47 protein-coding genes and 2 pseudogenes (1 of these 49 running past the window's edge) are annotated in these 57671 nt (G+C 49.7%); 31 read left to right on the forward strand and 18 right to left on the reverse strand.

What is annotated here, in order from left to right; all coding sequences use genetic code 11:
• The 4 genes and pseudogenes from AAIE03_RS20685 to AAIE03_RS20700 form a co-directional block, all read left to right on the forward strand.
• On the forward strand, positions 1-930 hold the full coding sequence (locus AAIE03_RS20685; protein ID WP_013028019.1) for a RepB family plasmid replication initiator protein: 930 nt from the start codon (positions 1-3) through the stop codon (positions 928-930).
• A 1842-nt stretch (positions 931-2772) separates the two neighbouring features.
• Positions 2773-3972, forward strand: coding sequence for an AAA family ATPase (locus tag AAIE03_RS20690; RefSeq protein WP_498563172.1), 1200 nt, complete (start codon positions 2773-2775; stop codon positions 3970-3972).
• Positions 3973-3979: 7 nt separating this feature from the next.
• Entirely contained in the window at positions 3980-4951 is a 972-nt protein-coding gene (locus tag AAIE03_RS20695) for a ParB family protein (RefSeq protein ID WP_019105877.1), read from the forward strand.
• Between the two features lie 431 nt (positions 4952-5382).
• Positions 5383-6479 (forward strand): annotated as a pseudogene (locus AAIE03_RS20700) (integrase core domain-containing protein); the annotation flags it as partial.
• A gap of 2646 nt (positions 6480-9125) precedes the next feature.
• Here the strand turns inward: AAIE03_RS20700 and AAIE03_RS20705 are convergent.
• Together AAIE03_RS20705 and AAIE03_RS20710 are read right to left on the reverse strand one after the other, a co-directional pair.
• Positions 9126-9500, reverse strand: coding sequence for a RidA family protein (locus tag AAIE03_RS20705; RefSeq protein WP_019105875.1), 375 nt, complete (start codon positions 9498-9500; stop codon positions 9126-9128).
• A 20-nt stretch (positions 9501-9520) separates the two neighbouring features.
• Positions 9521-9853: a hypothetical protein gene (locus AAIE03_RS20710; RefSeq protein ID WP_013028026.1), complete on the reverse strand. Its 333-nt coding sequence runs from the start codon at positions 9851-9853 to the stop codon at positions 9521-9523.
• Between the two features lie 335 nt (positions 9854-10188).
• Here AAIE03_RS20710 and AAIE03_RS20715 point away from each other — a divergent pair, with 335 nt between their 5' ends.
• Positions 10189-10917 carry a YoaK family protein gene (locus tag AAIE03_RS20715; protein WP_014598206.1) on the forward strand — a complete coding sequence of 243 codons (729 nt, stop codon included), beginning with the start codon at positions 10189-10191 and terminating at the stop codon, positions 10915-10917.
• A gap of 369 nt (positions 10918-11286) precedes the next feature.
• Complete coding sequence (locus AAIE03_RS20720; RefSeq protein WP_013028028.1) at positions 11287-11481, forward strand: hypothetical protein; 195 nt, start codon at positions 11287-11289, stop codon at positions 11479-11481.
• 88 nt (positions 11482-11569) lie between these two features.
• Here AAIE03_RS20720 and AAIE03_RS20725 read toward each other — a convergent pair whose 3' ends face one another.
• The 4 genes from AAIE03_RS20725 to AAIE03_RS20740 form a co-directional block, all read right to left on the reverse strand.
• Positions 11570-11824 (reverse strand): biofilm/acid-resistance regulator YmgB/AriR, encoded by a 255-nt coding sequence (locus AAIE03_RS20725; protein ID WP_014604571.1) that lies wholly within the window; start codon positions 11822-11824, stop codon positions 11570-11572.
• Between the two features lie 142 nt (positions 11825-11966).
• Entirely contained in the window at positions 11967-12254 is a 288-nt protein-coding gene (locus AAIE03_RS20730; protein ID WP_013028030.1) for a hypothetical protein, read from the reverse strand.
• Positions 12255-12423: 169 nt separating this feature from the next.
• A complete protein-coding gene (gene ycgZ, locus AAIE03_RS20735; protein WP_019105874.1) occupies positions 12424-12669 on the reverse strand; it encodes a regulatory protein YcgZ in 246 nt (81 codons plus the stop codon).
• Positions 12670-12898: 229 nt separating this feature from the next.
• Positions 12899-13189, reverse strand: a complete 291-nt coding sequence (locus tag AAIE03_RS20740; RefSeq protein WP_013028032.1) for a hypothetical protein — start codon at positions 13187-13189, stop codon at positions 12899-12901.
• Positions 13190-13547: 358 nt separating this feature from the next.
• Between AAIE03_RS20740 and AAIE03_RS20745 the strand changes: the two genes are divergently transcribed.
• From AAIE03_RS20745 to AAIE03_RS20785, 9 genes are all read left to right on the forward strand, one after another.
• Positions 13548-14423, forward strand: a complete 876-nt coding sequence (locus AAIE03_RS20745) for a metal ABC transporter substrate-binding protein (RefSeq protein WP_498563217.1) — start codon at positions 13548-13550, stop codon at positions 14421-14423.
• Positions 14420-15241 carry a manganese/iron ABC transporter ATP-binding protein gene (locus tag AAIE03_RS20750; protein WP_498563173.1) on the forward strand — a complete coding sequence of 274 codons (822 nt, stop codon included), beginning with the start codon at positions 14420-14422 and terminating at the stop codon, positions 15239-15241. Before AAIE03_RS20745 ends, AAIE03_RS20750 begins: the two co-directional genes overlap by 4 nt.
• Positions 15238-16098 (forward strand): iron/manganese ABC transporter permease subunit SitC, encoded by an 861-nt coding sequence (sitC, locus tag AAIE03_RS20755; RefSeq protein WP_019105871.1) that lies wholly within the window; start codon positions 15238-15240, stop codon positions 16096-16098. The genes AAIE03_RS20750 and sitC overlap by 4 nt, the downstream gene beginning before the upstream one ends.
• The gene (locus AAIE03_RS20760; RefSeq protein WP_019106861.1) at positions 16098-16925 is read left to right on the forward strand and encodes a metal ABC transporter permease; all 828 of its coding nucleotides are present in this window, start codon (positions 16098-16100) and stop codon (positions 16923-16925) included. Before sitC ends, AAIE03_RS20760 begins: the two co-directional genes overlap by 1 nt.
• 216 nt (positions 16926-17141) lie before the next feature.
• The gene (locus tag AAIE03_RS20765; protein WP_014333021.1) at positions 17142-17630 is read left to right on the forward strand and encodes a (2Fe-2S)-binding protein; all 489 of its coding nucleotides are present in this window, start codon (positions 17142-17144) and stop codon (positions 17628-17630) included.
• On the forward strand, positions 17627-18619 hold the full coding sequence (locus AAIE03_RS20770) for an FAD binding domain-containing protein (RefSeq protein ID WP_013028038.1): 993 nt from the start codon (positions 17627-17629) through the stop codon (positions 18617-18619). Before AAIE03_RS20765 ends, AAIE03_RS20770 begins: the two co-directional genes overlap by 4 nt.
• Positions 18616-20952 (forward strand): xanthine dehydrogenase family protein molybdopterin-binding subunit, encoded by a 2337-nt coding sequence (locus AAIE03_RS20775; RefSeq protein WP_498563174.1) that lies wholly within the window; start codon positions 18616-18618, stop codon positions 20950-20952. Before AAIE03_RS20770 ends, AAIE03_RS20775 begins: the two co-directional genes overlap by 4 nt.
• A 2-nt stretch (positions 20953-20954) precedes the next feature.
• Positions 20955-21554 carry a nucleotidyltransferase family protein gene (locus AAIE03_RS20780; protein ID WP_013028040.1) on the forward strand — a complete coding sequence of 200 codons (600 nt, stop codon included), beginning with the start codon at positions 20955-20957 and terminating at the stop codon, positions 21552-21554.
• Positions 21551-22522 carry an XdhC family protein gene (locus tag AAIE03_RS20785; protein WP_105077514.1) on the forward strand — a complete coding sequence of 324 codons (972 nt, stop codon included), beginning with the start codon at positions 21551-21553 and terminating at the stop codon, positions 22520-22522. Before AAIE03_RS20780 ends, AAIE03_RS20785 begins: the two co-directional genes overlap by 4 nt.
• Positions 22523-22577: 55 nt before the next feature.
• Here AAIE03_RS20785 and AAIE03_RS20790 read toward each other — a convergent pair whose 3' ends face one another.
• Together AAIE03_RS20790 and AAIE03_RS20795 are read right to left on the reverse strand one after the other, a co-directional pair.
• A complete protein-coding gene (locus AAIE03_RS20790; RefSeq protein ID WP_423461489.1) occupies positions 22578-23714 on the reverse strand; it encodes an ABC transporter substrate-binding protein in 1137 nt (378 codons plus the stop codon).
• Positions 23701-25830, reverse strand: coding sequence for a TonB-dependent siderophore receptor (locus tag AAIE03_RS20795; protein WP_498563175.1), 2130 nt, complete (start codon positions 25828-25830; stop codon positions 23701-23703). The genes AAIE03_RS20790 and AAIE03_RS20795 overlap by 14 nt, the downstream gene beginning before the upstream one ends.
• Positions 25831-26330: 500 nt before the next feature.
• Between AAIE03_RS20795 and AAIE03_RS20800 the strand changes: the two genes are divergently transcribed.
• From AAIE03_RS20800 to AAIE03_RS20820, 5 genes are all read left to right on the forward strand, one after another.
• The gene (locus tag AAIE03_RS20800; protein WP_014598196.1) at positions 26331-27209 is read left to right on the forward strand and encodes a MurR/RpiR family transcriptional regulator; all 879 of its coding nucleotides are present in this window, start codon (positions 26331-26333) and stop codon (positions 27207-27209) included.
• Between the two features lie 289 nt (positions 27210-27498).
• Positions 27499-29475: an autotransporter outer membrane beta-barrel domain-containing protein gene (locus AAIE03_RS20805; protein ID WP_105083238.1), complete on the forward strand. Its 1977-nt coding sequence runs from the start codon at positions 27499-27501 to the stop codon at positions 29473-29475.
• A gap of 208 nt (positions 29476-29683) precedes the next feature.
• Positions 29684-30556, forward strand: coding sequence for a 23S rRNA pseudouridine(2604) synthase RluF (rluF, locus tag AAIE03_RS20810; protein ID WP_014598194.1), 873 nt, complete (start codon positions 29684-29686; stop codon positions 30554-30556).
• A 15-nt stretch (positions 30557-30571) separates the two neighbouring features.
• Positions 30572-31087 (forward strand): GrpB family protein, encoded by a 516-nt coding sequence (locus AAIE03_RS20815; protein ID WP_272848784.1) that lies wholly within the window; start codon positions 30572-30574, stop codon positions 31085-31087.
• A 260-nt stretch (positions 31088-31347) separates the two neighbouring features.
• Positions 31348-32019 (forward strand): hypothetical protein, encoded by a 672-nt coding sequence (locus AAIE03_RS20820; RefSeq protein WP_014333033.1) that lies wholly within the window; start codon positions 31348-31350, stop codon positions 32017-32019.
• A gap of 47 nt (positions 32020-32066) precedes the next feature.
• On the opposite strand, the gene AAIE03_RS20825 is transcribed toward AAIE03_RS20820, so the two are convergent.
• Positions 32067-33863 carry a sensor domain-containing phosphodiesterase gene (locus AAIE03_RS20825; RefSeq protein ID WP_498563176.1) on the reverse strand — a complete coding sequence of 599 codons (1797 nt, stop codon included), beginning with the start codon at positions 33861-33863 and terminating at the stop codon, positions 32067-32069.
• Positions 33864-34553: 690 nt separating this feature from the next.
• Here AAIE03_RS20825 and AAIE03_RS20830 point away from each other — a divergent pair.
• On the forward strand, positions 34554-35747 hold the full coding sequence (locus AAIE03_RS20830; protein WP_014333035.1) for a diguanylate phosphodiesterase: 1194 nt from the start codon (positions 34554-34556) through the stop codon (positions 35745-35747).
• Positions 35748-36233: 486 nt separating this feature from the next.
• Positions 36234-37004, forward strand: coding sequence for a DeoR/GlpR family DNA-binding transcription regulator (locus AAIE03_RS20835; RefSeq protein ID WP_014333036.1), 771 nt, complete (start codon positions 36234-36236; stop codon positions 37002-37004).
• A 267-nt stretch (positions 37005-37271) separates the two neighbouring features.
• Here AAIE03_RS20835 and AAIE03_RS20840 read toward each other — a convergent pair whose 3' ends face one another.
• Complete coding sequence (locus AAIE03_RS20840; RefSeq protein WP_014598192.1) at positions 37272-37511, reverse strand: hypothetical protein; 240 nt, start codon at positions 37509-37511, stop codon at positions 37272-37274.
• A gap of 798 nt (positions 37512-38309) precedes the next feature.
• On the opposite strand from AAIE03_RS20840, the gene AAIE03_RS20845 reads away from it, so the two are divergent.
• Entirely contained in the window at positions 38310-40076 is a 1767-nt protein-coding gene (locus AAIE03_RS20845; protein ID WP_013028054.1) for a sensor domain-containing phosphodiesterase, read from the forward strand.
• Positions 40077-40184: 108 nt separating this feature from the next.
• On the opposite strand, the gene AAIE03_RS20850 is transcribed toward AAIE03_RS20845, so the two are convergent.
• Complete coding sequence (locus AAIE03_RS20850) at positions 40185-41615, reverse strand: 6-phospho-beta-glucosidase (RefSeq protein ID WP_013028055.1); 1431 nt, start codon at positions 41613-41615, stop codon at positions 40185-40187.
• Between the two features lie 29 nt (positions 41616-41644).
• Entirely contained in the window at positions 41645-43093 is a 1449-nt protein-coding gene (gene ascF, locus AAIE03_RS20855; RefSeq protein ID WP_498563177.1) for a PTS cellobiose/arbutin/salicin transporter subunit IIBC, read from the reverse strand.
• Between the two features lie 312 nt (positions 43094-43405).
• Here ascF and AAIE03_RS20860 point away from each other — a divergent pair, with 312 nt between their 5' ends.
• Positions 43406-44413, forward strand: a complete 1008-nt coding sequence (locus tag AAIE03_RS20860; protein ID WP_013028057.1) for a LacI family DNA-binding transcriptional regulator — start codon at positions 43406-43408, stop codon at positions 44411-44413.
• Positions 44414-44418: 5 nt separating this feature from the next.
• Here AAIE03_RS20860 and AAIE03_RS20865 read toward each other — a convergent pair whose 3' ends face one another.
• On the reverse strand, positions 44419-45177 hold the full coding sequence (locus tag AAIE03_RS20865; RefSeq protein ID WP_033774751.1) for a DeoR/GlpR family DNA-binding transcription regulator: 759 nt from the start codon (positions 45175-45177) through the stop codon (positions 44419-44421).
• Between the two features lie 36 nt (positions 45178-45213).
• On the reverse strand, positions 45214-46473 hold the full coding sequence (locus AAIE03_RS20870) for a DUF1479 domain-containing protein (protein WP_014604585.1): 1260 nt from the start codon (positions 46471-46473) through the stop codon (positions 45214-45216).
• Positions 46474-46696: 223 nt separating this feature from the next.
• Between AAIE03_RS20870 and AAIE03_RS20875 the strand changes: the two genes are divergently transcribed.
• Positions 46697-47518: a Cof-type HAD-IIB family hydrolase gene (locus tag AAIE03_RS20875; RefSeq protein ID WP_014604586.1), complete on the forward strand. Its 822-nt coding sequence runs from the start codon at positions 46697-46699 to the stop codon at positions 47516-47518.
• A 289-nt stretch (positions 47519-47807) separates the two neighbouring features.
• On the opposite strand, the gene AAIE03_RS20880 is transcribed toward AAIE03_RS20875, so the two are convergent.
• Entirely contained in the window at positions 47808-48494 is a 687-nt protein-coding gene (locus tag AAIE03_RS20880; RefSeq protein WP_014333048.1) for a RipA family octameric membrane protein, read from the reverse strand.
• Between the two features lie 170 nt (positions 48495-48664).
• Between AAIE03_RS20880 and AAIE03_RS20885 the strand changes: the two genes are divergently transcribed.
• Together AAIE03_RS20885 and AAIE03_RS20890 are read left to right on the forward strand one after the other, a co-directional pair.
• On the forward strand, positions 48665-48976 hold the full coding sequence (locus AAIE03_RS20885) for a hypothetical protein (protein WP_014333049.1): 312 nt from the start codon (positions 48665-48667) through the stop codon (positions 48974-48976).
• A gap of 189 nt (positions 48977-49165) precedes the next feature.
• Entirely contained in the window at positions 49166-50224 is a 1059-nt protein-coding gene (locus AAIE03_RS20890) for a diguanylate cyclase (protein WP_041457924.1), read from the forward strand.
• Positions 50225-50322: 98 nt separating this feature from the next.
• Here AAIE03_RS20890 and map read toward each other — a convergent pair whose 3' ends face one another.
• Together map and AAIE03_RS20900 are read right to left on the reverse strand one after the other, a co-directional pair.
• On the reverse strand, positions 50323-51108 hold the full coding sequence (map, locus tag AAIE03_RS20895; RefSeq protein WP_013028064.1) for a type I methionyl aminopeptidase: 786 nt from the start codon (positions 51106-51108) through the stop codon (positions 50323-50325).
• Positions 51108-51350 (reverse strand): ParD-like family protein, encoded by a 243-nt coding sequence (locus tag AAIE03_RS20900; protein WP_013028065.1) that lies wholly within the window; start codon positions 51348-51350, stop codon positions 51108-51110. Before AAIE03_RS20900 ends, map begins: the two co-directional genes overlap by 1 nt.
• Before the next feature lie 626 nt (positions 51351-51976).
• On the opposite strand from AAIE03_RS20900, the gene AAIE03_RS20905 reads away from it, so the two are divergent.
• From AAIE03_RS20905 to AAIE03_RS20915, 3 genes and pseudogenes are all read left to right on the forward strand, one after another.
• Positions 51977-52270, forward strand: a complete 294-nt coding sequence (locus AAIE03_RS20905) for a hypothetical protein (RefSeq protein ID WP_033766331.1) — start codon at positions 51977-51979, stop codon at positions 52268-52270.
• A 130-nt stretch (positions 52271-52400) separates the two neighbouring features.
• Positions 52401-52602, forward strand: a pseudogene (locus tag AAIE03_RS20910) (methyl-accepting chemotaxis protein); the annotation flags it as partial.
• A gap of 435 nt (positions 52603-53037) precedes the next feature.
• Complete coding sequence (locus AAIE03_RS20915; RefSeq protein ID WP_013028068.1) at positions 53038-54138, forward strand: tyrosine-type recombinase/integrase; 1101 nt, start codon at positions 53038-53040, stop codon at positions 54136-54138.
• Positions 54139-54199: 61 nt separating this feature from the next.
• On the opposite strand, the gene AAIE03_RS20920 is transcribed toward AAIE03_RS20915, so the two are convergent.
• Positions 54200-54595, reverse strand: coding sequence for an H-NS family histone-like protein (locus tag AAIE03_RS20920; protein WP_013028069.1), 396 nt, complete (start codon positions 54593-54595; stop codon positions 54200-54202).
• A 1177-nt stretch (positions 54596-55772) separates the two neighbouring features.
• Between AAIE03_RS20920 and fhuE the strand changes: the two genes are divergently transcribed.
• Positions 55773-57671, forward strand: the 5' portion of a protein-coding gene (gene fhuE, locus AAIE03_RS20925) for a ferric-rhodotorulic acid/ferric-coprogen receptor FhuE (protein WP_498563178.1). The gene runs 315 nt beyond the window's last position; only the first 1899 of its 2214 coding nucleotides appear in the window; its start codon is at positions 55773-55775; its stop codon lies beyond the right edge, outside the window.

Here is a 57671-nt window from a genome sequence, read left to right on the forward strand (position 1 = left end):
ATGGCAGATAAAGATAGTGAAAACAAAGCGTTACTAGAGCCTTTTCTGTCTGTGACCAAAAACAGTGGTGAAGTTATTCAGCTTCATCCCAACAAAAATAATACCGTTCAGCCCGTGGCCTTAATGCGTCTGGGACTCTTTGTTCCCACGCTTAAATCCACAGCGCGGGGCATTTCTGGTGCTATGGCTTCAACCGATGCCACCAAAGAGCTTAAAAACCTCTCTCTGGTTAAAGCGGAAGGCTATGAAAAGATTACCATCACCGGTGCCAGACTGGATATGGATAATGACTTTAAGACCTGGGCCGGTATTATTCAGTCTTTTTCCCGTTACCCTACACAGGGTGATACGGTAACCCTGCCTTTTATTGATTTCGTGAAGATGTGCGGTATTCCCTCCGCCAACTCCTCTGCCGCATTGCGTAAGCGACTCGACGCTTCGTTACGCCGTATTGCGACGAACACTCTCTCTTTTGAAGGTAACGGTAAGGCCTATCATACGCATCTGGTACAGTCAGCTTATTACGATCGTGAAAAAGACATTGTCCGCATACAGGCTGATCCCAAGCTCTTTGAGCTGTATAACTTCGACCACAAGGTTTTACTGCAGCTGAGGGCTATCTCCCGCCTTAAGCGTAAAGAATCGGCTCAGGCGCTTTATACGTTCCTGGAGAGCCTGCCGACCAACCCTGCGCCCATTTCTCTTGCCCGCTTACGTATGCGGCTCAATCTTGGCTCAAAGATTACCACGCAGAATCACGTGGTACGGCGCGCGATGGAACAGCTTAAAGAGATTGGCTACCTTGATTACTCTGAAGTCAAACGAGGCCGCTCCGTATTTTTCATCATTCACAGCAGAACACCGAAACTCGATGGTATCAGTAACCTGGAAGGAATCGATACGCTCGATGACATCGATTTTGAAGACTGAGCCCAACGTTCACTGTAATCAGTACTCCTCGCGTTGCAGTGTCACTTTTGCCAAAAAGTGACACGTATGCCTATCATTTTCGTCTTAATTCTCCAGGCAGTTGGCTGGCCATTCACTGTAATCAGTCGTGTTCACTGTAATCAGTAAAAGTGAGCTGGTCCATATCTCTACTTTCGCGATCCATTTTTTAAGTGCGTTTTTATCAATAGCTTATAAGTTAGCTTGCACTTACTAACCTTTTTTAGATCACCTCTCTACGTGCGTTTAAACCGCTTTTACTGATTACAGTGAATGTCGGCTCGAAAGCAAACCTCCGCGTCGTCATACTGTTTATAGTGAATTTACTGAGCTTTGTTATTTACAGAATACAGTGAATGTTATAGTTAAACCCTTGTTTAATAGTGTCTTTTTTTACCTCTGTTTTGCTGGCTATTTGCCCTGCCTTTCCTGTTCCAATTGGGTGCTTTTCCGCTTAAAAAAAAGTGACAGGGTTAAGCCAGTGCTGATTACAGTGAATGATGTGTGCCGTTTGGGATGAAGCTTCAGCATTTGTCACGAAGTCAGCTGACTACAGTGAACACTTAGCTCATTACAGTGAATGTTGAGATACTGGCAGGTTAAATGAAAATCACGTTTGCTGATTATAGTGAACATCCCATCTGACGCGGCCAGGTTCCGTTTGCAGCCAACCGAATTCCTTTCCTTCTTTTACTGATTACAGTGAATGTTTTACTGACTACAGTGAATCCACTCTCACCCATAAGCCCGCCCATGATGAGACGTGGCCTGATTCTGGTCACTGACCCGCGGGTCAGGACTTACGAAGTATACTGATTACAGTGAATGCTCTGACCATGCTGGGGCTGGTGGAAGTCGATTGAGTTGTTTAGCATTCAACCCCATATGAGGTGTTTGGCTGGATGTGTATTTACTGATTACAGTGAATGTTTGAAACTCAGTCCCATAGCCGTTCTGCGTTTAAGTTAGAGTCTGGCTGTGGGAAAGGCCAGCCTGATGACTCCTCGTAAAGGGGCCATCAAAATGAAAGCGGAAGGTTACTGACTACAGTGAATGCCTAAAGTTACCCATAACTTTTACTGATTACAGTGAATATACTGAGCGCTGCACTTGCTGATTATAGTGAATCCTCTGTTGGCGCCCTGTGAAATGACTCCCCTTTTCTTTCGTTGAAAAACGGGATATGTCACCCTGCCAGTTGCCAGTTGCCAGTTGCCAGTTGCCAGTTGCCAGTCCGTTCAACTCAGTACCCTTTTGTCTACCGGCTTCACATGCAGGGCCACACATCGGCCTGAACTCATGATGCACCCATCCCTCGTTACTGATTACAGTGAATCTTTTGCTGACTATAGTGAATCTTTCAGTTTAGCGATCTTACCGCTGCCAACCGGCATGAATCTGTGATCCAGATATGCGGTGAAATCAGCATATTGGCCTGGCCCTCCTGCTTACGGTTAACACGTATTGGAACTGAATTGACCTCCATCAGGTCTGCAAAAATTCGAATGCATTCATTCACTGATTACAGTGAACGTTCGACACTGTTATTGATGCCTTTTCTTACCAGCTTTTACAGGAGATAGAATTTGTCAGCCTTATCGTGTGCTGGATCAAGCGTCAAGGTTAAGGCTGTGAAGATGAATGGGTGGTATTTCATGTGCGCGAGCTCGAGATGTGTCCCGCTCATCACAGTGAATTGTGCGAACAAAGTCACAGAAATCAGGAGTCCTACATTTAACACAGTATTGCGTTGATATGATAACTTGTTGCCTTGTGTGCAGGATTTAGGTATAAATTCATAAATCCTACATATTTGGAGTAAGTATGGCTAACGATGATAGTCAGGTCATGAAAGTTGCTCAGCGTTCCGAACGCATGTTATTGAGCCTTACTGAACAAATTCAGGCACAAAAGCTTGAGTTGCAGGAAAACAGCTACTACCAAATTTATGCCAAGGCGGCTCTGGCTAAACTGCCAAAACTGACCCGCGCCAGCGTTGATTATGCCGTAAACGAAATGGAAGAGAGTGGTTATCAGTTCGATAAGCGCGCCGCCGGTAGCTCGGTGAAGTACGCCATGTCCATTCAGAACATTATTGATATCTATCATCATCGCGGCGTGCCGAAATATCGCCATCGTCACACTGAAGCCTTTACCTTATTTGTGGGAAATCTTAAAGGTGGCGTTTCCAAGACGGTTTCTACTGTTTCTCTGGCTCACGCTCTTCGGGCTCACCCTCACCTTTTATATGAAGACCTGCGCATCCTTGTGATTGATCTCGACCCACAGTCTTCTGCCACGATGTTTTTGAATCACGAGCGTTCTGTCGGGCTCGTGGAGGCGACTGCCGCTCAGGCGATGCTACAAAACGTCACACGGGATGAGCTGGTAAGTGAATTTATCGTTTCATCCATTATTCCTGGTGTGGACGTATTACCTGCATCAATAGATGACGCATTTATTGCATCAAGTTGGGATCAGCTGTGTGCCACTCATTTGCCAGGGCAAAACATTCATTCGGTGTTATATGATAATGTCGTGTCTAAGCTTAAAAAAGATTACGACTTCATCTTCATCGACAGTGGCCCACATCTGGATGCATTTTTAAAGAATGCGATCGCCGCATCCGATCTCCTGATGACTCCAGTCCCACCGGCACAGGTTGATTTCCACTCTACCCTCAAATACCTGACTCGTTTACCAGAGCTGATTGGCATTATTGAAGAGTCGGGAGCCGTATGCCGTCTCCAGGGCAATATCGGGTTTATGTCAAAGCTCTCTAACAAAGCAGACCATAAACTTTGCCACAGCCTTGCTAAAGAAATTTTCGGCGGCGACATGCTGGACGCAACCCTGCCCCGTCTGGATGGTTTTGAGCGTTGCGGTGAGTCGTTTGACACGGTTATATCGGCTAACCCGTCAACCTATGTAGGTAGCAGTGAGGCGCTGAAAAACGCTCGTTCTGCCGCCGAAGACTTCGCTAAAGCGGTTTTTGACCGCATTGAATTTATCCGCCTGAACTGAGGTTTTTATGAGTGCGAAAAGAATAACGATCGGCAGAACCTTCAGCCAGACACCGTTAAACACAGAAAAACTCTCTGATAACCCTTCGCAGACGTTTGTTCTTGCCACAGGAAAACGTGCCGTATTCCGTTTTGAACACATTCCTGCGAATGAGATAGAAAGCAAAACCTTTGTGACCATGGAAACGAATGGTCGCGATCAGTCTGGTCTTACGCCTGACTCACTGCGGGATATTATCCGCACGATTAAGCTTCAGCAGTTTTTCCCTGCCATTGGTGTGATGCAGGGCGAACGTATAGAGATACTGGACGGCTCACGACGTCGCGCGGCAGCACTTTATTGTAAAACCGGTCTGGATATTCTTGTGACCGATGCGGTCATCACTCCGGATGAGGCACGCAGGCTTGCGCAGGATATTCAGACGGCCCGTGAGCATAATTTGCGTGAAGTCGGGATGCGATTACTGGCGCTCAAAGACGGCGGCTTATCCCAAAAAGAGATTGCTGAAAACCAGGGCCTTTCGCAAGCCAAGGTCACCCGTGCTTTACAAGCTGCCAGCGTTCCCGCTGATTTGATCTCTCTTTTTCCTAATCAGTCAGAGCTGACTTATCCTGATTATAAAGCCTTGCTCCAGGCTGCGGATAAACTGAGTGAGACCGGGCAAACCGTCGAGGCATTGATAAACGCTATCTCGGCTGAAATCGATGTTGTCAGTGCTCGTGATGGTTTGGCTGAGGACGAGTTAAAAAACACAATTCTGAGATTGATTCGTCAGGGCAGCCAGACGCTCGTTAAAGAACCTGAGAAAGATAAAACCACAGCGGTGGCTCTCTGGTCCTTTGCTGATAAGGATCGATTTGCGCGCAAAAAAACGCGAGGAAGAATGTTTAGCTATGAGTTTAACCGCCAGTCCAAAGAACTCCAGGACGAACTAGATAAGGTCATTGCTGAGACATTAAAGAAGTATATGACCCGATGAAACATATCAAACCAGGCAAATCGATTGTCTGGTTTTTTTATTCCCTCATATTTCCTTTATCCCTGTAATATTCGATATCGCTATAGCAGATTTCAGGCTGAAATCGCCAAGTAAATAGCCTGAAATTAATCTATAAGATACTGTTTTTTATATGTTTTAATTTGCTTTCCCTAAATGAAATTCGCTATATTTCCCGCCTGTCGCCTGTCGCCTGTCGCCTGTCGCCTGTCGCCTGTCGCCTGTCGCCTGTCGCCTGTCGCCTGTCGCCTGTCGCCTGTCGCCTGCTGCCTGCCGCCTGTGGTTTTAATGTGGTTGTCTGCCTCGGTGCTAAAAGATTTTTGATTCGACTGATCTGCTCCCCGTTGCTGGCCACAACATGATGTTATAGCAACGCAAGGACATCCCAATGAAGACAGTTTTCGTACGAACAGATCATCAGTATCGCTTGCATAGCCGAGGCTGGCATTTCCTCCCGTAAGCATATTATTTCTGACGCAAACTTTTGCGCCTGGCGTAAGACATTTAATGGCTTGGCACTCCCTGAAGTAAAACGTCTGAAGAAGAGAGAGCCCGTCTCAGGAAGTGACTTGCAGAAGTGATGCCTGAGTGAAGATGCATTACAGGTGGTTGAGCCGATAATACTGACGACAGATCGCAAGCGGGAAGCGGTTGCAGTGAGGTGTGAAGTGATGAGTCTGTCACGACCTCGTGCGTGCACGTATGCTGATTTGTTCCTGTCGACTTGCTGCCATGAGAAGCAGCCTCCGGTGGCTGATGCGCATTTTTTAGGGCGCACTATTGCGCTGCCATCCGAGCGACGGCATTTCGGTTAGCGCCGTATAGCGGGAAACTACGGCAACGAGAAGGCCTGCATGTTAATCACAAGTACTTGTGATGCCTTTACCATCTCAGCGGCTCGGGTGTTAATTGCAGGCGAGGTCGTAGAGTACGGATTACAGAACGCCTTCCTCTGCTCCGTCTTGCTGCTCCTGGTCTGTCGTGGTCACCGTATTTCGTCATGGACGCACAGGCATCCTGACGCAGAATAAAGTGTTATATCTGCGTTGATTATTTTACCAATGAATACCTGTCAGTTTCTCTTACCTCAGGTATATCTGGTATGCAGGTCACACGTATTCTGGACAGTATTGTGCTATTTCATGGCTATCCGGTAACGTTAAGACCAGACCAGACCAGACCAGACCAGACCAGACCAGACTCTGCACCCGCGCTTACCTGGCGGGCACTGAACCAGTGGACCTTCGCGCATGGCGTTAAGCTTCGGCTTATTCAGCCGGGCGATCAAATACCTATGGGGTTATCGAAAGCTTAAATGGTAGTTTTCTAAAGGCGTGTCAGATTAAGCTCGGGTTAAGCGAAAGTGTTCACCCAAAAAATACATTAACGACTGGCGGAAGGACTATAAGCGTTTCAGCCTCATTCCTGAGTGATTTATCTGACGTCAGCGAGGTTAGCAGTGGGCTGGCAAAATGCTAACAGAGAAGGTAACCCAACCGACATGGCTAACGGTCTATTGTGCTCAATGCTGTGGGGGCAAATCACGTCGATGATTTTTATTGGATGCAGTCTGCGCGATATTTACACAAACAGAGACGGATACAGCAATTTTTCGACGGCATCTCAATTAGCGGTGTTGCTGTGATTGCAATAAGAGATTTAGAAGTGTGTGGATTATCGGTGTCAGGGCGAAAGAGACGCTTTTTTCAACCCTATCTTCATGAAAAATATTGTTTTTATGATGGCGATTTCAGCCTGAAATTCAGTCAGCGATAAAAAGTAATCCCTCGGTTTCTGAGAGAAGTCAATGCGTCAGGGTTTTGCTTTGTTATTTTTTTGAAGACGAACGTCCCGGTCAAACTCTGGTTAAATTGATATACAGAAAATATCCCTTAGTTATCCACAGAAAAAGTGGATAAGTTGAGAGAGCCTTAATGACAGAGACATGCGCCAATCTTTCGCCTTACTGATATGCGTTTCAGGAGTAAGTAAGTTAAACACATGGAGTTGGTTTCATGCCCCGATGCTAAAAAACATGTCGCAGTTTGCATCGTGACTCTGGCCTTTCGCTTAAGCGGAACAGATTCACACCTGGCAATTGCCCTCACGTTGATAAAACAACGATTTAGTGAAAACGAGCGCTGACGCGACGACAGAATGCACAGCGACAAGCTGAAGTCGGTGCAGTCATCATACAAAACCCGTTTTAGCCCAGGTATTATTCGAATAAGTAACAGACAAAGCTGTAGAGCGAAAGCGTTCTGTTAGGCGCTAATGAAAGTAAAAGCCTGATGCTGTACAGCATTTTATCAAATTCGCATCAGTGCCTGCAGGAGGAGAAAACGCCATTTCTTACAGAACAGTGATGCCCGGGCGAAAGCTAGCGGCTCTGGTGTTGGCATGATGTTTTTACTAAATACTACAAACTGCATTCAGGCCAACCCGACGTTCACTGTTATCTGTAAACGTAGGTCATAGGCTTGATTATCGACTGTGTGTGGCACTGTCACATTCCCATCCATGATGAAAAACTGATTACAGTGAATCGGCAACGAGATTCTTTTGAGATTAACTGTTCTGGTCTTCACTCATAACATGCTCATGTTGGCTGAGTTTTGTTTATTTCATCCTGCTGAGGCTACATCCCGCTTCAATCACGGGAATGACTTTCGATACTGATTCCAGCGAATCACAACCACTGTAATCAGCAACCGCAGATGACCTGTTTGGCGATTTCAGGCTGAAATTCATACTTATCAATGGGTTTGCTGCATAAAATTGTTGAAAGCAGTCATTATGAAAACAGGCAAGCCTCGCTGGCGAGTGGCCGTTTAGACAGGTTTTTTTGATCGCATCATCCAGGCTCTACATAGGTATCTGGGTTGCAGTGTACAGTGAACGGTTAAGATGCGTTGCTCACCCTGGTTAAAAGTATTCTTCACATGATGGCGGGTTGGGGACAACTGTCTTTAACAGGCTTAAAATCGCTTTAACGCAGATAAATGACGACTCGCCACGAAGGGAAATCCACGTGGCGGTATTAACGTGTTTTAGCCAAATCGAAGGAAAAATACGTCGCTGTCTTCTCAGGACGTCAACGATTTCAGGGGCGAAAATTTGCGACCGTGCCTGATTATTTAACATAATATAAAGGTTTGCCTGTGTTTTTGACGTTCAAAAAAATCATTCATCCTCTGGCTGGTTTTTATCTCCTCTTTCACTGATTACAGTGAATGCCACTTAAACGTTCACTGTAATCAGTAACACCTAAATGTTGGCGATTTCAGGCTGAAATTTATCTTATGCACCTAATGGCAATTTGCGGCACGTATATCAGCCTTGTGTAAATGGGAGTCTTACACGATTTCTTTTTATGAGCAGATAGCCACTGATTCAGCATTCAAGCCGAAAAGCGCGCAGCCTTCCTCGTTAACTGAAACTGTTAAGCCCGGCGTGGAGTGCGACTGGCGTAAGCGTTCACGAAGACAAGGCACAAGCGGCGATTCGACAACATACGTATCTCTCAAGACGAAAATGTCTTTGCCAGCGTGACCGCAGAGTGAAAGATGTAATGGGTGAAGATGGAGAGATGAGAGTTCAGTGACAATTCATGTGTCATGCGCGTTTCAAGGCAATAATGGTCAGTGGCTATTAGCCAGCACTGAGCTTCAGGTAAGTAAAGGGTAGGGCAGGGGGCTTTGTTACTCAACGATTCCAGAACTTCCACCAGACTACTCAGCATCACTAACGTCGGGGGCATTTATAGCCTTTCAGCACTGTGCCACTTACGCATAAACCTGTTCGTTCAATGCCATCTGACGGTGCGGCAACTGAAGTATAAAGCGTTGGGTCAAGGATGAGAGAAGGAAACGACGATCATAATCAGATGTTAATCATGCCGTATGATCAGAATTTGTTGTGTCTTTTTTGCCGGAATAGATGCCAGGCCTGAAAACATCTGTCGTCATCTGATATATCTGTCGATAACAGCCAGCGAAGGTTCAGGTCGCTCTGCGTGGTTTGAACGGCTTTGCGCGAAATGAAACTTTGCTCCCATTGCCAGTGAGTTGCACTGGATTAAGTACTGTGTCGAACATCATTGCGTTACCTCAATTTCTGCCCTTTTCATAACCCAGAAAATGAGGTTTATAAATGTTCAAAGACCCAGGATTGCGTCGATCTCAATCAGCAAGTCAGGTGAGAACAGAGCACTAACCTGTACCAATGCGCTCGCAGGTAAATAATCACCATAACGTTTAAACAGCATGTTGCGGAGTGCATCAATATCTTTAAAAGAGGTTACAAAGAGGGTGACCTTAATGAGTTGCTGCAGAGAGGTGTTTTCAGCCGCTGCTATGCTTTCCAGCTGATCAAAAATCACTTCAGCCTGCGCCGCGATATCCCCCTGGTGTGCAGGCGTGCCAAACGCCGTTAAGCCTGAGACATAGAGTGTTTGATTGTGGCTGACGGCATGGACATAGGGGGCAGTGACTTCCCCAAGCGAAGCATAGTTTTTCCGTACAGGCATCATAGTGCCTAACTCCCAATGTATTACTTGTTGGTCATTAGCAACTGCGAGCACGCATGATTGCTAAGTGCTGCCTGCTGCTGCTGTTCTTGAGTCAGACTTTTCCAGTTGTCGATCACCCGAGCGGCCAGGCCAGGAACAAAATGTATTTTTTGCAACGCATAGTCTGAATTACTGCCTTCTATAACGTTTTTCATGTCTTTCTGCAGCTGTTGCTCATTTTGCTGAGGTACGGCGCAGAGCACAGAAATGTAGTAGTTTTCATCTTCAGCGTCATAATGAGGTGTCAGCCACCACCCCAGGAACCCAACGACAAGGGCGGCAGGGATAAGAAAAGCGGGTTTTAGTACTGTCATCTATCCATCCAGAGTCATTCTTCTCACTGGCCAACAGGGGCATCAGTCCGGTCGCATATCCTGCCATAAATAGCGCTATTAGTTAAATCCTCTGCCTGGATTAGGCTATCAGGTGACACCAAGCACCAGCCCTGGTCATGAGCAGCATAAAAAATATGACCGGCATTGACGTTTTATGAAATCAGTCAATGAAACTATAAAAATCAATACAATTAACAGGTTACAGACCCAGACTTATCTGTATTCCCCGCTGAGTTTTTAAAAGCATACTACTATTAGTTGTCTGGAGCCTCAGGATCCAGACTGATATTTATGCACATTTATAGGGGAACCGCGTGCTGATAAAGAAGAAGAAAATACGGTCACATACCGAGGATAGATATCTGGCTCTGGCACTGGCAACGACTGCCGGGATACTCAACGCAATGGCTTTAGGCGCGTTTGGTTTTTTTCCGTCACACATGAGCGGTAATACTTCTCAGATTTCTAACGAAGTTTTCACTTCTGACTTTGATAGTCTGGTTTTCCTTGCGGGTCTGATTTCTGCGTTTGTGATCGGTTGTACCACCGCGAGATTGTTCATTATTGCCGGCGAAAGACGGAAAATCAGAACCATCTTCTGCCTGATCATTCTGGCTGAAGGGTTTGCACTGACGGCAGCCTCACTCTTCGAAAAATGGTTTTATTCACCCAGCTACAACGGTGAAGTATTGTTGATGCTGGGCTTCCTGATGGGCTTACATAATGCGACTTCTACGCAACTGTCGAACGGCCGTGTCAGATCAACCCATATTACCGGTACGCTAACTGACGCAGGCATCGCCTTAGGTTCCTATTTATCATCTTTTATATCCCGGGCAGAACCTTGCGACAGACGATTTGCCCAGAAGCAGCTCTATACACATTTAACAACGGTATTATCTTTTTTAACGGGGTGCATTGTCGGACTATTACTGTTTAAAACCTATGCATTTAACGCTATGATTGGACTGGGAATTTTCCTCATCGCCCTTGCAGCTGGCGCGATTGTTATTACATTGTATAATGCAAAAAAGCTTTACTAGTTGATTTTTATAAATGGCGGTTTCGTGAGATTTTATTTCAGGTGCCGCCATTACTAGCAGGAATAATTAATTTAAGACTGTATTTTAAAAGTGGTATAGCAAATTAAATAGAGGGATTAACTTCCAGAATATGACCGGTGAACAAGTCCATAAAACTGACAAAAAGTAATAGAAATTTACGTTTTATCCGATTTAGAAAAGAATTACCATTTCACTAGATTGGTCGTGGAAAAATAAAATTATTGTATAACTAAATCAATAATATAAGTAGATTCTACCGCTTCGCTTAAGGTTTATTTCCTCTGCTGGCTTTGTTTTCCTGACCACAAAAGTGTTAGTCTGTATATACATACACCGGTTGGAGGTTATGTGAATAACCATGAAGACAACGACATTCGTGCGCTGATTGGGGCGGTGGTGAGTGAACTTCTGAAGGTAGGTGAGCCCGTGCAGTTTCACCAGATCACAGATGCATTGTTTCGTTTAAGTCAGGACAGCCGAGACAAAAGATTTAAAGTACTTTGCCAGCGCGCAATCCATTTTTTCTCACGCAAAATGCATTAAGAGTGACCTGCAATCTGGCTGCGTTGCAGGTCAACAAACTCACGCTGACTTAGGATAAACGCCCTCACCACAGATGTCAGATGCGAAACTACACACCTGCATCGTCTGGCGTACGTCCTACCACGATTTCAAGAGTTCTGCGTAACAGTTCGATGTGGAACTCATCATCCGTCGATTCGAGTTCTGCGATGAGGTACAGGATGATCGCTTTATTGGTTACGCGTTTTTCGTCACTGACAATATTTCTGATAACTCTGCCAAGCAGCTCAGTCTCCTGAGCAAGATGCTCTCCCTCACTGCGAAAAAACTCGATGATGGCTAAATCTGATGTGCTCTGTTGCATAGTTATCATTCTCTAAGAATCGTCAGTTGCGTCTTAAGGAGTCAGCCGACAAGGTCATTAAGTAGTAAGGGTTACCAGGCATAACACACTTTGATGCCCATCTTTTCTCTCGCTGGCACAGCTTAAATCTTAGACGCCAGCGTCAGTGTTTTTTAGAGCCTTCTGGTGGGCCGTCGTTGTTCAAACGGTGTTTATCGCGCTCGGGAAGATCCACCCGGCGGCGACTATTCGCTGTGGCCATGCCTTTTTGTACTTCAACAATCGCAACTTTGATGGCTTTCAGCCTGGTTGCGTCCTCGGTTTCACTTGCCATTGCTTCAAGTTGAGCAATAAGTGCATTGCTGGATATCGGACTTTCTGATTTCAGTAAGATCAGAACGGCCTCACCAATCATGACATCCGTTATTTTTTCTTCTTCACTTCTGTACATACTGGCTTCTCTGATTACGAATTTGTAGCCACGCTCCGGCTACGATGACGGGGGACAGCTAACCTTCCCGCGTCAGCTGTGGGCAGTACTATCCCTGTGAGTAAACATGGTAGTGCCCGATCAGAAATTACTTCAGGTAACGAATTAATTTTAAAGCGTTAAATTTATATTAGCTTTCGCGACTAAACAGTAATCCAATCAGCTCCTGGTAATGACTTTGCTGCTCTGTGGCATCACAACCGTCAAGACGATGGAGCAATTTACTGCAAATTGCTTTGCGTGAAAGTGTTTGGCCTGCGCGCAGTAGCTCAACAACAATCTCACCCAGCGTTTCCTGCTGAGAGGGCAAATTTGCCTGGCTGAAGTAACGGGCGATGTCGCTGGTATTATCCGGTGCATGTCCGTTCTGACGCATACGATTATCCTCAGGTGGTTAAAATGTACTTTGCCATAGAGCGAAAGTTATACATCTTTCAAAAACTTGTACAGAATTTTGATGTTCTTAACGGGAGTTTTTTGTGCAAAAAATGCTAATTGATTAAAAACAGAGAGTTACAGAGGTGTGAAGTAGGGCGGATGTTATCAAGCATTGTGCCAAAATTAAGCTTAAAAGTTAACACAATGCGTAAAAAATGAGCATAGAACTATTTTATGACAATGTCATCGCCGTCGTTGTCTGAAGATCCTGAAAACGCTGATTTGCGTGCAGACCAGCCTCTGCCTGAAGTCAGGCGCGAACCAATTTGCCTGAAACCCATCAGCCATTTGGTTGCATCATCAAGTTGTGACAGCCTGGCTTCATCCACTTCAGACCGGGTCATTACTTTAAGCTCATCGACAAGAGACTCCACACTGACGTCCTGATTGATGGCGATCAGGTTCAGAGCGGCTTCTCCGATGATCGTGTTTGTCAGGTGCTGCTGGGAAAGTAACAAAATGACCTCCTTTGCCTTTCATACGACAAGTTTATTTTAGCAAAGCATAGCGTTCCTGTTTTACCCTGCGCGCGCTCAGCGTTGATCCATCCACTTTATGGACCTGCATCAGGAAGGTTTCTTCATTATTCGATGGCGCTACACTGCTGGACTTTTACTTTCAGAATAACTAGTTAGCCACTCTGCATTACAAAACTTAAAACTTCCATTCATTTCATTAAAAAACTTCACAAAGTGTTTCTGTGTGAATTTTATAGCCTGTGCTATAAAATTTAGCATGGGCTAAATTATTGGCGCTTTCTTCATTAATCTCAGGATGACGAACATGGTGAGTAAATTATCGGTTTCAACACTTGGCATGATGTTGAGTGTTTTTATTAGCCTCAACAGCTATGCGGCTGATAAATTTAAGGTCGTCACGACCTTCACCGTTATTGCTGACATGGCAAAAAATGTGGCAGGGGAGGCGGCTGAGGTCACGTCAATCACCAAACCTGATGCCGAAATTCATGAGTATCAACCGACCCCAGGCGATATTAAACGTGCACAGGGTGCACATCTGGTGATGGCTAATGGTTTGAATCTGGAATTGTGGTTTCAACGTTTTTATCAACATCTCAAAGGCGTTCCTGAAGTTGTTGTTTCAACGGGCGTTTCTCCGATAGGAATAGGGGAAGGACCTTATAATGGCAAACCCAATCCTCACGCATGGATGTCACCGGATAACGCACTGATCTATGTGGATAATATTCGTGATGCGCTTGTAAAGCACGATCCGGCCAATGCCAGCACCTATCAGCAGAACGCAGCCGCCTATAAGCAAAAGATCGTTGCAGCACTCGAACCTGTTCGTAAGCAACTCGCCGCCATACCAGAAAACAAACGCTGGATAGTGACCAGCGAAGGCGCTTTTTCCTATCTGGCACGTGATTTAGGGCTTAAAGAACTTTATCTCTGGCCAATCAATGCCGATCAGCAGGGAACGCCACAGCAGGTTCGGAACGTCATCGATCAGATGAAAAAGAATGCCATTCCCGTCATCTTCAGTGAAAGCACCGTCTCCGATAAACCTGCACGCCAGGTCGCGCGCGAAACGCACTCACATTATGGCGGTGTGTTATACGTTGACTCATTAAGCGCGGCCAGGGGGCCTGTGCCAACGTATCTTGACCTGTTGAAAGTTACCACCCAGACGCTGGTTAACGGCATTCAGGACGGGATGAAAACACCATGAACCCCACAATTGTCGTTTCGGACCTCTCGGTAACCTACCGTAACGGGCATACAGCGTTGCACAACGCCAGCTTTAGCGTGCCAGCCGGGTCAATTGCTGCACTCGTCGGGGTAAATGGTTCGGGTAAATCTACGCTTTTCAAAGCGCTTATGGGATTTGTACCTGCGCGATCGGGCCATATCAGCGTACTGGGATTGCCAACGCGTAAGGCGCTTCGCCGTAGCCTGGTCGCCTATGTGCCGCAGGCCGAGGAGGTTGACTGGTCTTTTCCGGTTCTGGTGGATGATGTGGTTATGATGGGGCGCTATGGACATATGGGCCTGATGCGTATCCCTAAACGGCAGGATCGCGATCGGGTGACTGACGCGCTGGCACGCGTTGACATGCTGGATTTTCGCCATCGCCAAATCGGTGAGCTTTCCGGCGGTCAGAAGAAACGCGTTTTCCTTGCGCGGGCCATTGCGCAACAGGGCGAGGTGATTTTACTGGATGAACCCTTCACCGGCGTTGATGTTCATACCGAGGCCAAAATCATCAGCTTGTTGCGTGAGCTAAAGGAGGAAGGAAAAACTATGCTGGTTTCGACCCATAATCTTGGCTCCGTGACCGAGTTTTGTGATTACACCGTCATGGTTAAAGGCACGGTTCTTGCCAGCGGCCCCACGGCGACGACGTTTACGCAGCAGAATCTGGAGCGCACATTCAGTGGCGTACTGCGCCATGTCATGAATGAGGGCGGTATCACGCAGGTTATCGCCGATCATGAACGGCTGGTTAATGCATCCACGGACACGCATTCATCATGGGGTAAACGATGACCGCGCTCGTTGAACCTTTTGGTTATCAATATATGTTGAACGCCATGTGGATTTCAGCCATGGTCGGCGGGCTGTGCGCCTTTCTGTCCTGTTATCTGATGTTAAAGGGCTGGTCGCTTATTGGTGATGCGCTGTCACACTCTATTGTTCCCGGTGTCGCGGGCGCTTACATGCTCGGACTGCCGTTTGCGTTGGGCGCTTTTTTATCAGGGGGCTTAGCGGCAGGGAGCATGCTGTTGCTCAACCAGCGCACGCGGCTGAAAGAAGATACCATCATCGGCCTGATTTTTTCTTCGTTCTTCGGCCTTGGGCTGTTTATGGTTTCCCTCAATCCCACTTCGGTAAATATTCAGACTATCGTGCTGGGCAATATTCTGGCTATTGCGCCTTCCGATATCATTCAGCTGCTTATTATCGGACTGACTTCTGTCGCCATTTTGTTTTTCAAATGGAAAGATTTAATGGTCACCTTTTTCGATGAAAACCATGCTCGCGCCGTTGGTTTAAATCCGGTGCGTCTTAAGATCTTATTTTTCACTTTGTTGGCCGTTTCGACCGTGGCTGCGTTACAAACTGTGGGCGCGTTTCTGGTTATCTGTCTGGTTGTCACGCCAGGGGCAACGGCCTGGTTGCTGACCGATCGCTTTCCCCGGCTACTTGCCATCGCGGTTGCCATTGGCAGCATCACGAGCTTTATGGGCGCGTGGGCAAGTTATTATCTTGATGGCGCAACGGGCGGCATTATTGTCGTTGCGCAAACGTTACTTTTTTTACTGGCCTTCATCTTTGCGCCTAAGCACGGTGTGCTGGCGAATCGTCGTCGTGCCCAGGCGCATGCTGTGCGGGAGACAAGATGATGTGGCTGGAACCTTTTCAGTTTGGTTTTATGAATCATGCTTTACTCATCGCGGCGGTGGTTGCCGTGCCTTGTGCGCTGCTGTCAGTCTTTTTGGTCCTGAAGGGCTGGGCGTTGATGGGTGATGCGATGAGCCATGCTGTCTTTCCAGGCATAGTGCTGGCGTGGATGATGGCATTACCTCTGGCAGTGGGCGCATTCAGTGCCGGTTTGTTTTGTGCTGTCGCCAGTGGCTACCTTAAAGAGAACAGCAGAATCAAGCAGGACACGGTTCTGGGTATTGTTTTTTCCGGGATGTTTGCGGTTGGCCTGATTTTGTACATCGCCCTGAAACCGGAGATCCACCTCGACCATATTTTATTCGGCGATATGCTGGGGATCAGCCAAAGCGATATTTTTCAGACGTTAGGCATTGCCGCTGTGATTGTCGCTGTCGTCGGCCTGAAATGGCGCGATTTCATGCTGTTCAGCTTTGATCCTCAACAGGCTCAGGTGTGCGGGCTTTCGGTGCGCTGGCTGCATTATAGCCTGTTGTGTATGGTGTCTCTGACCATTGTGGCAACGCTTAAGGCAGTAGGGATTATTTTATCGATTTCATTGCTTATTGCGCCCGGAGCGATTGCCGTTTTGCTGACGGATCGGTTTTCCCATGCGTTGATACTGGCGACGTTTGTTTCGCTGGTTGTCTCACTCTGCGGCGTTTATCTCTCATTTTTTATTGACAGTGCTCCCGCACCAACCATTGTGGTGCTTTTCGCTCTGGTCTTTATCGTCAGCTTTATCACCACTCACTATAAACTTTCTCGCCTGTCTAAATCCTCCTGCTGATTACTGTGCTGGTCGCCTGAATGAACAGGGCGACCAGCCGTGTTAATTAACGCAATCGTCGTCTTTTTACCTCTTACCCTGAAAATAAGTGCTAAACCTAATGACGTACATACGCATGTAAACATCAGGGTTATCCGGCTTTCCCCGTTCTTATCTCGCCCGTTATGTATAAGTAACCGATCACCTAACCGGCCCTGCAACCATGGGAAAAAGACAATGTCAGAAACAATACCGTTAACGATGCAGGTCAATGGTCAGACCCAACAGATCAGCATCGATCCTCGCGTAACCTTATTAGATGCGCTGCGCGATCATCTTAACCTGACCGGTACCAAGAAAGGGTGCGATCAGGGGCAGTGCGGTGCCTGTACCGTACTGGTAAACGAGCAGCGGGTACTGAGTTGTCTGACACTGGCCGTGCAGACGCAAGGTAAAGCCGTGACCACAATTGAAGGTCTGGAACAGTCCTCGGGTGAACTGCACCCGGTGCAACGCTGTTTTATTGAGCATGATGGTTTCCAGTGCGGCTACTGTACGCCAGGTCAGATTATGTCTGCGGTGGCCTGTATCAAAGAAGGCCATACCGGTTCTGACGACGAAATTCGGGAATATATGAGTGGCAACCTCTGCCGCTGCGGTGCTTATCCTTTCATTCTTGATGCCATTAAACAGGCCGCGGCGGAAATGGCGGAGGAGGCACGATGAATGAATTTCACTGGCAGGTTGCGCAGTCCGTTGAGGATGCTGCTGGCGCCAAACAACATCCCCAAAATCATCTTATCGCGGGTGGGACGACACAACTCGATTTAATGAAATGTGGTGTCTTTACGCCGTCCCGGCTCACTGATATCGCTGGATTACCCAACCTGTCTGCGATTGATTTTGGTCAGGATAACATCACCATTGGCGCTCTGGTCACTATGAGTGAGCTGGCGAATCATCCGGCCTGTGAACGCGAGGCGCCGGCTTTGTACGGCAGCTTATGGCAGGCGGCGTCGCCTCAGATTCGCAACATGGCTACTATCGGCGGCAATTTATGCCAGCGCACACGCTGCGCGTATTATCGCGATCCGGCCACCTTCTCTGCGTGCAATAAACGCGTGCCTGGCTCCGGCTGCGCTGCGCGGCATGGTGTGAATACCAACCACGCTATTCTGGGAAACAGCGACCACTGTGTGGCGGTTTATCCCGGCGACCTGGCGGTCGCTCTGACGGCATTCGATGCAACGGTTGTGGTGCAAAACAGCCAGCAGCAGAGCCGACGCATTCAGATTGAAGATTTCTTTCTTCTGCCAGGTGATACACCCCATCATGAACATGCGTTGCTGGCGGATGAAATCATCGTAGCCATTGAGATCCCATGCTCCCCGGCGCTTAAGCAGTCTCACTATTTAAAAGTCCGCGATCGCACCTCCTACGAATTCGCCAGCGCCAGTGCAGCCGTTGGACTCACGCTTAATCAGGGAATGATCGAAACGGTCCATATTGCTTTAGGTGGTGTGGCAACAAAACCCTGGCGCGCGCGCCGCATTGAACAGGCACTGACAGGACAGCCTTTTGAGCACCAAACGCTGTATGAGGCTGCAGAGCTGATTAACCAGGAAACACAGGCACTCTCCGGGAATGCGCATAAAATACAGCTTACACCGCGGGTAATCGCACGCGCCTTGATGGCGGCAGGAGAAATCGTATGACCCATGACCAAAACGACCTGCTTCACAGTGGGAACGCCGTGGATTCCACAGGCGATCACAACGAACGCTATCGCCGCGCACCCGCAAGCCTGTCAGGACTGGGAACGCCGCGCACCCGGGGTGATGGTGAGGTTAAAGTGACAGGAAAAGCGCGTTACGCGATCGAACATACACCCGAGAATGCTGTGCACGGCGTGGTCATCCAGTCCACCGTCGCCAGCGGTCGCATCAGACACATGGATACCACTAAAGCAGAAAGCGCAGCGGGTGTTATCGCCGTTTATACGCATCTCAATTCACTGAAAATTCATCAGCCGACGGCAATCGCTGACGGGGGCGCCGCGCAGACAACCTATACGCCGATCCAGGATGACGTGATTATTCACAACGGTCAGAACATTGGCCTGGTGGTGGCCGAAACCTTCGAACAGGCAACTTACGCAGCTTCGCTGGTAGAGATTGACTATGACACCACGCCTGCGCTGATATCACCGACAGATGAAGGGGTGGAACCCAAGCCGCTCCCACCTCAGGATATTGAGATGGGTGATGCGCAGAGCGCCATGAACCAGTCTGAAGTCCGCATCAATCAGCGCTACACGACCCCGCGTGAATACAATATGCCCATGGAACCCCATGGCTGTATTGCACAATGGGAGAACGATCATATGACCGTCTGGGAACCCAGCCAGTGGGTGATGGGCGCCCAGGTCGAAATTGCGGAATGGATGGGCATCTCACCCAAACAGGTGCGTATCATTTCGCCCTATGTGGGGGGCGGCTTCGGTTCTAAGCCCGTGCCTTACACACATGTTGCGCTGGCCTGTGTGGCCTCGCGCGCGCTCAATCGTCCGGTTCGTGTGTCACTGACGCGACCGCAAACCTTCACGGGTTTGGGCGGACGTCCGGCAACCTCACAACAGCTGGAAATGGGGGCGACGCGGGAAGGAAAGATTCAGTCCGTTATCCTGCGCAGTTTTAGTGAGACATCACTTATTGACGTGTTCGCCGAAAACTGCAGCAAGGTCACTGGCCGCATGTATGCCATCGAAAACCTCTCTGCCCAACATCAGGTCAGACCTATTAATACGGTGACGCCTGGCTGGATGCGCGCACCGGGTGAAAACCCCAGCGCGTTCGGTCTTGAAGTGGCGATGGATGAGATGGCTTACGCACTGGATCTTGATCCCCTGGCTTTTCGGCTACTTAACTGGGCCGATCGTGATTACCAAAAAGATCTTCCCTGGAGTTCACGTCGGCTTAAAGAGGCCTACCAAAAAGGGGCTGAGGCGTTTGGTTGGGATAAACGCGTCATGGCACCCCGATCGATGCGTGAAGGACGCGAACTGATTGGCTGGGGAATGGCCTCGGGGACCTACCCGGTCAACACCATGCCAGCGGAAGCTAAAATCCTGCTTTCTCCGCAAGGTCAGTTCGTTGTGCAGTGCGCAGGAGCGGATATTGGTACCGGCACTTACACCATACTGGCGCAAACCGCCGCAGATATTCTGGGCGTTGATTCACAGCGCATTGATGTTGAATTAGGCGATACGCAACTGCCCCGGGCTGGCGTATCGGGCGGCTCCCAGCTGGCAGGGAATCTGACCGCTGCCGTAGACGATACCGCGAAAAAGCTGCGCGCCCGTTTACTGGCGTTGGCCAGTCAGACCTCAGGTTCCCCTCTTGCCGGCATTTCGCATGACCAACTCACTCTGGCCCAGGGTGGCATCCATCTCACGGCTAAACCGTCTCAGGCCATTGATTTGGGGGCGCTGCTTAAGCTGGCTAACCTTAATGGGCTCAGCGTTGAAGGCGGCACGTTTTCACCGGACATGTCTGCGCAGGAACGGGACAGCGTTACCGGTAGCCTGAATGAAATGAGCCGACCGGATACGGTCTCGGCCCACAGCTGGAGCGCACAGTTTGTTGAGGTGCGGGTGGACGAAGACTTTGGCACCATACGGTTGAAACGTATGGTCGCGGCCTTCGACAGTGGCCGACTTTATAATCCTAAACTCGCCCGAAGTCAGTGGGTGGGCGGCATGATCATGGGGGTAGGTCAGGCATTACTCGAAGGAGGCATTATCGATCCGCGTAATGGTCGGGTGATTAACAATAATCTTGCCGATTATCTGATTCCAGTGAATGCGGATATTCCCGAGATCACCACCATTGATGTCGGCGAGCCTGATTATCAGGCCACCAGCATGGGCGGAAAAACGGTCGGTGAACTGGGCATCGTGGGCGTGGCTGCGGCTATCAGCAATGCGGTTTATCACGCGACCGGTAAGCGCGTCAGGGATTTACCCATCACGCTGGATAAAATCCTTTAAATATGGGTAGCGAGGTTGCCGGGAAGGCGGATGTGAAGACGGCGATTGTGCTCACGGCGGCGGGGATGAGCCGCCGGTTTCGACAGGCAAGCGGCCAGCATAAACTGCTGGCGGTACTGCAAGGAAAAGCCGTCCTCCGGCATTCGCTGGAACAGGCAAGGGCAAGCGGTATGGATATCATTGTTGTGACGCGCCCGGAAGATAAGGCTATTCATGTGCTGCTGGACAACGTGCGTGCTGTTTTCTGTGTCAGTCAGGGGCTGGGAGATTCCATAGCAGCAGGCGTCAGCGCCTGCCTGGACTATGATGCCGTCATTATCGCGCTCGGCGATATGCCTTTTGTCACGACTGACAGCTATCAGGCGGTGGAGCAGGCGTTGCATGCTTCACCGCTTGTACGCCCGTGGGTCAAAGGACAGCCAGGCCATCCGGTTGGCTTCCAGCGAGCATTTTTTCCCGCGCTGCAACAGCTTTCAGGCGATACGGGGGCACAACATTTGCTGTTAAACCAGCAAATCCGCTATGTGCCGCTCAGCGATCGGGGCTGCCTGGAGGATATTGATTACCCGGAAGACTTACTGCGAGTAAGGAGCAGCTCATGATTACGCTGGATCAGCGGGTTATCGAAACGGCCTTGAACTGGCATCAGGCGGGACAGGCGATTTGGCTGTGCACCGTACTTCGCACCTGGGGTTCGTCCCCACGCGCGCCGGGGACAATAATGGCGATTAACGCCTGCGGTGATTGCTGTGGCTCGCTTTCTGGCGGCTGCATCGAAGAAGATTTCCTGGCACGTCTGGCGGAAGGGCATTACCGGATAAGCAGCCAGGTTGTCCGATATGGTGATGGCGGACGGCAAACCCGGGTGCAGTTGCCTTGTGGCGGCCGTCTGGACGTGCTGGTGGAACATCTGCTTCCTGACATGCTCAGTGGCGCGTTGTTAAGTGCGATGCATCAGGCGCTTATCGGCCAAACCCGGATGATCAAAAAGTTGTCCGTGGGCGAGCGCGCATCGTGGGAGAGGGTTGCAACGTCGGCCGCCTTACCCGTGCTTAGCTATCAGGACGCCGACATCGTGTTGCCAGTCGGCGCGATTCCTGAACTGTTGGTGGCAGGGTATTCCACGGTTGCGTTTGAATGCATTCGTCTTGGGCAATTTCTGGGTTTTCATGTGCGCGTCTGTGAGCACCGTTCGGCAATGTTAAGTGAACTGGAGCGTCATTTTTCGGGTGAAGACAACGTGACGATTGTGCCGCAGCATCCTGCGCGCTGGCTGGAGTTAAACGGTGCCCATGCTGCTGTTGCCATTGTGTCGTTAACACACGATCCCCGTATTGATGAGTTAACCATGATGGAAGCGGTCAATACGCACGCTTTTTATATCGGCATCATGGGATCGGTAAAAAACAGCGCTAAGCGTAAGGCACGCTTAACGACGATAGCCGGATTGGCTGAGGATGAGCTGGCCAGGATTCAGGCACCGATAGGTTTGGCCATTGGCAGTAAAACGCCTGCGGAGATAGCGTTATCAGTGATGGCCGATATCGTAAGGGTCAAAAACCAACACTGATATTATACCAGCCGGTTCTGGCGGCGCGATGTTCAGTCTGCCGCCAGACCGCGCTTTAAGGCGATGCTTTCTCCAGCGAATAAAAGTAGGTTCCTGAATAGGGAACAGGCAGGAACGTGGTGAATATCTGCTGCAGGGTGTGTTCCGGATCAACGTCTTTAAACCGATCCGGATAAAGGGTTTTAGCAAAAAATTCCGCTGCCGCAACGTGCCACGGGCTGAGATAAAAGTTGTGCCACAGCGCGGCAGCATGACCGTTATGAAGGGCCCGAAGCTGCTTAAGGCCATTTTGTTGCGCAGTCAGCTGGATCAGGGACGCGCGTGTTTCAGCCGAACTGATGGCGGGACCGATCTTCAGATCCGATGAATCGCCGCTGTCTCCGCTACCTGTCGCAAAATAAAAATCCGGATGCGCGACAATCACGGCTTCTTCATTCAGTCGGCCAAAAACGCCAGCCAGGGTTTTACCGGCAATGTTATCTCCCCCTGCCAGCGACAACACCTCGCCGAGACTGCCATTCACAGCGGTGACGCAACATTCATTGCGGCGGCCCAAGTGGAGCTGTAACAGCACGGTAGGTTTAGAGCCTTGATAACGGGCAAGGCGCTGCTGAATAACCTGCATATGTTGCTGATAAAACTGGTTGAACGCCGATGCACGCTGTGGCTGATCCAGTACATCCCCAAGGATGGCAACACTCCGCATGGTGTTTTGCAGTAAATGGACCCGCAAATCGATTTTAACCACGGGAATGTTTGCCGCTTTCAACGCCTTTTCCAGCCGTTGCCCGGCATCACTGCTGCGGGCGAGCTCGGGCAGGATCACCACGTCTGGTTTTAACGCAATCACCTGTTCAGGATTAATATCATTTATTCCATCAAAACCTAACGACGGTATGCTGAGCATCTCTGGAAATTTGTGCGCAAAAATATTCCATGTTTGCCGGTCATACTTCTTCAGATCTTGTGGCCAGCCGACCAGCCTTTTGAACGGATTGCCGGGTTCTAGCATGGCGAAGGTGTACAACATTCTGCTTTCGCCAAGAACAATACGCTGAGGACGATCGGGAATATCAACCCGATCGCCATTGATATCAGTAATCGTCTTGCCCCAGGCGACGCTGCTGACTGTCATGGAGAGCAGCAGGAGCAGGAGCCGCCAGAATGTTTTGCAGGGATTAGAATTCAACACGGGCTTGCACCATCAGGTTACGGGTTTCACCTTCACGTACGCGCAGGTTACCGCCGCTCGACGTGTAGTAGTGTTTGTTAAACAGGTTATTAAGATTCAGTCTTAACTGCGTTTTTTTACCCAGTAGCTGATTGTTCCAGGCAATAAAGCCGTCAGCGACAACGTAATCCGGCAAAGAGAAGCTGTTATCCGGATCGCCGGCGCGACTGCCAACATAGCGTGCGCCACCACCTACACGAAAATCACCGGGTAAACTGCTTATCACCAGGTTATGACTGAGGTAAAGCGCCCCGGCATGTTCAGGTGCATTCTGTAGGCGATGGCCGCTGTTGGCCGGATTAATTCTGTCATCGACGATTTCGGCATTGTCATAACTGTAATTGGCACTGATGTCCCAGTCGGGCGCCACTTCACCATTAACCTCAAGCTCAACCCCTTGAGACCGCGCCTTGTTAATAGGGCGGGTGGTGCCGTTAATGCTCAACGACATCTGCCTTTCATCAATGTTGTAGAAGGCGACCGAGGCGAAAAGGCGAGGGGTGATTTGCCATTTGCTCCCTGCTTCCCATGTCGTTCCCTGTTCGGGTTGACTCACATTGCCCGCATCATCAACATCGGTTGACGGGGTAAAGGATTTACTTATGCTGGTGTAGAGCGAAATATCTGGCGTGATTTTATAAATCAGCCCGGCCTGCGGCAGGAATTTATTCCCTTCATCATCCAGTGTCTGAACGACCGGGTTAAAACCTTTTGAAGCCCGTTGCTCATAATGTTGGTAACGCCCGCCCACGACGGCGATCCAGTCGGATGTCAGCGAAATACTGTCTTTGACATAAACCGAGCGGCTGTGGATACGGTTTAAGTTGTTGGCATTCGCCGTATTCTCTGTCGTGCTGTCGGTGACGGGAGACAGCATGTCATAAACCGGATTGAAATAGTTGAAGCGCCTGTCATTCTTGCCCTGATACTGATGCGCCCGGTAGGTTTGGTTCATTTCATAATCGGTGCCAAACACCAGCGCATGCGTCATGCCAAAAAGTTCCGGATTGCCCAGAACATCCCAGGAAACGTATTTGGTTTTTTGATTAAAGCCGCGATTGGCATCCGCGCGCCGGGTGACAACGCCGCTGGCAGGATCAATGGCCGTTACCCGCACCTCATTATTGTCATAACGGCGCTGATTCCAGCCAAGCGTCAGGCGCGTGCTCCAGCTGTCGTTGAACTGCCAGTCATAATGGGCGTTCAGCGCCTGATTGCGTCCCCAGGCATGATTGGCTTTATCGTCCAGCCGCTGTTTGTAGGGCAGTGAGAGGGGTGAGCCGTTGATAAACGCGGTGCCGCGATCGTAGGGAATATCATAACGATAATCGCTGTAACTGATTAACAGGCTGGCCTTCTCCCCATACCACTGAAGAGAGGGAGCCAGCAGCGAGTGTTCATCACTGCCAAAGTTACGCCAGTAATCCTGGCGTTGTTTTTCCGCGATGAGCCTGAAGGCAACGCCGTTGCCCAGTGGGCCCGTAACATCCAGCGTACCGGCACCGCCGCCTTCGCTTGCGTAGCGGCCACTGACCGCTGAGTGCCAGGAATATTGCGGCTTTTTGCTGATCACGTTGATGATCCCACCGGGATTCTGAATACCGTAGAGTAACGAAGCCGAACCCTTTAGCACCTCGACGCGTTCCGTGGTGGCATCCAGATTGAGTCCCTGGCTGCTGCGGATGCCGTCGCGATAAACAGACCCATCAGAATTACTCCCAAAACCGCGCCGCACAAAGCCATCTTCCGTGCCTGCCAGGGTGTTTGCTTCAGACACGCCACTGACAAAACGCATTGCATCACTCAGGCTGCTGGCCTGGTAGTCATCAAGCTGTTGTTTTGTCACGGTACTGACAGACTGTGCCTCATCCAGACGCGCCACCGGGGCTTTGCTGGCCACGCTGGTGGTGGGGATGGTGTAGCCATCGTGACGATCTGCGTCACTGGTTACCGTCACCGTATTATCACTGACCGCCGCCAGGCCTTTACCCGAGGCAAGCAGCGCGCCAGAACACATCGCCAGCATGACTGCCTGCTGGATCCCCAGGTTTTTAATCTCGTTGGAACGTTTTTTCATTATTTTTTCGCTGATCATCAATGACAGAAATAAAGGGAATAACCCTGTGTATTGCGTGTATTTATTCAGCGACGGGCAGATAACCTCATCACCTCGCCCTCGCTTTTTTGTAATTGATAATCATTCAATCATTGGCTGATGTAGTAGTAAACAGAAAAGAGAGGGTTTTCACTACATTCTGAAATGTTACCTGGCATGCAGTAAAAGCGGTGCGTGAATGACTTTATACATTGAATTTAATGCTTTTTTTAATTCATGCTGGGCGAGTGAACGCGTAAGCTGTCCCAGGAGGAGGATCCTGTGGGCGATAAAATTGCTTGCTGACTACATTGTGCAGGGCCATTATCTGCAGGCGGGAAATGAGAAACATTATCCTTTATCCGGCTTATTGGGGCCTTCTGCATTCATGTTTCCGGCACTCATGTCGCTTCAGGATCAATACGTGCGGGAATAACATCACATGTTTACTAGTGAAAATGATAAGGCGGACGATCATCGCAATGCAGACTAAAAGCCGCGTTGATATCGTGGGTGAGCGTATCCGGTCACGTGAGCATCAACTCTCTCCACGCCTTCTGGCTGTCGCGCATTACATCAATAGCAACCGGGAAACGGTGCTTGACAGCACGGCGATGGATATTGCTGACGCCAATCATACCTCTGACGCCACCGTTATCCGCGCAATTCAGGCGCTGGGGTTTTCGGGCTTACGCGATCTGAAAAAAGTGCTGCAGGCCTGGTTCGGCCCTGGCATGTCGTCAGAGGAGAAGATGACAACCACGGTCAACGACGTAACGCGTGATGTCACCTCGTCAATAGACTTTGTTTTGCAGGGGCATCTTCATGCCTGCCATGTTTTATCCTCTGAGCAAAACCGTCAGGCGCTGGCCGAGGCTACCGGATTGATGATCGAAGCCCGTCAGGTTGCCATTTTTGGCATCAATGCCTCAGGCATCCTTGCGGACTACAGCGCCCGTCTGTTAAACCGAATCGGCCTGGCGTCATTCTCACTTAATCGGGCAGGGATAGCGCTGGCGGAGCAAATGCTGGCCTTGCAGCGCGGCGATGTGCTGATCATGATGGCGCAGAAGTCTGCCCACCGTGAGGGAAGCACCGTGGTGCGTGAAGCCAAAAGACTCGGCGTGCCCATTATTTTACTCACGAATGCCACTGACTCCTTTTTTGCCCGCGAAGCGGATGTGGTAATCAACGTTCCACGCGGTGGAGAGAAGGGGCGAATTCCGCTCCATGGCACCGTAATGGTTTGCCTGGAGATGATGATTTTGTCGGTTGCCTCCTCCCTGCCTGACCGCACCGTGAAAACCATGAAAAGACTGCAGGACCTTTACCGCGGGCTTAAGCCTGCGGCTAAAAAATAGCGCCTTCGTTGGGTCTCACACAGTTCCAACCTGATGAGGCCTGTCCACGGCCGCCAGGGTTGACGACATTGCCTCCGTCCTGGCCTCGCCGGGCACGTTTTTCGCGCTCCGGACTCAGGTGCGGCTGTGGCTGGCACTTTTCGGAATTTTAAAAAAAGTTTTCGTTTTTGCGAGCGCATCCCAGCTTTTACCTGGAGCCTTTCACTCTCAACGGCTATTACTGAGCCGTGATGTTATTTGCTGTTCTTCGATTTATCCATCCTTGTTACATCCCTGAGCGGAGCAAATGATGAAGAGAGCGCGTGTGTGGTTTCCTGTATCCTTAGTGGCGCTGGCCACGGTGAGTGCCCTGACAACACCGCTGCCGGCCATGGCATGGGACAGTCTTACCGTATTCGGTGACAGCCTGAGCGATACCGGAAATGTGGGGCGGTTTACCTATAATTCTGCAACCAATCCGCTGTATGACGAAATCCTTGCGCGGCAGGCAGGGCTTACGCTCCAGCCTTCTTCCCAGGGCGGCAGCAACTACGCGGCAGGCGGGGCCGTTGCCGTACCCGCTATTAATCCGCAGTTTAATACTCAGGATCAGGTGGCGCGTTACCTCGCATCGACCAACGGTCGGGCCGATCCCAACGGATTATATATTCACTGGATAGGCGGTAACGACCTGGCCGCAGCCGTTGCGCTTCCTCCGCTGGCAACCACCCTCATTGACAACAGTGCCGGTGCGGCCGCCAGTCAGGTGAAAGCGCTGCTCAATGCTGGCGCTGGCACCGTGATTGTGCCGACAGTCCCTAACGTAGGCGCCACACCCGCACTGATCGAGGCGATTCTTCAGCCGTTTAGTGCCGCAGCCGTGTCCGCTGCCTTTCAGTCACTGGATGCTGCCGCAACGCCCAACAGTGCCGCCAGACAGCAGGCTATTCAGGCTGCGTTCAATCAGGCAGCCGGACAACTCTCCGGTGTCCCGGCGGTTCGCGATCTGCTCGCGCAGCAGTTATTCGCCGCCTGGCAACAGCTGAGCGCTCAGGCGGCAGCCTTGACGGCGCGGTACAATCAGCTGGAGGAAAACGCGCAGGCAAATACCCAGGGAAATATCGTCCGGGTTGATATTAATGGGCTCTTTAGTGAAGTCATCGACAACCCTGCGGTTTATGGATTGAGTAATACCGCAGGCATGGCCTGTCCGCCCGGAACCTCCTCCGTTGACTGTACCTCATCAACAGCAGGTTTTTCGTCCCAGCAAAATTATCTGTTCGCCGATCGCCTTCATCCCAGTCCGGCGGTACATGCCATCATTGCCGACTACATTCAGTCGATTCTGGATGCACCCGCGCAGGTTGCGGTGCTGACGCAGGCCCCGCTGGCCATGCTGCATGACATGCACAACACACTGGATGGCCATCTTCAGCAGCAGCGCAAGCAACCCGCTGAGGCCGGTCAGTTCACCGTATTTGGCGGTTATGCCGGTCAGCATGCCCGCAATAAAAACGATGTTTTCAATGATGGCGACACCGATACCGCCAACCTGTCTGTGGGCATCGGTTATCAACTGAGCGATAACTGGCAGGCCGGTGCATTGCTGTCGACCGCCAGTCAACGCCAGCATCCCTCTGATCGGTATGATTACCGACTGCGTGGCAATATGGTTGCGCTCTGGAGCCAGCTGCAGCTGATGGATCGGCTCTGGCTTAACGCCGACGTCCACTATGCGGATCTGGATTACGACGCAATAGAACGGCGGATAAAACTTGGACCTGCAACGCGAACGGAGCAGGGAAGCAGCGGGGGTAAACTGATGGGGCTGCGCGTCCAGACAGGATGGGATTTACCGTTAGGCGAGGTCATCACTACCGGTCCGGTAGCCAGCTATGCACTGGACTACGTGCAGGCAGATGCTTATCAGGAACGGGGCGACAGCAGCAGCGCCATGCGTTTCTCCGATCAAACGCGGCACTCACAGATTGGCGCAGCGGGCTGGCGTATCGACACCCAAGGATTATGGATAAACCCCTGGGCGCAGGTCAGCTATAACCACCAGTTTGGCGACACCGACTCAGCCGTGAGCGCGGGGTTAAAATCTACCCGCACCACCTTCCGGCGCACCAGCGCCGGCCAGGATAAAGACTGGGTGGATATGGCCGTTGGCGCCAATGTGCCCTTGGGCGAGGCGGTGACCGCATTTGCCGCTGTTTCGACGGTAGTGGGTGACCGTGATTATCGCGACGTCACATGGAACCTGGGCCTGAGCGCTCGTTTTTAAGAGGATGTTGTCGCAGGGACGCGATAAAAGTTTGCTTGCCCATGAACCCGGGCGCTGGACTGACGGATACCCCGGCCTGTGTCCTGAGGTCACCGCCACGAGATAAATCGTTACCTGGCTGAGGGAGGGTGAACGGCTCAGAAAGTTTGACGGATCCCGCTTCGCAAGCGGGTTTCGGTAAGGTATAGTGCGCGTTTTTGGAGGAACCATGCTGACCCAATCATCTACACGGCTCAATAAATACATCAGTGAGAGCGGAATATGCTCCCGCCGCGATGCCGATCGCTTTATCGAACAAGGCAACGTTTTCATCAATGGCAAGCGCGCGGCGGTAGGTGCCCAGGTCTTTGCAGGCGATGTCGTAAAAGTGAATGGTCAGTTAATTGAGCCACGTGATGAAGATGATTTGGTGCTGATTGCGCTGAACAAGCCAACCGGCATTATTACCACTATGGAAGAAGGCGAGCGCGATAACATCAGTGATTTTGTCAATCACAGCAAGCGCGTTTTCCCTATTGGTCGGCTTGATAAAGATTCTCAGGGCCTAATTTTCCTGACCAACCATGGCGATCTGGTCAATAAAATTTTGCGTGCCGGCAACAACCACGAAAAGGAATATGTGGTGACCGTCGATAAGCCTGTTACCGACGAATTCATCGCGGGCATGGCGTCAGGTGTTCCCATGTTGGGTACGGTAACCAAAAAATGCAAAGTAAAGAAAGAAGCGCCTTACGTGTTTCGTATTACGCTGGTTCAGGGGCTTAACCGGCAAATCCGTCGCATGTGCAAACACTTTGGCTATGAAGTGACTAAGCTTGAACGCACGCGCATCATGAACGTCAATCTTAAAGGGATCCCTTTAGGAGAATGGCGCGATCTCACGGATGATGAACGGGTTGAACTGTTTAAGTTACTCGAAAATTCCTCTTCAGAAGACAAGCCAGCGAAGAAAACACCACAGAAGAGTCCGGCGGCAAAGAAACCGGCAAAAAATGCCGTTAAACAGGGCGAAAAGTCTGAGGATAAACCGGCGTCACGCAAGCGCTTTACCCAGCCGGGTCGTAAGAAAAAAGGGCGCTAGAACGGATGCGCATCAATGAGTCGTTTCCCTTTGATTATCCGTGAATACCGGCCCGACTGGGCGGATCACTTTTCTACCGAAGCTGCCGTTATCGCGGCGGCATTGGGCGAGCATCTTGTGGCTATCCACCACATTGGCAGTACGGCTGTTGAAGGGTTATCAGCCAAACCTGTCATCGATATTCTGGCAGAAGTGATGAATCCTGATGCGCCAACAGCAGAGTCTGGGCTAATACAGGCAGGCTATCAACCGCGCGGAGAAAACGGTATTCCGGGAAGGCGCTATTTTACTAAAGGTGTTCAGGCGCGGACCCACCAGATTCATGCTTTTCTCCCGGGGAGTCCGCATATCATACGGCACCTGGCGTTTCGGGATTATTTGCGACACTTTCCCGCGATTCGCCATGAATATGCTGCGGTCAAATACGCCGCACAACGTGCCTGCCAGGGCGATATGAAGATCTATTGCGCATTGAAACATGATTTTATTCAGTTTCATCAGCAATGCGCACTGGCGCTCTTTCCCTTCTGATTTCTTCCACAGCCTCGCTCTCCATTACCCGCAACTTTTCTGAAATTGTGTTTCTGCCCTCTACACTTTTTCATTCAGCAGCAAGCGCGTACTGGCGTTTGCCGAAAGTGCCTGAAACGATGAGATAAAGCATGTGGGAACAGCCGATGCGTGCGAGAAAGCGTCAGGCCAGTGCCTCAGGCCGCATAATCAGAAGACGCCACCTTTTCAGGATGAAAACGACATGGCAGGATAAGCCAAATTACTAAGGAGTGGGCCTGATGTTACTGAAAGGTATGAATGATCCGTTACTTAAAGCGTATCAGCATCCAAAATCAAGGTTGATGATCAGTCGTTTCAGAGGGTTAGCGGGGGATCGTCGTCTCAGTGACTGGCAGGTTTTTTGTATTCTGGTCAATGGATTTACTAATTACTGGTACGTACTATCCGGTAATTTCAACATCCATGTTGAATATACTAAAACGCGGCAGTTCGATTTCATGCAGGATTTTTTGCATTTTTCTGTCACGCTCGATGGCTTATTAAGCGACGCGCACTTTCGCTGCCCCGATTTTATTTTGCCGCATTATGATGTTCCTTATGAATTTTGCCGCTGGCGCAGCAAACGCGGTTATGATTCTCCGGTGACGTATGTTGGCAACCACGGTGTTAAATCCCATAAAGGTCTGTTTATTGCCAGCCACGATGCGACGCGAGATGAGTACCTGATGAAATGGGAAGGAACAGTCACAGTTTTTGATAAAGCCTTTTTTAAAATGGGAAGTTTTCAGACTACCTGTGACTTTTTAGTGAATGATATGACAAAAACCATTCGTGAAGGCGTGATCAAGCATTTGAGCCTCTATCGTGACCTGTATAATTATATTTTTCCCTCGCCCGTGGAAGCGCGTATTCAGGCGCGTGACAATAAACGTTATTTGGCAAAGAAATAAACAATCGGCCAGACCTCTCCTCGCAATCCGTTCAGAAGGGTAAACCGTTAGTGTCCGGAAGGCTCGCCAGGTAACTTCCAACGCAGCCAGGCATCCAGTTCAGTTTCGGCCATGGGCTTGATATTGAAATATTCATATGCGACATCATTATCTTGCGGGGGAGCGGCAAGGGGTGACGTCGCAGCGGGAAAGCCGGTTTCATCCGCTAAGACGATCGTATTAAACTCTTTTAAGGTGCTAAAAATACTGTGCGCTATCAGACGTGAAGTGATTTTTGCATTGATCGCGTTTGCCAGGACGTTATTAAGCTTGATGATGACAGGCGGGCTTTGGCGAAGGTAGCGTATTTTGCTATAGCCTTTAGCGGCATCCTCCCACGACATACTGAATCCCAGACGTCTGAGCATTTCCAGCCCCAGCATGGCGGCCGGACTGTCAATGATATGCTCCGTTTTCACTATCTTGATGATGAGCAGTGAGACCGGCAGCCCTGCCTTTAGCATTTTCTCCGCCAGCTTTTCTGCAAAAGCGACGTCAGCAACATCTCGCTCGTGAAGACTTATCGTTACAGGTAACTGAATAGGGTGATGCCGGAGACGCTTAAGGCGGCAAATAGCGCGGTCGACCAGCCAGGCTGTGAGCTGTTTGTCCAGCTCTGTTCCCTCAGCCAGCGTGACAAAATTATCTGCCGGCAGTTCGCCGCGCAACGGATGGTGCCAGCGCATCTGTGCTTCAAGGCCCACAGGTTTGCCGCTTTTCAGGCATACCTTGGGCTGGAAAACTAAATATAAACCGTGATTGTGTCGTAAGGCTTCTGCCAGTTCGCTCATCAGGGTAAAATCTGGCGCACAGCCTGAATCGCTTAATTCATCAAGACGAAACGGCGAGACCTTTTGGTCACTCTCATATTCCAGCGCATTGACTGCTCGTCGGAGAACCTCATTGGCGGGGGCATCACCGGCAACAAAATCTGTTTGCCCGACGCAGGTGGTCAGGGCCATAGTCAGACCATCACCGACATCAGCACTGATTCCATTCAGACGCTCGACCACCCAGCGCGCACTGATGTGGCTGTCAGTATGGGTTAAAATCGCAAAACGCCCGGTGGCGATAGTATAAAGCAGACCGCCACTAATTGGTCGAAGGCGTAAAGGCAGAAGCGTCGCCACATCTTTAAGCAACGACTCCAGCGATGCCATACCTAACGATCGGGATAATTCGAACGCGCGTGACATATCGATACAGTCAATCAGCACCAGACGGCGAGAAGCCGTGTCGTTCAGATTAGCAAGGAGCTGTATATCACGAACAAGACGTTCCCGATTCGCCAGGCCAGTAACCGGTTCGACAAAAGCCGCAGAGTGCCAGGCGTCAAGGAATGCGACAACTAACGCTGCCAGGGATTCAAAGATATTTTTTTGCTGGTTGTCGAAAGGGCGCGGTACCGTATCCGTTACGCACAGCGTCCCCAGCATTAGGCCATTTTTGTTTTTTAGCGGCGTGCCGACATAAAAGCGAATGAAAGGCGCATGCGTTATTAACGGATGATGAGCAAAACGTGCATCACGGCAGGTATCCGTGACAACGACCGTTGCGCCGCCTTCGACCACGTGCCGGCACAAGGCCTGCTCGCGAGATGAATCTTGCAGCTCAATATTATAACTGGCGCGAACAATATGCTGTTCATCGGTCAGGACGGTAATATAACTTCCATGGGTGCCCAGCAGCTGGCTGGCCAGACGCAGAAATTTCTTCAGACCTTCATCCCTGCCGCGATCGGAAATGCTGAGTGCATTTTTTTCACTGGTGCGGTGAGGTTCCTTTTTAGTGTATTCCATAGACATTCCCGCTCCTGCCCGTTTGCTGAATAGAACTGCAAAAAAAGAGTGTACGACAAATGCTGGAAATAAAACCCAATCAATATAAAAGGCAAAAGCAATTAATTTATTTCTTGTGGAGAGTGAGGGTAGGAATTATAAAGTTTTCATGTCTTTTTACTTAATGCAAATTGTATCCGTTTTTTTGGCGTTGTTTTTTGGTTAAGAAGTTTGACGCTGAAATATTATAAATAATAGTGCGGCCATTTTAATCAAGAGTTTCATTTTTATTTTATCATTCAGCCCTAAATTAAATTTCAGATATTGTTCGTTTTTTTTAATGTATACATGCCGGGTTTTATGTCATTTATGCGTTATGCATTACGCCGCCTGACGGGATGGCACTCAATGGTTACGTCTGCAATGTCAGCTAATACAAGGCATTATCTTGTCTCAATGGCGGGCGATAACGAGGCGTTAAAGTCAACCAATAAGCTATGTCGGGATCTTTACGGTGAATAGGCATTTTTAAATAAATAACCTTAATGAATAGGTTTCACGACGCCACAAGATTAATCCGGATCGTGCCGCGATGAAGCGTCGTCACCGTAGTATATTAATGTAAATTATTGTGCCTGTTCGCGAACCGATACCTGCATGTTTGGACAATAACTGATAAGCTATCTTCTACAATCACGACGACGTTGGAGCTGCCCTTTGCTGACCACCATTATTTATCGCAGCCACATTTCGGATGACGTTCCTGTTAAGACGCTTCCAGGAATGGTGGATGATGCCAGCATACTTAATGCTTCCCATGAAGTGACAGGCATTTTGTTGTTTAATGGCACACATTTCTTCCAGTTGCTGGAAGGCCCGGAAGAGGGCGTTCTTGCTATTTACCAACGTATCTGTGCCGATCGCCGACATCACAACGTGGTAGAACTGATGCGTGACTACGCGCCATCCCGTCGCTTCGGTAACGCCGGAATGGAGTTGTTCGATTTGCGTGAACACGATCGTTCAACCGTGCTTCAGGCGGTTCTCGATAAAGGCACCTCCAAATATCAGCTGACCTATGCTGACAGAGCGCTGCAGTTCCTGCGTACCTTCGTAGAAGCGCGTGAAAAAGAAAACTACTACGAGGTATTACCGTCAGAATACTGGGAATTCATTCCTGAAGCGCCTGCCTCAAGCGCGGCAAAATCCTCTCCTTCGGGTATCACCTTCCGACCGGTTGTTGATCCCCTTGCCAGGCAGGTGACGGCTATTGAGGCGATTACGGATACGCGCCACAGCGGCAGCGATCCCAATGGGTCGGATAAAAAGTTACATGATGCCGACCTTGATGCCGTGATTAAAGCTTTCGAGATGGCAGGCAGGGCCTGTCCGGATGAAATGACCCTGTATGTCAGCCTGCTTCCTATGACGCTGGTGGTCGTGCCGGACGCCGTTGCCAAAATTGTTGCAACCATCAACGCCTCAGGTCTGGTGCCGGAGCAGGTGGTCATTGGCGTCAGTGAAACCGAAGTTATTTCACGGCTGGAAGCATTTTCCGTGGCTGTCAGGGAGCTTAAAGCCGCCGGTATCAGCCTGTCCGTTGATAACTTCGGTGCGGGCTCGGCAGGATTGTCATTGCTGACCCACATTCAGCCCGATCGCATTCGTATTGATTCCAGTATCACCACGGATGTTCATCGAAGCGGCCCGAAACAGGCAGTTGTTCAGGCGATCATCAAATGCTGTTCAGCATTAGAAATCACGGTAATTGCCGCAGGCATCGTGAAAGCGGAAGAGTGGATGTGGCTGGAAGCCGCGGGCGTGATCAACTTTCAGGGCAGTCTGTTTGCGTCGCCAGATTCGGGGCAGTCCGATGCGGTTGCCTGGCCAGAATATCGTGACGCAATGTAAGTATGCTCATGCCGTTATAACATCATAGTCTGAACGTTTATCGGTAATCTATTCCTGGCAGCACGGAACGCTGCTGTTATTCCACTTATGCTCTACGTACCCGCCCTGTATTATCCTTCTCTCCTGCTACGCATTTTGAATTCAGCCTGAATATTGCCATTTTTACCGATCCGCTATCTTCTATCGCGAGTCATTGTTAATCGTCAGGCAGCCAGCAAGAGTGCGGGTGTGCTGTTGCGTAAGGGATGAATAACGATTCCTCGTACTCCGCGACAATATTTAATGTCTCCACTTTTCGTCAGAGAAATTAAAACGATTTTACCTGAACAGTCTGAGCAGGGTGGTCAGGAGGCGGGCGCATAAAGCGGTATTACTCACCAGTGAGCTGATTTAATCACCTTTCCAGAGATTACCTGGACACAAAAAGCACAGTTTGCGATCATGGCAGCATTACGGAAAATAAAAACCTGTTCAGGTACACATAACATGAAAGAAAACAGTCGCTTAGAATCGATCATGAATTATCTTAAAGGCAACAATCTGGTCACGGTTGAACAGCTTGTTACGGTGACCGGTGCGTCACCTGCGACCATAAGACGCGATCTGATTAAACTCGATCACGAAGGTGTCGTCAGTCGCACGCATGGCGGCGTTACCCTGAACCGGTTTATCCCTTCTCAGCCCACGACGCTGGAAAAGTCGTCGCGCAATCTGGCTGAGAAACACGCGATTGCACGCGTTGCGGCCAGTTTTATCAAAGCCGGTGATGCGGTGATACTGGACGCCGGTACTACCATGTTTGAGCTGGCGCGACAGATTACCCATATGCCTTTGCGTGTGATCACCAACGATCTCCATATCGCGCTGTTTTTGTCTGAGTTCAAACAGATTGAAGTGACAATTATTGGCGGTCGCATTGATGAAAGCAGCCAGTCGTGCATTGGTGACCACGGGCGAAAACTGCTTAATAATATTCATCCGGACATTGCCTTCCTGAGCGGTAACGGATGGGATGGGGTTAAGGGCGTGACGTCGCCTACAGAAGAAAAGGCCGCGCTCAAACGGGACCTGATCAGGAACGCCCAGCGCCGAATTTTACTGGCAGACAGCTCAAAATACGGCGCATGGTCGCTGTTCAACGTGGTGCATTTGAAGGAGCTTACGGATATTGTCACCGATGCCAACCTGGATAATGAGATCCGGCAAAGGTTGCTGTCAAACCCACTCCCTGCGCTGACGATCGCGGAACCCGTGTAACACGCCGTTGCCTATGGCGGTGTTGCAGACCCATCGGGTGCGGATGAGTGCGTGGCGGAACAGCGCGTTAACCGCGTGGCACAGATTATTGCCCGGGCATGGCATCAAGATTTGCCCAGAGGAGCGCGCGGCTGAGAAAGGATTAAGGGTTTGCGACAGGATAAATGCGTCAGGCAGGTACCAGGGTTGGCGCCAGAACACGACATCGCTGAACCGGCTGATAAAATATGCGCCTGGGTCACGCAACCGTTATCCCGCCAGCGAGCGTTACTCGTCTATCAGGGGTTTGAGATACAAGCGTGTATCGCCGTCTTCACCATGTTTTGGGTGCCAGACCATGGCTGCATTTTCATCGCCGATGTAGGTCATCCCCAAAGGTTCTATGACTGCATAGGGCCGCGCGAAAGCGGCCCGGTAGGCCAGTAACTCTTTTGCCATTGCCACAACCTGATGAGAAACGTCGTCGGGGTGGGTGACAATGTGATTCAACTGTTCTTCAGTCAGCATACTTCCATTCCTGAACACCCAGCCCATAAACGAAGCCATCTGGCAGGGGTTTTAAATCTGTTAATTATAGTCAAACGGGTTACCGTCAGCTTTCGTCATTGCTCAACGCTCAATGGACATGACCCATATTGGCTGTAGGGCGTAGCTTACTACGGGAAGGACAGATTTCGAAGGCCTGTTGACAGCGGTGCAGAAGAAAGGAAAGGGCAGCAGGACAGGCGTTACCTTATGCGTCGATAAATCAGACAGAAAAGACGCGACAGCTGGCCTGCGACATCTTGACTATTTATAGCCATATGATCGCGGTTGGTGTTGTTGGCTTCAACAACAGGTTGGCGCGCGTTTTATGCTTGTGCATGAGCCGCCATTTTTGCTTCCGCCCCCTCAGGCCCAGATAAGGAGGCGGTAACGCGTTACACAAAACGATCTGAAGAGATCGCTGACAGAGCGGTAAACGCAACAGCTGAACGCATTTCATGTTATAGCCTGCGGTTATTCAGGCAGGCAGCTGCGCTTTTGATGAGGTGAATGATAAATATGCCCGGAATAATCAGGTCGTTTATTCGATTGCTTCACTTTGGCTTGCAGTCATGTGTGATATCGACATAGCTGAAAACGCCAGGCGCGAGGCTGACGGCGCGGTTTCTCGTTAAAAATCTTAGAAAAAAGTTCCGGTCATGTTATACAGTCTCGCATAGCCCTTGTTTGCGATAAATCGTCCTTTAACAGGGCGCTAAATATTTAAATTTAGGCTAAATTAGTTTCTGCGTTTTTGCACCCGCACAAGGGGAGGCTGTTGTGCACAATAATCAAAGCGGCAATGACGAAAATCGTCTCAAAGCGGTTAAAGCACTTTTGTCACCTGATGTCACCAGGGATGAGGTGCTGGAAAAGTTTGTTCATCTTGCCGCGCAGGTACTGGGCATTTCAGGCAGTTTTATTTCTATTATTGATGATAAAAATCAATATATTAAGGTTTCCCGTAATTTCAATCTTAAAGAATCCGCACGAGAAGTTTCCCTTTGTCGTCACGTGATTGACGGTGACGGACAGCTCGTTGTGCAGGACACATTACAGGATAACCGCTTTACCTTTCATCCACTTGTTGAGGGTGAGCCGCACATTCGGTTTTATGCAGGCGTGTCGTTATCTAATCTGGAAGGGCTGGTTTTAGGCACGCTTTGCGTGACCGACACAAAGCCTCATACGTTTAGTGATGAGCAACTGGACACCTTAAAGTCGCTGGCAAAACTGGTTAGTTCTTTTCTGGATGCCTGGAATCTTGCCAGTTTCACGGACCTGATCACGCTTTTACCCAACCGGCCCCGACTTATTCGCGACATGCAGCAGTTGGCCGTCAATAATCCCGATCGTCGTTTTCGCCTGATCCTCATCGACTGTCTTGATATTCCACAGGCGTATGAGTTATCCCGTACTTTTGGCATTGCGCCGGTAGAAAACCTGCTCAGACAAATTGCCGGACTGGTCGGTGTTCGTCTTCAACTGCAGTCAGATGACATGCTGTATTCATTTGCGCCCGGCCGGTTTGCGTTAATACAACCTTATCTTGGTGGTTATAATGCGCAAAGCACCGTTGAGGTATTAACCAGCCTTAAAGCAGATTTAGCGGATAACATTACGATTGATATTGATGTTTATACGGGTGAGACAGAGTTTGTTTCCCGCGACATCGATGCGAATGAAGTGGTGCGCCAGGCGGTCAGTGCATTACACGAATGTATCCATCAAAACATGGGCGCCATGACGTTCGATCATGCTTATGATTCGCGTCGCACTGAAGATTTTTTGATTATGAACGATCTGGCTCAGGCGCTTAAAAAAGATGAAGGCCTGTACCTCGCTTATCAGCCAAAGGTCTGTTTAAAAACGGGAAAAACCGTAGGGCTTGAGGCTTTGATCCGCTGGCACCACCCGGAGAGAGGCGAACTGTTTCCGGCCGACTTTATACCGCTGGCCATTAAAACCAACCTGATTTCTGTCCTCACTGACTGGGTTATCGATCGCGTCATTATTCAGCTTAAGCAATGGAACAACGAGTTTGAACTTATCCCGGTATCCGTGAACGTCAGCGAACGTGACTTTTCCAGACCAGAGTTTGCTTCTGGCTTAGCCAGTAAAATGCAGGCGGCAGCCTTGCCGACAGCACTACTGGGCATTGAGTGTCTGGAAAACGAGCTCATTACGGAGAGTGATATCGCCATTAACGGGCTGGAGGCGCTTAAAGCTCAGGGATTTGTTATTTCACTGGACGACTTCGGTACGGGCTACAGTAATATCAGTTATCTGCAGGAAATCCCGCTAGATGTCATTAAGGTCGATATGTCTTTAATTGGCCGAATGGATGGCGATCATGCGTCAAGAATCATCGTGCGGAGTATTATCATGATGTTGAAAGAGCTGAACTATACGGTACTGGCAGAAGGCGTTGAAACTGAAGCCACGTTGAGTTTGCTGAAGCAATACGGTTGTGACCAGATACAGGGTTACTTCTTTTCGAAGCCGCTCCCGGCCAGCGATATCGAACACTGGTTGCTGCAGAAGTAAATGCCCTGAAGGCGACAGTCAGTGTCGCCTGAAAAGCAGGACAGACTGCTTCAGGGGGTTTTGCCAGCAGCGCTTCAGTCGGTTAAGAGGCTGAAGCGCGCTGTGCGATTAATCCAAATCCCTGCCGTTACTTGCTATCACCTTTTTATACCACCAGAAGGACTTTTTCCGCCGCCGGGCCAGCGTGCCTTCTCCACGATCGTCACGATCCACATAAACGAACCCGTAACGTTTGCTCATTTCGCCGGTTGAAGCGGCAATCAAATCGATACAGCCCCATGTGGTATAGCCGATAACAGGAATACCGTCTCCGATCGCATCGGCCATCGCCCGGATATGTTCGCGCAGGTAGCTGATACGATAATCGTCAATAATTTCGCCTTTCTCCGTTAACTCATCGCGTGCGCCCAGGCCATTCTCGACCAGGAAAAGCGGCTTCTGATAACGGTCATACATCATATTCATGGTGATGCGCAGGCCAAGCGGATCGATGCCCCAGCCCCATTCACTCCGCTGAATATGCGGGTTGGTGAGGGATTTCACCACGTTTGCCGCGCTGCTATTGTTGTCATTCATCTCGGCCGAAGCACATCGGGATGCATAATAGCTGAACGACACGAAATCGACGGTATGCTTGAGTATATCCGCATCACCGTCTGCCATTTCAATCTGAATCCCTTTTTCGCGGAAAAGGCGCGCAGCGTAGGCGGGATAAGCACCTCGCGCCTGAATATCAATGAAAAACAGGTTTTCACGATCTTTTTGTAGCGCCGCCCAGACATCGTCAGGTTTGCTCGACCAGGGATAAAAATTGCCACCTGCCAGCATGCATCCCACCTGATTATCAGGGTTGATTTCATGCGCGATTTTTGTCACCAGGGCGCTCGCGACCAGTTCGTGGTGAGCTGCCTGATATTTAACCTGCTCACTGTTTTCACCAGGTTCAAACACCAATCCGGCACCCGAAAATGGGCTGTGCAGCATGATGTTAATTTCGTTAAAGGTCAGCCAGTACTTCACTAACCCATCAAATGCGTCAAAACAGGTGCGGGCATAGCGGGCAAAAAACTCAATCATTTTACGATTACGCCACGAACCGTATTGCGTAACCAAATGCATGGGAACGTCAAAATGGCAGAGCGTCACTAAAGGTTCAATGCCATGTTTACGACACTCGGTGAACATATCACGATAAAAAGCCAGGCCCTGTTCATTCGGCGTGCTTTCATCGCCACGCGGAAAGATACGGCTCCACGCAATTGAGGTGCGAAAGACGGTAAAGCCCATTTCTGCCATCAAGGCAATGTCTTCCCGATAACGATGATAAAAATCGATCGCAGTATGGCTGGGATAGAATTCGTCATCGCGCAACTCAACGCGTTTTTCCTGCCCCAGCTTTACTGGCATACGCGTGGGGCCAATGGGGATCATGTCAACGGTAGTGAGTCCTTTCCCGCCTTCAAGAAAAGCGCCTTCTGACTGATTGGCGGATAAGGCACCGCCCCATAAAAAGCCTTCAGGGAATGTTGCTTCAGACATGAAATCCTCTTTAACAGGGTCATTAATGATCAGCTGGCGTTAGCCGCTTTCGTTTGTTCGGGGGATGCGCCAGGTTGTGATGGCGCCGGAGGGGTGGTTTCTGGAATATCGTCAAAACCCAGAATCAGGGTAAGAATGAACGACAGCACCACGGAAAGTACCATTACCGCGACAACCCAGACAATCGACAGGGGATTGGTCGGGTCAAAAAACTGGACGCTGGTAAATAAACCCGGTGAAGCCATTGAATGGCTGGCCAGACCGCCTATGCCGGCCACGGCACCGCAGATGAATCCACTGATCAAACTGGCAATCAAAGGGCGTTTTAATCGCACTGCCACGCCGTATAGAGCGGGTTCGGAAATGCCAGCCACAATAGCGGAGGCCGCCGCCGCCAGCGCGGTTTGACGTAATTCGCGGTTTTTTGTTTTAAAGGCCACCGCCAGCGACGAGCCGCCAAGCGATAAATTGGCGCCAATCTCAGAAGGCATCACCATGCCTTCTTTACCCGTCTCGGCAATGGTCTGGATGATGGTGGGAGTAAAAACCCGATGCATACCTGTCATGACCAGCAACGGCCACAGCCCACCCATAATGGCCACAGAAAGCCAGCCCAGATAACCGTGAATAGTGTAAACCAGAGCGGAAATCCCGCTGCCGATCCAGATACCAATCGGGCCAATCAATACAATGGCGATCGGCGCGGCGATCAACACGATCAACATAGGCTTAAGGAAGTTTTTTGTCACTGCAGGGGTGATACGATCCACCCCGCGTTCAATGTGAGACAAAATCCAGGTCATCACCAGCGCCGGTATTACCGTATAGGTATACTTCACCGCCGTAACCGGGATAAAAGCAAAGTCGACGTGTTGTCCCTGTGCTGCTTTAGCCATGAGGTCAATAAAGTTGGGATGCACCAGCACGCCAGCAATGGCGATAGCCAGTGACATATTGGTTTTGAATTTCAGCGCGGCAGACGCCGCCACCATAATGGGCAAAAAGAAGAAGGCACCATCACCTATCACGTTAAGTATGATTAGGGTTGATGAGCCTTTCTCAAATACGCCAGCCATATCCAGTATCATGGCCAGGAGCTTGACCATTGAACCGCCGATAATAGCCGGAATCAGCGGTGACATAGTGCCAACCAGCGCATCCAGAATGCCGGCGCCTACGCTTTTAAGCGTCATTTTGCGTTTCACGGGCGCGGCGCCGTCTGACTGCGGTTCGCCTAATGCCAGCACGGCCTGATAAGCCTTTGCTACCTCATTACCAATAATCACCTGTAACTGAGTATCGGTATGAACAACGCCCATGATGCCGTTAATGGCTTTCAGGCCGGCAAGGTCAACCAGACGGTCGTCCTTCACCACAAAACGCAGGCGGGTCATGCAATGGGTTACCGCACTGATATTAGTCAGGCCACCCAGCTTACTGACGATAGCCTGTGAAATCTCTGCATAATTTCCTGGCATGATTTTATCTCGTAGGGAAGAGGAAAGTGCGCTCGGGTTTCCGCTCTGGCCGTCGTGTTGTTGTTTTACTTCGCCAGTCAGCCTGCCTTACTCTGCATCTGACCCACGGTGCGGCTAAATAGGAAACCGGTTTCATAAAATCATGAAGAGATTTCACCTTTTAAACAAGAGTGTAAAATAGGCTGATGTTATTTTTGTGATGATAATCACTTTGAGTGGCGAAGCACGCGGCACGACATTAAGGCTAAATATTTCAAATAATGAAAGGCTTAGGTAAACTCCATTTACTCAGAAGATTCTGGCAGCGATAACATGACAACCATTTCACAAGTAGCAAAACGCGCCGGCGTCTCAAAAGCGACAGTTTCGCGGGTGTTGTCAGGTAAGGGTTATGTAGGGCAGGAGAAGCGGGAACGGGTTTTGCTGGCCATTGCGGAGACAGGCTATCGACCTAATCTGCTGGCACGTAATCTGGCAAATAAAAGTACCCAAACCATCGGGCTGGTTGTAACCAATACACTGTACAGTGGCAACATTTTCAGTGAGTTAATGTCTCACTCTGCCAGAATTATGGAGCAGCAAAATCGGCAGTTGATCCTGGCCGATGGCAAACATACCGCTGAGCAGGAGCGCGCTGCCATCCAGTTTCTGCTCGATTTACGTTGCGATGGCGTTATCATCTATCCGCGTTTTCTCAGCATCGACGAGCTGGATGCGATTATTTCGCAGCACAAGCAGCCTGTGCTGGTCATTAATCGTCGTCTGCGAATTAATGACAGCTTCTGTATTTACAGCGATCAGCAGGCAACCAGCCAGAGGGCCGTCAGTTACCTGATTGAACAGGGCCATCGCAATATTGCATTTATTACGGGATCACTGGATTCGCCGACCAGTCAGGAGCGACTTGCGGGCTATAAAACCGCGCTTCACACTCAGGGAATCGCAGCGAATCAGCAGCTAATTGTGCAGGGCAAATGGACGGCGCAAAGTGGGATGCTGGCGGTGAAAACATTGCTGGCGAGCGGACAGCCCTTTAGTGCTATCGTCGCCAGCAATGATGAAATGGCTATCGGGGCGATCAAACAGCTTACAGAAAATAATATTGCTGTACCTGGAACCGTCTCGGTCATTGGCTTTGATGACATTCCGCTGGCCCCTTATATAACGCCTGCGCTCTCCAGTGTTAAATTTCCCGTTACCGATATGATCAATGACACCATTAATCGACTGGTCTTTATGCTGGATGGCGGTGAATTAACGCCGTTTACTCCCTATCAGGGCAGCCTCGTTGTGCGTGATTCCATTACCGGCATCACCTGATGCCTTTACTGTGCTGAGTCGATCGCGACCTGTATTAACCCGATACCTTGCGCCGCGAGTCCGGCCACCACGTCCTGAGAAAGCCCCTTTTCCGTAATGACGTGACCGGGCTGAAAACCGGAAGACAGGGGATAAGGATGGATCTGCCCGAATTTAGAACTATCGGTCAGAACGTAGCTTTCTGCACCTTTAGCCAGCACGGCATCCACGACATCACATCGCAGCATATCCCGCCCGGTGAAGCCGGTTTCCGGGTGCCAGCCATCTGCACCAATAAAGGCCTTATGGAAGTGCATTTGCTGTACGCAATACCGGGTTAAGGGCCCCGTCATTGATTCGCTGCGCTTTTGCAACATGCCGCCCAGAATAATGACTTCACAGGCCGCGTCTTTAAGCAGATGGCCGATATAATGGCTTACGGTGATTAACGTCAAATTTTTGCGGCTGGCCAGCATACGTGCCAGCAGGGCGTTGGTGCTGCCGCCTTCGATCAATACAGATTCGCCATCGTTAATCCGCCCGGCAGCATAACGGGCGAGCGCCAGTTTTATCCCATAGCGGGTATGCATTCGCACGCCAACGTCGTCGCTGTCTAATGCCTGAGCCGCACCGTGAACCCGACGTAAAACCCGCTCTTCTTCCAGCAGGTTGAGGTCCTGGCGAATGGTAACCTCCGACACACCGGCCAGCTCAGCCAGTTCGCTGACGGCGACGTTGCCTCGGGTATTAACCAGTTCAATAATTTTCTGCTGACGTGTATTCATCATGGTTCTCTGCTCTGACGTTGAGTCTCGCTGGTTTCAGGCTAAACCCAGTCCACGTTTACCCACCGAATTGAGATCGGCGAGGGTAAACCGGTTCTTCCAGCCGGCCTCGTAATGTTCAGGCGGAAAATCAGCAGGGGAATGACCCTGCTCAAGTGCACTCGCCACCTGATGCGCATAAGCGCGGTTTTTATCACACATTGGCGCCGCGGGAATATACATAACGTTTCCCCATCCCTGTTGATTTTCAACCGGTGCGACCGCATGAATCAGGTCACAGTGCCACCATACCGAATCGCCTGCGGTGATCGCCGGTACGGAGCATAATCCTTTTACCAAATGCGGGTGCCATTTTTCACTAATCGGGAGTACGCGCCCCGGTTTAACACCACATAATTCATCGTCAGCGACATCCGATAACAATGGGCGCAGCAGCACATATGCAATGGCCTCCGGTACGGGAACCACGTGCAGTAAGCCCTGACCCGGCATCATATCGGACAGCGCCGTCCATCCCTGAAACGTCCGGAAAGCCGAGCATTTTGTGGTATCCGGAACATCAAACTCATCCACTTCGCTGCGATGAGCAGCATGCCACGGGTCGTAATGCTCAAGATTGCCGTCAAAAATCGATCGAAAAACGCGTTGGTAAGCGGGCAACAGCCAGCGTTCCAGCGCGCCGGAGTCAGTGTGTGCGCCCAACCCTTTCGAGGTCGTTCCTGGCGGTCGCCGACGAATGCGATCCGGATAGATAAGATTCACGTCCGGATCGAACCATTGCTGGCCCCCGGATTCAAACGTCCACAGGCGATTTAAACATGACTGCACCTGGGCCATTTCAGGACTCTGGCGCGCCTCCATTTGTGCGTGAGACCAGTAAATGGGATAGATTTCAGGGCGGGATGCTTCCAGGCTGCCGAAGAAATTATCGCCCGGGCCGCGGTACTGTGCATCAAACTGATTTTCGTCCAGGTAACGCAGCATGGAGGTATCCCATGCCAGCGCCTGTTCCCGAGGGAAATGCTGCTTAACCACCACACAGCCACGGCGCTTGATGCTTTCTCGGGTTTCAGGCGTCAGCCCTTGGGTGATCTCCTCGGGTGAAATAACCGGCCAGGCGCTGCCGTTTAGCCGCTCTTCCGCTTTTGCGTCGCTTATCGCCTGCTCGGTTCTCTGGCAAACCTGCCTGAATAAGCCTTCAACATCGCCAATCTGCTGACGGATCTGCTGTTTAAACTGGCGGATGGCGGCTGAAATATCCGTGGGTAACGCTGTGTGCTGAAGCTTTACATTCATGACTGCGCCCTTAACAGTGTTTTCATTTTACATATGAAGGTTTATTTCATTTCATTCGAAAGTCAGCACTATGTTTAACAGATTGCTGTTGGTGAAAACCGGAACTGGCGCACAATGTGAGCGAACAGAAGGATTTTTGATGACTGGAATTCTCATTATCCCCTTCAACGAGTAAGCTTAAAAATGAGTGAGCCTGTTCAGGCCGGGAAAAAGGGGGATGACAATGGCAGTAAGGATGATTGCAGTGGATATGGATGGGACGTTTCTGGACGAAAACAAGCAGTACAACGTCCAGCGCTTTTCACGCCAGTACGCCCTGCTAAAGCAAAAAGGTATTCACTTTGTTGTCGCCAGTGGCAATCAATATTATCAGCTACAGCGCTACTTTCCTGACATCAAAAACGACATCGCGTTTGTTGCCGAAAATGGTGCGTGGGTATCAGAAGGCGATGATGAAATTTTTTGTGGTGAGCTGGCAAAGGAAAGCGTGCACCGCGTGTTGGATATCCTGGCAAAAGAGCCGGATATCAGCACTGTCGTTTGTGGACGCAAGGGCGCTTATGTCCATTCTTCAATGCCAGACAGCGTTATTCAGATGCTTAACAATCATTATTACCGACTTGAAAAGCGCGATAATCTTTATGATATCGATGACACCATTTTTAAGTTTTCGCTTAACCTGGCCAACGAAGGCATAGACAGCCTGATGGATCGTCTGCATAACCAGCTCGGTGAAATCGATCATATTATGCACCCCGTATCGAGCGGCTATGGCTTTATTGACCTGATTATTCCAGGCTGTCACAAGGCACATGGTATTGCTTTGCTGCAACAAAAATGGGGCATCAGCGATTGTGAGGTGGTGGCCATCGGCGACAGTGCAAACGATATCGAAATGTTGCGCCAGGCCTGTTTCAGTTTTGCAATGGCCAATGCAGTTGAGTCGGTTTCAGCCGTTGCGCGGTTTAAAACGGAAAGCAATCAGGATGAAGGGGCGCTAAACGTCATTGCCAGAGTGCTGGCGCGCGAATTCCCTTTTGATTAACGCCGCAATGGCGGCTTTTCAATCATGAGCGCGGAAGGGGAGCCTCTTCAAAAACAAACTTAACGTGACGCTGTCACTTATTTTGCCTGCTTTTGATCTTTTCGGACTGTATAAGGTGCTGGCAGGGGATGTCAGTACCGCGCAAAGAAACCGCATGCAAAGACAGGTTAATGGGAATAGTTACAACATACTTTAAATGATTTTCTTAACACCGTTCGGTTAGATCGACGTCGTCTTTGTCTGGGCAAGAAAATCACGAAAAGCCCGGTCCAGGCCGGGCGGGCAGGCATTATTTATCCGCTTTCTTCTCATCCTCAGTGCCTGATGGCTCCGCTTCAGCAACGGACAGCCAGGGCTTGAGGAGTTGAATATCCAGAATGACGTAAACCATCGTGCTAATAAATAACGAAATCACGCTACCGAATACGCCGCTGGTGGTGAAGGTCAGATAGTTATAGATAATCAACCAGGTCAGGCAAATGAACAGGGAAAGGGCAAGCATAATCGATGAGAGTGAATAGTTGCTGGTGCCGGCACCTTGTTGGTGCGTCAGTTTAAACAGGTTCCCGAGGGTGTATTTTTCCAGCATCAAAATCGTTTTTTGCCAGTTACGGCGTTGCCGTGAACCGGCGCGAACAATAAACAGATACAGTACGGAGATAAAAAAGCCTGAAAAGGCAATCAGTACCGGAACAGCCTCCAGAGCATACTCAATGCTTTTGTGGCTTGCGCCAGCCGGGCTCAGGTCCAGCGTTAATGAGGCGCCCAGTGCGGCATACAGAAAAACGAATAGCGCCAAAAAGGTTATCGTGCGCTTCCAGTCCGCCTCTGCTTCGCGGTTCTGTTGCTGGAGGGCGACGGTAAAGGCGCGTTCGATATGTTCAGCCTGAGGTGAGTGCATTTCAATCGCCTCTACCGTTTCATCCAGCAGGGCAGTGATAAAAGGTTTGTGGTCGTTGTGCAGGGGAATTTTCATGACGTCGATTCTCGTTGAAATTTCCGCTTATTTTAGTCTGCCTGAAGGGAAATGATACCTGCTTAACGTGATTAACCTTGTCAGACTGAGCCACTTAACTCGCAGGTAATGCGCTTTGCGAGCACGGCATGATGTACACTGCTTATGAACTCACCACGAGGAAAGCGATTATGAATGACAAGAAAATGATTTCCATCGATCAGTTCAGTGATGAAGAGCGACTCGCCGTTAATGAAGTTCTTCAAAACCTGATGCAGAAGCACCGTCAACGCACCGGCAAAGAACCTGATGCAAAAAAAGAGAAAGAGTTAAACAGCGAAGCTCGTCAGCAGGTCATGGCCGATAAACTTCTTAATGAAAAGTTAAAAGCAGAAAAAGAAAGTAAAAAACCGCTCAGGAAAAAGAAACCCTCTTCGCTAACGGCCAGCGAAGTCGGCGATTTCAACTGGTCCGCCTCAGTGGCTAAAGGCCGCAGAAGATAAAATAACGCCCAGTCGCGCTAAGGCCTGACGATATAACATGGATCGTTGGGCCATGTGGACCCGGGCAAGTCATCGGCATGAGTCATCTTAACGGCAATAACAAATAAAGGGTAAAAGTCTTAAAAATTAAAGCGCAGGGCGTTTTTTGTGGATAAACTGCGCTAAATATATTGTCAATTACGCGTGCGAATGACCTATTACTCACCTGATGATCATCATCTTAAAATGCGATCCACGCGATTTGTCCGTCGCATGTTTGCCATGCGCCAGCTTGGCACGCTTTTATGTTTTTTGCCGATTGCATCCGTTCTCCTGGAACTGGGGAAAGAACCAGCGATATTGGTATTACTGATTAGCAACGTTCTTATCTGGCCTTATCTGGCATACCGCCTTGCCGTAAAATCACGGGACTCCACCGCGCGGGAGCGTTCAAATTTAACGCTGGATGCCGCATTTGGCGGTATCTGGATTGCGCTGATGGCCGTGAGTCCTATGCCGTCCTTTGTCATCATCGCGGTTTTGATGGCCGACCGTTACGCCGCAGGAGGCTGGCCTCAGTTGCTCTCTGCTGCGCAGGCATTTCTGTTTGCCTTTATTCTGGTATGGACGATTGAAGGCGCGCCGGTTTTGATGGAGTTTAGTACGCGCACAGCATGGCTTACCCTTCCACTGGCCACATTCTATATGTTGGCACTCAGCGTTGTATCACACAATTTGACGTTGAGCCTGCGTCAGAAGAACCGTGAGCTGGAGAGAATTGCGCTGATGGATCCCGGTCTGGAAATCCCTAATCGTCGTTTGTTCGAACGCCGGCTTGAAAGCGAGCTTTTGCGCACCTTGCGGGGTGACACCAGAGCGTATCTGATACTGATAGATGTCGACCATTTTAAAAACGTTAACGATACGTTCGGTCACGAAGCCGGGGATTTTTTGCTGGCTGAAATTTCCGGCCTGTTACGTGACAGCGTAGGTATGAAAGACATTCCGGCACGGTTTGGCGGAGATGAACTTGGCGTTATCATTCGTGATTCGAATGACGTTGACATCATCAGCCTGGCCGAATCGCTTCAAAGAAACATTGGGCAATTACGCCTGCCTGCTTCTGTAACGTTCAGGTGTTCAGTCAGTATTGGCATTGCCAGTGCTGATAAAGCCGACTCAATACATGAGTGGCTGCGGCGCGCTGATAAAGCGTTATATGAAGTGAAACGATCAGGGCGGAATGGCCTGAAATTATGGCGGGCCTGATCCCCAGCGGAACAACGCATCGCGGGGTTTGATAACGTCCATCCGTAGTACATCACCAGACCGTCATCAATGCCGCCTCCTCTGAGGCGGCATAAGTATCAGATAGCCGGATAGTCGCCAGTGCCTTCAGGCCAGGGCGTGAGCAGGTCAAAGCCCGTCTCGGTGACGGCGACGGTATGCTCCCACTGGGCAGACAGCGAGCGATCTTTTGTAACCACCGTCCAGCCATCAGAAAGCACACTGGTCCCTGCTTTTCCAGCATTGATCATGGGTTCGATGGTAAAAATCATGCCTGCCTGTAAAGGCATTCCTTCGCCCGGCGTGCCGTAGTGAAGAATTTGAGGTTCGGTATGATAAATCTCGCCGACGCCATGACCGCAATATTCCCTGACCACGGAAAAACCCGCGCTCTCAGCAAGGCGCTGAATAGCGGCGCCAATATCGCCCAGTGTCGCGCCCGGGCGAACCGTTTTAATGCCTGCAACCATGGACTGATAGGTAATATCCACCAGCCGTTTTGCACGCACGGATGGCGTCCCCACAAAATACATTCGGCTGGTATCGCCATACCAGCCATCTTTAATAATGGCGACATCAATATTCACAATATCACCTTCTTTTAATGTTTTGGCCGCCGGGATCCCGTGGCAAACAACATGGTTAACGGAAGTACAGGTGGTACGGGTGTAACCGTGATAACCGATATTGGCGGGCGTAACGTTGAGTTCATTGACAATAAAATCATGACAGATATCGTCCAGTTGCTCTGTCGTGATCCCCGGGCGTACATGAGGGGTGATCATCGCCAGCACCTGGGCGGCAGCATGCCCGGCAGCACGGGCTTTTTCAATCTCTTCTGCAGAATGGATCTTAACGTTCCCCATTACACTTCTCCTTGTGGGGTTAAATCGGCATGATGTAGTACCTGGCGAATATCGGCACCGCCGTTCATTTCGATGCGGATTAATGTTTGAGCAAGCTCGTGTTGTGTCAGCTGGGGATACAGCTCGGCCAGCATGCCCAGTTTTAACCAGTGCTCAGCCTGCGCATTTATTGAGCGGCTCATCGCCTGGCTGGCGATGCGTAAGTTTTCATGCATCAGATCGGATATTTTTACAATGCCCATGTGAAGCCTATATGTAATGTATACGTTTTATATATAGGTTACGCTTTTTGCGGTGACAGTGAAAGCTGAATTAACCGGTTATAAAATGCTTAAAGCGCCATTCTTCCGGTAGCGCGATGAATTTCTAACTTAATGACACAGTCTGAGTGCGTATTTAATCTGTTCTGATCTCGCGCCTTTTATTGGCGTGCCGGGCAGAGTTAGTCTTTGATGTGACCGATCAGCAAAGTCACACACCATTCTCTGACCGGGTTAAACATGCGGTATTACCCAGGTTAACTTTTCATGTTACTTAGCAGATCATGAACCATAATCTACTGTTGAAAATCTGCGATATTGACGCATCACGCCTGTTCCGTCCTGGCCATCGCGCTAAGGTCTGCAATTCATGGGTTGGGTACAATCAGACAAAGATTTGTCTTTGTCTGATTGTTGCCGCTGCTTCAGTTACAGGCCGGTTGCGGATGTCCGTTGACAAGACGCGGTGTGGATTGTGCAGAGTGGCGGTAATGTGCGGGAGGTTTAACGCAGGCGGTGGTATTTTATCCGGGGCTCTTACGCCTTAAAACAGCATCATAAAAGGATTACGCGTGTCCACGTTGCACTTAACCACCGGGATTAACCTTATGAGAGCACTCTTCGTCACAGGCCTGATCTTTGCGCTAGCCGCATGCTCCAGCTCAGTGGGTCGCAATGTTGATACAGCAACCGTTCAGAAAATCAGGCCAGGCCTGACAACCCGAGCGGATCTGATCGCGATGTTTGGCCCGCCTGATACGGAATCCCCGTATCCCAACGGACAACAGTTACTGATGTGGAAATACAGTAAAGCCCGAGCGCTGGCTACCTCGGCAGGTGAAACGCTCACGGTACAGACAAAAAATGGCAAAGTGTTTAACTACACCTTCAGTAAAAGCTGACGTTTTATCCCGATATCTCTGCGCACAATAAAAAACGTGATTGTATTGCCAGGTTAACACAATCGCGGATCTGTGCAGGGAGTTAACGTATTCCTCTTCGTTCAGGAGGGATGAGATGAATAAGCCCATCGTGGCAACCGGCACCGGAAAACGTATTCTTAGAATTGTCGGTATCGCCGGTGAGCTGGCCGATGCCATGGATAATATTTCGCTGTCCTTATCAATACAGGCAGGACATTTTTCAGGTCAGTATTGCCGTTAGCCAGATGGATGCTGCCACGCAAACGCACGCTGTATTTGTCGAAGAATCCTCTCCAGTCTCGCAATCTTAATCTGAGCAGATGTACGCTATGGTGAAAACCTCCGCTTAGCGCGCCCGCCCCGTCATTAACGTGTTTCCCGTTGTCTCGTCAGCGATGACGGGGCAACGCCATGTTGCGCTTGCTGCACAGCGCCGCGTAAAGCCCCCACATCCTTCGGCGTGTTAAGTGCCGGGCAATCCAGTGAACACCTTATTCCCCTCTGAAAATCCCGACGGCAATGCCGATTTGAAGAAAAACGTCTCTCCTGGCGAATGTCACGGGGAAGGGCAGTCTCTCTGCGTAGCGTCGAGGCGTTAACACAGTCATTGCCGTTTTGCTCTTTGCCTTGATTCCTTTTCAGAATCAGCGTAGCGACGTCTTTGTGACTCCAGACTTAACAGGTCTGGAGTCACAGTCGGCAGAAAGGTAGAATCTGCAATACGGCTTTATTATCTGGGAAGGGCAGTGGCTGAAATCAGCATAAATACAAGGTCGCCGCATGTCGGCCATCACGTCATGGTATGGCTGGAGCAGATCAGAAAGGCTTCGCTGTCTGAAGTCGATAATTTTGGTGACGAGGGCACGGTCGAGCAGGTCATTAAGGTCTGGGTAAAGCTGTCATTACTCGTTACGCGTCGCCGTCCTGAAATCGCGATTTCATCCCTTCTCCGGCATGTCTTACCGAATATTGGCTCACTCCCGCTGAAGAATCTGACGCGATTACGACTAAACAGACTATATAACATACTGATTTCAGAGGGTAAAAAGGAAGAGGCGCGGCGCGTATTCGCGTTGACAAAACAGTTTTTATCCTGGGCAGAAATGCAGGGTTATCTTGAGCATTCCCCTGTTGCTTCAATGAAAAAACGTGACATTGCAGGCCGTGCGGCCTCACCGCGCAGTCGACAGTTGTCGGATGCTGAGATTTGGGTGTTCTGGCATGGGCTGGACAACTGGGCACTTTCTGAACAGGCCCGTTGGGCACTGCGGCTTTGCCTGGTGAGCGCGCGACGACCAGACGAGATCGTTCAGGCTCGTAAAGCAGAATTTAATTTACAGTCAGGGCTGTGGAAACAAGGTACGCGAAACAAATCGCAACGTGAACATACGTTGCCGGTCTCTTCCCTGATGCGCCTGTGTATCGAGTCATTGTTAAAGGCCAGCGATCCTGCTTCGCCCTGGCTGGTACCGGCACCACGCGATGTGATGCAACCGCTGTCAAAAGGTGCGCTTAATCAGGCTCTGCGACGCATGTTGCGCGCACCGCGCGGCCTGGGACTGGAACATTTTACACCACGTGACCTGCGGCGAACGGCACGCTCAAAGTTATCTGCACTGGACACGCCCAACGACGTGGCAAGAAAAATCATGAATCATGCATTAGAAGGGATAGATCGTGTTTACGATACGCACGACTATGTCGTGCAGATGCGCGCTGCACTGGAAAAGTATTCGGAATCATTACAGGTAATTATCAACAGTGATAGTTACCATTTTCTACATCATCGTTATGAAGGTGAAAGGCTGAAATTAGACAGTTCCTCTGTCATGGTCATGAGCCTTTAACGGGACAGTCAGGCTGTTTCCAATAAAAAAGCGGTGTCCTCATCGACACCGCTTAATTATGTCAGATCAGGAAGTCATCGAGAGAACCGCCTGCATCCAGGGCCTTTTTAATAGGCGATGGTGTACGGCCCTGACCTGTCCATGATTTCTTTTCACCGTTTTCGTCGGTATATTGATATTTAGCCGGGCGCGGGGCACGTTTAGCTTTTGTTTTAGTTTCTGTAGGTAAATCCATCAGCTCAGAAATATCGATGCCGTCATTCATCAGCATTTCTTTATATTTAGCCAGCTTGTCTGCTTTTTCACGCAGCAGGGCTTGCTCAGCTTCTTCTTCTTCACGGCGTTCAGCGACAACGACAGAAAGCTTTTCGAGCATCTCATTTAACACATCAAGCTCAATTTCCCGGGCTTGTGCGCGTAAAATACGAAGGTTATTTAATGCTTTGAGCGCATCCATTGATTAATCCTTAAATTACAGCGAATATTTTAAACAGAGCCATTCTACGAAAAATATTCCCAGAAGGAAATATCTCTTCAGGCCGAAATGTACAAATTTGTTACTGTAAAGATTATTACTGACTTTCAGAACCTGAGAAACGGCATAAAGTTTAAGAATACATTGATGTTTTAAACATATTTAAACCGCCTCATGCCAATGAAAGGCGAGCAGGTTCTACACAACATGAATTATAGAATCTCTTTTTTAAGTTAAAAAATCAATGAAAATCAAAACCTAATACCTGGCTATCTTGATTTGTCGTCAGGTTGCAAACCTGGAATGATGTGATTTGTCTCGTCAGAGAGAAATGATAACGTATAGTTAATAATAGCCACCCTTAAATAAAAGCTGGTCTGAGCGGACGAAATGCCTTACTAAAAAAACCGCTATTGAGGATAACGTTTTGTTATGTGTAAATCCTGATTTTGATGCCAGACATCCCTCAAACCTTCCTTAACCCGACCGTTGCAGCTGTTGGCTGCTTTGCGAAGGTGAGAAACGGCTTTACCCGATCTGAGAAAAATAGCATTCCGGATTTCGCAATTACAAAAACCCGATAAAGCAACCTGTAACCTGTGGCAGGCTTCATGCCAGACGGAACGTTTTCTCTGTCAACCCAACGGCCATAAGTCTGTATTATCTGAACATAAGCGAAGCGTCAATAAGGGCAATAACGTTCACATCACCGTTGTTAATAACAGCCTTTACCCATTTTTTCCATATTGTTTAAACCTGCAGTCCACCTGTCTCAGATAATGACCGCATTATATATAAGGAAAAAAGACATAAGCGAGTGTGAGAAATAATTCTGTTCACACAGGGGTAAAACGGATGGCTCAAAAATATCCAGGCCAGCTAATTTCAGCGTTACGTCACGCGCTCGGGTTCAGAAGTACTGTGCCCGACTTGCGCTAAAACATCTGCATTATCAACAGAATACACACATCGGCTTTTCTGACGCTTTTAAATATAAATGTTAACAATAACTTGCAATGATAATCTAAATGAGTATATTTCTCATTTGTTTTTACATGTTATTGTTTTTGTCCTTATTCCTGATGGCCAGCCCGCACGGTAGTTAACTGGGACTGATGCAGGGCAGTGGCAGCTAAAAAAAAGAAAACGAGGCGTTAGAATGTTTCTGAATATCCCCCTCCTGAACAGGGATCGCGTGAAGGCCACTTTTCCTCTGGTTCCCTCACGCTTATCACTTTTGGCAACCCTTGTGGCAGGCGTATCTTCACATAATGCGTTTGCAGAGACGCCATCGGATGTGAATACGAGCAACCCGACGCTTATCGTTACTGCGGCTGAACAGCCGGTTTCCGAAAATACTTCCTCGGACTACAGCGTACCTGTTACCCGCGCGGGCAATAAGTTACTTTCGACCGTGCGCGATATTCCTCAGTCTGTAAGCATCATCAGCGCGCAGCGCATGAAAGACCAACAGCTACAGTCGTTAAATGATGTTCTCGACAACACCACGGCTATTCAGACCAGCACAGCGGATATGGATCGTAAGACCTATTATTCTCGCGGGTTTTTAATCGACAATTACCTGATTGACGGTATTCCTACTGTATTCGAAGAACGCTGGAATTTGGGTGATGCACAGACGGATAGCGCATTATATGAACGCATTGAAGTGGTCAGGGGTGCAAACGGGTTATTGACCGGTGCCGGTAATCCTTCCGCTGCCGTTAACATGGTACGTAAACATGCCGACAGTCATCAGCCAGAAGGCGAGATATCCGCCAGCTATGGCAGCTGGAATAAACAGCGTTACGTTATGGATGTGCAGTCCCCGTTGAATGCTGCAGGAAATGTTCGAGGCAGAGTGATTGCGGGTTATCAGGATAATAATAGCTTTATTGAGCGTTATGGTGCTGAAAAGAAATTTGTTTATGGGGTGATTGATGCCGATCTCAATGACGCCACCACATTATCTGCAGGCTATGAATTTCAGCAGCTGAATACTGACAGCCCGATGTGGGGCGGTTTACCGCGTTGGTACACAGACGGTAGTAAAACCCATTTTCGTCGCGGCTTTAATACCGCCCCTGACTGGACTTATAACGATAAAGAGAGCAGAAAACTTTTTGCCCGGCTCGAACACACTTTTGCAAGTGGATGGCAATGGACCCTTAACGGCACCCATGATCGGTCAACGCTTAACAGCAAAATGATGTATATCGCCGGCTATTTTGACAAAAATACGGGTGCTGGCGTTTCTCCCTATGCGGATTATCCTGTCGTTGCGGGCACGGGATATAATGCAGCCAAACGTCAAGTCGATGCCGTGGATACCTTTGCCAGTGGCCCTTATCAACTCTTCGGACGCACCCATGAATTAATGGTCGGTGTTAGCTACAGCAAACAAAAAAACACTTATTACGGTACTTTTGCGAATATCTCGCCAGAAGAATTGGGGAATTTTAACCTTTTTGACGGCCAGTTCCCGGAAACGGATTGGGCGGCGCGCACCCTGTCCCAGCAGGATATTACCCGACAAACCTCGGGCTACCTTGCCACCCGTATTTCACTGGCGGATCCGTTAAATCTGATACTGGGCGCACGTTACACCCGTTGGAGCAAAAATACACTGACCAACGATATGGAAAAAAATAACATCACGCCTTATGCGGGTCTGATTTATGACATTGATGAGAACTGGTCAACGTACGCCAGCTATACTTCCGTGTTTCAACCGCAGTCATATCGTGATCTCTCAGGTGCCTATCTGGCGCCGGTTATTGGTAAGAACTACGAAGCCGGCGTTAAATCTGACTGGTTCGACAGCCGCTTGACCACGTCACTCTCGGTCTTTCGGGCTGAGCTGGATAATGTGGCACAGACCACCGGTCGCATTATTCCGGGTACCACCGAGTCAGCGTATGAAGGCAAAAATGGTACGGTAAGCCGAGGAATTGAATTCGAAATTAATGGCGCAATCACAGATAACTGGCAGATGACCCTGGGAGGCACGCGTTATATTGCCGAACAGCGTGATGGCACGGCGGTAAAACCCGACTTA

It is taken from the genome of Pantoea sp. Ae19-2 (assembly GCF_059801205.1).

Coding starts and splice junctions, on each gene's coding strand:
- AAIE03_RS20730 (WP_013028030.1), bottom strand. CDS start 12,254: ATGTACAGAAGTGAAGAAGAAAAAATAACGGATGTCATGATTGGTGAG.
- AAIE03_RS20835 (WP_014333036.1), top strand. CDS start 36,234: ATGAAAGAAAACAGTCGCTTAGAATCGATCATGAATTATCTTAAAGGC.
- AAIE03_RS20800 (WP_014598196.1), top strand. CDS start 26,331: ATGCAGACTAAAAGCCGCGTTGATATCGTGGGTGAGCGTATCCGGTCA.
- AAIE03_RS20920 (WP_013028069.1), bottom strand. CDS start 54,595: ATGGATGCGCTCAAAGCATTAAATAACCTTCGTATTTTACGCGCACAA.
- AAIE03_RS20695 (WP_019105877.1), top strand. CDS start 3,980: ATGAGTGCGAAAAGAATAACGATCGGCAGAACCTTCAGCCAGACACCG.
- AAIE03_RS20900 (WP_013028065.1), bottom strand. CDS start 51,350: ATGGGCATTGTAAAAATATCCGATCTGATGCATGAAAACTTACGCATC.
- AAIE03_RS20765 (WP_014333021.1), top strand. CDS start 17,142: ATGTCAGAAACAATACCGTTAACGATGCAGGTCAATGGTCAGACCCAA.
- AAIE03_RS20875 (WP_014604586.1), top strand. CDS start 46,697: ATGGCAGTAAGGATGATTGCAGTGGATATGGATGGGACGTTTCTGGAC.
- AAIE03_RS20880 (WP_014333048.1), bottom strand. CDS start 48,494: ATGAAAATTCCCCTGCACAACGACCACAAACCTTTTATCACTGCCCTG.
- AAIE03_RS20775 (WP_498563174.1), top strand. CDS start 18,616: ATGACCCATGACCAAAACGACCTGCTTCACAGTGGGAACGCCGTGGAT.
- AAIE03_RS20805 (WP_105083238.1), top strand. CDS start 27,499: ATGAAGAGAGCGCGTGTGTGGTTTCCTGTATCCTTAGTGGCGCTGGCC.
- AAIE03_RS20905 (WP_033766331.1), top strand. CDS start 51,977: ATGAGAGCACTCTTCGTCACAGGCCTGATCTTTGCGCTAGCCGCATGC.
- AAIE03_RS20840 (WP_014598192.1), bottom strand. CDS start 37,511: ATGCTGACTGAAGAACAGTTGAATCACATTGTCACCCACCCCGACGAC.
- AAIE03_RS20870 (WP_014604585.1), bottom strand. CDS start 46,473: ATGAATGTAAAGCTTCAGCACACAGCGTTACCCACGGATATTTCAGCC.
- AAIE03_RS20710 (WP_013028026.1), bottom strand. CDS start 9,853: ATGACAGTACTAAAACCCGCTTTTCTTATCCCTGCCGCCCTTGTCGTT.
- AAIE03_RS20815 (WP_272848784.1), top strand. CDS start 30,572: ATGAGTCGTTTCCCTTTGATTATCCGTGAATACCGGCCCGACTGGGCG.
- AAIE03_RS20725 (WP_014604571.1), bottom strand. CDS start 11,824: ATGCAACAGAGCACATCAGATTTAGCCATCATCGAGTTTTTTCGCAGT.
- map (WP_013028064.1), bottom strand. CDS start 51,108: ATGGGGAACGTTAAGATCCATTCTGCAGAAGAGATTGAAAAAGCCCGT.
- AAIE03_RS20685 (WP_013028019.1), top strand. CDS start 1: ATGGCAGATAAAGATAGTGAAAACAAAGCGTTACTAGAGCCTTTTCTG.
- AAIE03_RS20780 (WP_013028040.1), top strand. CDS start 20,955: ATGGGTAGCGAGGTTGCCGGGAAGGCGGATGTGAAGACGGCGATTGTG.
- AAIE03_RS20770 (WP_013028038.1), top strand. CDS start 17,627: ATGAATGAATTTCACTGGCAGGTTGCGCAGTCCGTTGAGGATGCTGCT.
- ascF (WP_498563177.1), bottom strand. CDS start 43,093: ATGCCAGGAAATTATGCAGAGATTTCACAGGCTATCGTCAGTAAGCTG.
- AAIE03_RS20750 (WP_498563173.1), top strand. CDS start 14,420: ATGAACCCCACAATTGTCGTTTCGGACCTCTCGGTAACCTACCGTAAC.
- AAIE03_RS20860 (WP_013028057.1), top strand. CDS start 43,406: ATGACAACCATTTCACAAGTAGCAAAACGCGCCGGCGTCTCAAAAGCG.
- AAIE03_RS20745 (WP_498563217.1), top strand. CDS start 13,548: ATGATGTTGAGTGTTTTTATTAGCCTCAACAGCTATGCGGCTGATAAA.
- ycgZ (WP_019105874.1), bottom strand. CDS start 12,669: ATGCGTCAGAACGGACATGCACCGGATAATACCAGCGACATCGCCCGT.
- rluF (WP_014598194.1), top strand. CDS start 29,684: ATGCTGACCCAATCATCTACACGGCTCAATAAATACATCAGTGAGAGC.
- AAIE03_RS20795 (WP_498563175.1), bottom strand. CDS start 25,830: ATGAAAAAACGTTCCAACGAGATTAAAAACCTGGGGATCCAGCAGGCA.
- AAIE03_RS20760 (WP_019106861.1), top strand. CDS start 16,098: ATGTGGCTGGAACCTTTTCAGTTTGGTTTTATGAATCATGCTTTACTC.
- AAIE03_RS20705 (WP_019105875.1), bottom strand. CDS start 9,500: ATGATGCCTGTACGGAAAAACTATGCTTCGCTTGGGGAAGTCACTGCC.
- AAIE03_RS20890 (WP_041457924.1), top strand. CDS start 49,166: ATGACCTATTACTCACCTGATGATCATCATCTTAAAATGCGATCCACG.
- sitC (WP_019105871.1), top strand. CDS start 15,238: ATGACCGCGCTCGTTGAACCTTTTGGTTATCAATATATGTTGAACGCC.
- AAIE03_RS20820 (WP_014333033.1), top strand. CDS start 31,348: ATGTTACTGAAAGGTATGAATGATCCGTTACTTAAAGCGTATCAGCAT.
- AAIE03_RS20785 (WP_105077514.1), top strand. CDS start 21,551: ATGATTACGCTGGATCAGCGGGTTATCGAAACGGCCTTGAACTGGCAT.
- AAIE03_RS20825 (WP_498563176.1), bottom strand. CDS start 33,863: ATGTCTATGGAATACACTAAAAAGGAACCTCACCGCACCAGTGAAAAA.
- AAIE03_RS20885 (WP_014333049.1), top strand. CDS start 48,665: ATGAATGACAAGAAAATGATTTCCATCGATCAGTTCAGTGATGAAGAG.
- AAIE03_RS20850 (WP_013028055.1), bottom strand. CDS start 41,615: ATGTCTGAAGCAACATTCCCTGAAGGCTTTTTATGGGGCGGTGCCTTA.
- AAIE03_RS20865 (WP_033774751.1), bottom strand. CDS start 45,177: ATGAATACACGTCAGCAGAAAATTATTGAACTGGTTAATACCCGAGGC.
- AAIE03_RS20690 (WP_498563172.1), top strand. CDS start 2,773: ATGGCTAACGATGATAGTCAGGTCATGAAAGTTGCTCAGCGTTCCGAA.